The following is a 57,671-nucleotide window of genomic DNA, read 5'->3' as shown; positions in this document are numbered from 1 at the left end:
GGATATCAATAAAACCTCGTTAAAACGGGTAAATGGAGAATGGAATAGATTTGTTGATGCTGGAGAAGATTTCTTAGAAGACAGCCATAACTATACTGGTGACTTGGATATATTCGGCAAAGGCTCCCTTTTCCAATGGATAAGTGCAGCAAATACCTTTACTGGAAGAGAGGAGCTGAGAGATCTGCTGACAGATGTGGAAGGGAATAGGGATGACATTTGCGAACGACAGGAAGCAGTGGATGAATTGGCGATGCTGCTCAATTGGCGGCAAAGATTTTTGGCGGAAGGTATGACCACATCGAAGAAAATTGGCAATCCAGAAGAATTAATAGCATGGGGAAAAGAAAGCAACGAACTTTTTAGGAAAGCTTGGGCGATTGCAGTGCTCAGAATATGCCCAATCATTACTATTCTTCTTGTTACTGCAGGCTTTTTTATGAATATCATACCTCGATACCTTCCTATTACTGCATTGTTGCTCCAGTCTATACTGGTTTCTTACAATGTCAGAGACAGATATAGAATGTTCAGTTTATTTGGGAATTACAGCAACGACCTAAGAGTATACTATAGAATGCTTAAGCATTTTGAAACTCACAATTATAGGTCTGCCTTGATTAATAAAATAAAAAACTCGATTAGGAATAAAGATGGCGTAGAAGCTTTCAGACAGATAGATAAACTGTCCTCTATAGTGGATTCATTAGCTAATAGGAAGAATATGTTTTATTTTATATACAATACTTTGACGCTTTGGGATTTTCAGGGGATGATAGCTCTTGAAAAATGGAAGCAACAATCAGGACATTTTTTAAAAGATTGGTTTGATGCGTTGGGAATGATGGAGGCACTGGCTAGCTTGTCAATAATAAGATTTGAAAACCCGGATTGGGCAATGCCTAATATTAACGACAGGGTAGATGCAGTATTCGAAGCGAAAGGTCTAGGACATCCTTTGCTTGTAGGGAGAAGAGTGTGCAATGATCTAAGAATAGATGAAAAAACCAGAATTATATTGATTACAGGCTCGAATATGTCAGGAAAAAGCACACTATTGAGAACAGCGGGTATTAATTTGGTTCTTGCTTATGCCGGGGCACCCGTATGTGCAAGGTTCTTTGAAGCTTCAATAATGGAAATATCCACTTGCATGCGGATAAAAGATAATCTTGAAGAAAACATATCCTCTTTTTATGCTGAGCTAGTACGAATAAAAAGAATTATCGGTGAAGCGGAATCCGGAAAACGAGTTTTCTTTTTATTGGATGAGATTTTCAAAGGCACTAACTCGCATGACAGGCATGCCGGTGCAAGAGTGCTGATTAACAAATTAAGTTATACGAATTCCATTGGCATGGTATCTACCCACGATATAGAGCTTTGTGACCTTGAGAAGAAAAATACTAAAATAGCCAACTATCATTTTCAAGAGTATTACGAGGAAGGCAAAATTAATTTTGATTACATATTACGTAAAGGCTCTTCTACGACGAGGAATGCGTTTCATCTTATGAGGCTGGCAGGAATCGAAGTTGATGAGAATATCGAAGCCTTAAGGGGTACGAACCCTGCCATAATACGGAAGAGGTCATAGAAAGCATCGGGTATGCTTTGGAAAGAAATATGGAAAATCCGACAGGTTCCGTATTTTGCATACATGGGAACACAACCTAACAACCTTTGCACCTGGAACTTTATTCATAAAGAATTGCTATGTATCAAATAACACATGAACTTAAAAAGTTATCGAAAAATGTTTTTGAGCTTAAAGAAGGAACGCTTTACCCTATGCTTCACAGCTTAGAAAATGAAAAAGCCATTGAGTCCTATTGGCTGGATGCCGATAATGGAAAACGCAGAAAATATTATAAAATTACAAGAGTTGGGGAAAAACTTTTGGAGGATAAAAAATCTGAGTGGCAAATCTACACGAAAGCGGTTAATTCTGTAATTGGGGGTTTTTGTTTTGAATAAAAAGATAAAAGCATTTTTAGATGATGTTTGTATTCATATAAATTGTAAAACAGTACATAAAGACATTCGAGAGGAGCTTAGCGAGCATATAAACGAATTAAAGGAAGAAAATATAACTAATGGGTACGATGAAGAAAAAGCGCTTGATTTAGCAATTTCTGCAATGGGAAGTGCAGATGAAATAGGCACAAAGTTAAATCGTCAACACAAGCCACAGACGGAATGGTCTCTTTTGGTTTTAACAGCTATTATTAACATAATCGGTGGCGTAGTTATGTTTTCAAGCAGTAAATTTACTGAAGGCCAAGCAATTAATTTTTCAGAATACATAATATTTGTAATGATTGGTATTATCACCATGATAGCTCTATATTATTTTGATTACACCAAGTTAAAAAATATGTCAATGCCTATTTATATTTCCGGCATTTTATTGCTTGTGATAACAATGCTAGTAGGAATAAGAATAAATGGCGCTAAAAGGGGGCTTGCGATTGGTCATTTTTACATTTCATCCCCGGAGCTTGCAAGTGTATTGTTTTTAATTGCATTTGTGGGCTTTTTAGAAAAGTACCGTAACAAAGGTGCTATGAGTATTATAAAATTAATAATTAAAGGTGTTTTTCCCCTACTTTTATTGATGGTGATGCCAAGTGCATCTACTGCTTTTGTAATGGTAATCGTATATGCGGTTGCACTTATCACTGCTATAATGAGAAACCATTTTGGCAAAAATAAAAAAAGCCAGCTAATGGCAGTGTTTGCAGGCAGTGCTGTCCCAATTATATTATTCATGTGTAATGTTATAACATATCCATATAAATTAAAACGCCTTACAATTTATTTTTCAAGAGGAAAAGCAGACCCTTTGGGAGCGGGTTACCTACAGCATATGGCAAATACTTGGCTTTCTATTTCAAGCTGGTTTGGCAAAACTGAAGCTACATACAATGGGCATAGCTTGGATATGACAATGCCAAATGCTACAAGTGAGTTTATACTCGTAAATGTAATAGCAACGCTTGGTTGGGCAGTTGGAATTGTATTGATTTTACTTATTGGCATTTTTATTGTTAGAATGTTTATGACCACAAGTAAAATAAAGAATTGCTATGGTTTCTATTTATCTATGTCTGCTTGTACAATCTTATCGGCACAATTTTTAATTAATATTTTAATGAACTTCAATTTGTTCCCGTTAATGAGTTTCAATATGCCCTTTGTATCTTATGGTGGTACAGGGTATGTTGTAAATATGGCACTTGTGGGAATTATTCTGTCTGTTTGGCGAAGAAATAATCTTATATCCTATAAGGAAGAGGTTTTAGACATACCATCCCAAAAAGGCATTGTAAGTTTTTCAGACGGCAGGCTTATAATAGACCTAAAAGCTTGGAGGCAGCAATAGGCAGGTGCCAGGTGCAAAAGTTATTAAGTTATTGATGTAATTAAGTCCCTCCGATACTATATAAATAGGTATAATATCAGGAGGGTTTTTATGGCTAGAGCATTGAGAGAAGAATATATTGGTGGTATTTATCATGTAATTGCTAGAGGTAATAACAAAGAGTATATTTTTAAAGAGAGTATTGACAAAGGTTATTTTATAAAGCAACTGAAGGAATATAGCAAGATCATGGGATACACGATATATGGTTTTGCTTTGATGGATAATCATTATCACTTAATTATACAGACAATGGACAAAAGGCTTCAGGAGGCCATGCATCGAATTAATAATAAATACAGCAAATACTTTAACAATAAATATAACAGGGTGGGGCATGTATTTCAAGGCAAATATAAGGCAGTACCGGTACAGGATGAGAGATACATTTTAAAGCTGCTGAGATATATACTGTGAATGTCAAGTGCAATAGGAGAAGAAGGATATCGGATATTGTGTGAAAGCAGGAAGCAAGTAAAGCAGCGTAAAAGACTGGATGAAGTGATAATAGAAACAGGTGTATCTCAAGAAGACTACGAGTTGATAAAAACAGGCTCAAGGAAAAGAGTGCTTACTAAATATAAGCTTAAGTATATTACAACAGGAATTGAGAATGGCTACACAATGGGAGAAATAGGGCAGAATATAGGAATGACAGCTGCAGCGGTAAAGGATATGATGAACAGATATGGCAAATAGAATAACTTAACAACTAACGTGCCTGGCACCTAACCTCTGTCGCGTCCCCATATGTCACATGCATTTCGAGGCGGACCTAAAAGACAGTATAATCACCGCTATAGCCGTTATTTCCGAATGTTACGGCTATCGAATATGGATTTGAGGTAGGACATTAAGCTTTGACGCAAGTTGCTGTCGAGTTCCATATAACCCTTTATAATATCTAACTCTAAGTCGGTTAGATTATTTTTTTTGGCGTATTCGTCGAGGGAAAATGTATCCGGCTGGACAAAGATTTCGCCTTTACCGTATCGGAGCCATTCTTCGTTGACGGAATATTCACGGCAAATGTCGCTAATTACTCTATAGGTTACGGTTCTGGTTTTTTTACGCTCTATGTCCGAAAGAGAACCACTTTGCAGATTGAGCCTAAGAGCCATTTCTTGCTGCTTAATGTTAAGAACCTTTCTTAAATACTTAATCCTATCCGGAATGTCAATAAGCTTGTTTTCCGACATTTTTTTCACCTCAGATCCATTTTAATAACTTCATTATAAAACAGAAAAATCGGATTGTCTATGTTTAGGGAGAGATAATATGTTGACAAATAAGATAATCTAATTTATAATCAAGATAATCTAAGAAAAATGCAGAAAAATAGGAGGTTAAATAAAGGGAAAAAGTCTGCTTTATCATTATTACATTTCAAAGGGGGTGAAGCATATGGGAACCATCTTAAACAAAAAAGAGGTGCCTGTGGTCGATGAATTGATTAAATTACTCAAAAGTCTGACACAGGAAGAACAGCAGGATATCAACAATTTCATACGGGGCGTTAAATTTGCCACGAGAACGGTAAAATACGAATCAGCATAAAAAATAAAAGGAGTGAAGCAATCATGAAGTATGATTTTGAAACCGTCGTTTCCCGGTCAGGCAATTGTTCCAGCAAATGGGATCAGATGAAAGGGTGGAACCCAAATGTAGGCAGTGACATCGTTCCCTTTTCGGTGGCAGACATGGAACTGAGGAATGCGCCTGAAATCATCGAAGGCATCAAGGAGTATGTCGATAAAACCATTCTGGGATACACCAATGCGGGCGAAGCATACTACAATGCGGTCTGCGGATGGATGGACAGGCGGCATTCCTGGGATATCAAGCCGGAATGGATCCTGGGGACTCCCGGTGTGGTGAACGCTTTTTATACAGCGGTAAAAGCCTTCACCAAGCCAGGCGAAGGCGTAATCCTGATGACTCCTGTCTATTACCCCATGTATATGGCTGTAGAGCGCAATAAGCGCAAAATTGTGCGCAATCCCCTCATTTATAAGGATAACCGCTATTCGGTTGATTTTAATGATCTGGAAGAAAAAGCTAAAGACCCGAACAATACTTTGATTATCCTGTGCAGCCCTCACAATCCGGTGGGCCGGGTTTGGACTCCCGAAGAACTGGAACGGATCGGCCGCATCTGCATTGATAATAATGTTGTGATTGTTTCCGATGAAATCCACTTTGACATAATCATGCCCGGTTACAAGCATACGGTATTTGCCACTATCTCCGAGGAATTTGCCGACCACAGTATTGTCTGCACCGCTCCCAGCAAAACCTTCAACCTGGCAGGACTCCAGACCTCAAATATTATTATCCGGAACAAACGCTTGCGTGAGCGGTTCCGCGAAGAACAGCTTAGCGTAAGCATTTCCAGGCTGAACATGATCGGCTACAAGGCATGCGAGCTTGCCTATGATAAGGGTGAAGAGTGGCTTGAGCAGCTGCTTTTACATATTGACCACAATCGGCTGGTTCTCACCGAATATATGGAACAAAATCTTTCCCAAATCAAAGTAATTCCCATAGAGGGAACATACCTTCAGTGGCTGGATCTGAACGCACTGGGTATTTCACCCCTGGAACTGGAGAGGATTATGCACATGGAGGCACAGGTATTTTTTGATGAAGGCTATGTATTTGGAGAGGAAGGAAAAGGATTCGAGAGAATGAACATTGCCTGTCCTACCAACATCATGTTGGTCGCTTTGGAGAGAATGAAAAAAACGCTGGACCAATACATGAGAGGTTGATTATGGACAGGCTGCAAACAGGCGTCAAAATGCCGTACTTCATATATGAAACACCCTTTGAAAACAATTTGAAAATTCATGTGAGGAGGACTTGAAATGTCGGAAATAAGACAAGAGAGCAAGCTTTTCAGAAATGTGGGATTTTGGCCTCTGATGGGAATTGCGGTGGGCCAAATCATCGGCGCAGGTATTATGTCCAACACCGGTATCGCCATTGGCATGACCGGTACCGGTGTTGCCCTTGCGTTTCTCATATCTCCCATATTAACCTTGATATCTATTACCCCCGACGCGATCTTGGGGGCGACGTTGCCTGTCACCGGCGGAAAATATCGGTATACCAGCCGCATGCTGGGCAAAAAGGCGGGTTTTGTCTACTTAGCCCTGTATTGCTTTTCCAATTTGACCCTTTCACTTTATGCGCTGAGCTTTGCCTCCTATCTGGTAAGCATTGTGGGGGGAGTGAGTGCCCAATTGGTCGCTATGGTCATGTTGACCGTACTATATTTGCTCAACCTGATAGGGACAAAATCAGCCGCCATAGTCAATACTCTCATGTGCGTTTTGATGATCGGAGGTATCTTGTTGTTCATTGGCTTCGGTGCGCAGCAAGTGGATTTGGGTTATGTATTCAATAAAGACAATCTATTTACCAACGGTGCTTTTGGCTTCGCCAGCACTCTTGCATTGCTCAGCTTTGCCACCGGCGGTGCCCAGGTGATCGCCGAAATGGGAGGGGAAATAAAAGAACCCGGTAAAAACATTCCTAAGGTCATGATTGTTTCTACTTTGAGCGTGGGCATCCTTTATGTCTTTATGGCGTGTGTCGCTGCCGGTGTCCTCCCTATGGAAGTAACTGCCAACCAGCCGCTTACGGCAGTGGCAAGAGAGGCTATGCCATTCTGGGCTTTCTACCTGTTCGTCATTTTTGCTGCTCTCGGTGCGACCGCAACCACCCTTAACGCACAGCTTTCCTGGGTGACAAAACCCATTCTGGTGGCCTGCGAGGACGGCATTCTTCCCAAGAGCCTGGCCAGCGTAAGCTCCAAGGGGGTGCCCTACAAAATCCTGACTCTATTCTATATCATAGGTATGTTGCCTCTTATGGCGGGACTTGACCTGGCGTTTGTTTCTAAAACGAGTACGGCAATTTCCCTGGCGCTCAAAGTGCTTCTCAGCTTCGCGTTTCTCAAACTGCCTTCTTGTTATCCCCAGCAGCTGGCGGCATCACCCCTGCGTGTTTCCAATGGAGCGGTCAAGGTGATCGGTGTGGTGTGCATCATTTTGAACATAGTCCTTTCCGGCTCACTGATTCTTAATTTGCCGGGCTATGCGATTATCGGTTTTGCCGTACTGGTCATCGCTTCGATCGTTTATGCCAATGTAGGCCTGAAAAAAGCCGAAATCCCCGATGATTTGACTGTGGACTATTCGGCCAAATGAGTTTCATTTCATTGAGAATAGCGATTCTTGTATTTGGGGAGGTTATTTTGTGGATGCAATAAAGCTTGCAGCTATCTTTACGCTTATTATCTGTTTGATGAAGATGAAAAGGCCGCTTTCCTTTTCCATAATCTGTGGCATCGCCGCCGCCTGCGTCCTGTTCGGGATTGGGATCAATGACGCGGCGAAGGCAATTTTCGAGTCGATCACCAGTTGGGATACCTTGTCGCTAATTCTCATTTTTTATTTGATTGCCTTTCTGCAAAGGATGCTGGAAAAAAGGGATTTTCTCAACCTTGCCCACCGGTCTCTCAATGGGCTGTTCAACAGCAGGCGGATTAACGCCTCTCTCGCCCCGGCCTTTATAGGGCTTCTCCCTTCGGCCGGCGCCGTATTTGTGTGCGGCGAGATGGTAAAATCCGCCTGCGGCAACGATATGAGCGACGAGGACCAGACTTTTATTACCAGCTATTACCGGCATATTGCCGAAAGCTTTTTACCCACATATTCTTCTATTGTCATCGCCATCCAATTGAGCTCGGTACCGGTTTCCTCATTCCTTTTCGCCATGTTTCCCATGATGGTGGTACTGATGGCCTTGGGGTACATATTCTACCTCAGAAAACTGCCCAAGGAAACCGGTATGGAGCCGTCAACCAATAAGTTGGACGATATCAAGAATATGGTGAAAAGCTTATGGACCATAGTTCTGACCATTGCGCTGATCCTTATTTTTGAATTTCCGGTCTATACGGCAACCTTTGTATCCATAGTGCTATGCATATTCGTTCACCGCTTTAGCATGAAAGAACTTAAACCCATGTTTTCTTCAGCGTTGGAGTGGAGTATTGTGATCAATACTTTTGTGGTTATGATCTTTAAAGAGATCATTGCGAGAACCGGGGCGATTGCAAGTATTCCAGGAATTTTTGCATTACTTCCTGTCCCCACAGTAATTGTTTTCGCCCTGGTGTTTTTCTTCTGTACCGTTATCAGCGGATCGATGGCCACCATCGCCCTCTGCATGCCGCTGGCCTATCAATCCATTCCAAACGGCGGGCCGGCGCTTCTTATGCTATTGATGTGCTATACTTACGCCGCAATGCAGATTTCCCCGACCCATATCTGCCTGACTTTGGTCACCGACTACTTTCACACGGGAATGACGGAACTGCTCAAGCGCACGGTTCCTGTAATTGCCAGCTTTTGCGCCATTGCCGCGGCATATTACCTCATTTTGACAAAATTATTCTGAGCCTGGCGGATACCACGAACACGATAACAATCACCGGTGGAATATGAATGATCATGGCCTTTCCACCGGTTAATGCAGAAGTTTATTGAGCCCCGAAATACAGGCAGTATTTAATGATGACATATAGGACAAATAGAAATGGACAAATGAACAGATATGGCAGATAGAATAACTTAATAACTAACGTGCCTGGCACCTTACGTGATACTGAGGGGCATTACAAGCCTCAGGGGCATATGTAATCATTCCCGGACATGGAGAAGTGGTTGAAAATGACCTGATATTTAAGCGGCAATTTGAATATCTTAATAATGCCAAGAGCAAGATTGAAGAATTGCTCCGAAATGGCGGGAAAATGACTGACTTAAGTAAAATAAAGCTCACGGATTGTATTGAAGATACATCCTATCTATATGACATGCAGCTGGATTACCTGCATAAGCAAACCCTTATGATCATTTACCGGCAGCTTAAAAAATAGACGGAAATAAAGGTGATTAAGCCTGGAGAAGGATATTGCTTCACTATTTTCAGAGTGAAACAAACATATAATTAGCAGTAATACAGGGGAAAATATATAAAAAGGCTGCTCGGCATATCATATGATGCCAAACTGCCTTTTTATCGTGATAATGATTATTTTTAAATCATCATAAAGCGCATCCGCGCAAGGCCTTTACGGCGTTATTCTGTCCCTGTCCCTCGGGAACAAAGCGGCTTCTCTCACATTGCCAAGGCCGATAAGCTGAGCCGTCAAACGCTCGAGCCCGATAGCTAATCCCCCGTGAGGAGGCATGCCGTATTTGAAAACTTCCAGGTAGTCGCTGAACTTCTCAGAATTTAATCCTTTGCTTTCAATACTCTTTTTCAGCATATCGAAATTATGGATCCTTTGTCCTCCTGTAGTTATCTCAAGGCCTCTGAATATAAGGTCAAAGCTGTGAGTAAGGCCGCCATCTGCGGGCATGGTATACATAGGTCTCTTTTCCATGGGATAATGGGTCAGGAATACGAATTCGCTTCCATATTCCTTCTTTACATGCTCATAAATAAGCTTTTCACCTTCGGGGTCGATGTCTATATCCAGCTCTTTACCATATTTGTTATTCAATATCTTGATCGCTTCCGGCAGCGGTATGGATGGTATTTCCTCACCGATTTCAGGGAGTTTTGCTTCCAGGGTATTCAGCTCATCGGCACACTCATTCTTAAGCTTATGCAGCATACTTTTCAGCAGCCTGGTTTCAAGCATCATTATATCCTTTTCATCCTCGATGAAACCCATCTCCAGGTCCAGGCTTACATATTCATTCAGGTGCCTGTTTGTATTATGCTTTTCAGCCCTATAGACATGGGCTGTCTCAAATACCCTTTCATAGCCTGCCCCCACCATCATCTGCTTATAGAATTGAGGGCTTTGAGCAAGGTATGCCTTTTTCTCAAAGTATTTCAGCTCAAAAAGCTCGGTACCTCCTTCTGCACCTTCGGATACAATCTTCGGTGTGAAAATTTGCGTAAAGCCTTCAACTTTGAGAAACTCAATAAAGCCTTGAGTCAAGCAGGCCTGTATTTTAAAGATACTATTGAGCGACTGATGCCTCAAGCTCAGCACCCTATGATTCAAGATAGTATCAAGGTTTACTTCAATATCCTTTTTATTGATTTCAAAGGGAAGCTCCTCTTTGACCTCGCTGATAAGCCGAATGTTCTCCGCCAATATTTCCACATTCTCATCATTTTTCACAACGGTGCCTGTAATTTCAACCACGGATTCAAGCCTTAAGCCCTTTATATCTACTTCCCTTGTATTTACTACGCATTGGACCAGGCCGGAATGCTCCCTCAGGATCAGAAATGCTATTTTGCCCAGCTTCCTCAGCCTGTGCACCCATCCTTGAAGCTTTACGGTTTCTCCAATCTTTGAATTTAAGCCCTTTATTAATGTTCGATTCATTTTATTTCCCTCCTGATTTTGCACATTCATATATAAATTAATCCGGCCAGAATAATTTCAATAAAATAAAAAGCCCCTTAACATGAACTGCTAAGGGGCGGATCAATTCCGCGGTGCCACCCATATTAACCAAAATAGCTTAATAAGCAGATAGATACATAAAGCGGTAAATAAAAAATCCCACTCCATAAAGGAGTGAGACATATATCCCACGGTACCATCCTGCTTAACCATTTTATTGGTTCTCTTTACTCCTGATAACGGTGGAATTCCGAGCTATCCTACTCTTGTTTCAGATAACCAGCTCCGGGATGTCCTTGGGCCTATGCTTGCTGTCAGGCTTTCACCGTCCCTGACTCGCTTATGAGCTTGCGAAAAGCTTACTCTTCCCTTCCTTGCTTTTTATGTTTGATTGAAATCATACTACTTTATTATATATATGTCAATAAGAATATTAATAAAGGCGCATTATTAGCAATTTATGATATATAACATAAGAAGCTCTTAATGTAAAGTAAAATGACAATATTACATAATAAAGAGGAATTATAGTGTATTTGGAGAATATTAGAAATATAAATATTATAGGAGGCTTTATAATGAAAAGAAAGACATTTATCTCTATATTGTTATGTTTCATTCTTATAATGAGCAGCTTTACGGGTATTACATATGCTGACAAGAGCTCAATTGAGCGTGATATGAAAATACTTGCATCAAAAGAATTTATGGGCAGGCTTGTTGGAACAGAAGGGAATGAAAAGGCTATAGATTATGTAACCGATAGATTTTCAGAAATTGGCTTAGAAGCATTTGATGAAGACTATCATCACGTATGCAAGCAAACTATTTATGATCCGGAAAAGCAAATTCACTGTCTTGAAGTTATATTTCAGAATGGTAACACAAAACAGTATGAATACGGTAAAGATTTTTGCGATAGAATGGCTATTAAAGAAGTAGATATTTCAGCTCCTATAACATTTGATAAAAATGATCAAGATATGGACAAAAAAATAATGGTAATAGGAGAAAATGATAAATTATTTGATTATAATAATAAATGCCAAGCTGTATTTCAAAAGACAAATTCCTTTTTTAAAGTTGCTATTGTCAGATCCAAGGGGACACCTAATATAGAAATTTCAGAAAAGCTTTATAATACATTATTAAGCGAGAAAGTAAAAGAAGTTAAGCTTATAACAAAACATATATCACATGAAGTTGACATAAAGCAGCCTGTAGGGAAAATATCCGGTAAAGATCATAAGAAGCTTTTAGTATTATCAGCTCATATGGATCATTCAGGATGGGCAGGTAAAACTATTTTTTATGGTGCAGTAGATAATGCAGCAGGAACTTCCACTATCATTGACATAGCCGAAAAGCTTAAGAAGCAGTCTGAGAAGAAGCCTTTTAATATGGATATTCTTATATGTGCTTCAAATGGAGAAGATTCTATGCTTACAAATCTTGATGATTTATTAAATAAACTGAAAAGTAAATATGATGAGATTTATGATATAAATATTGATACTATTGGGAAAAAAGATGGAGGCATGATTTGTTTAAATGGGGATAAGGAGCAAAATAAGGAATTAATAGAAGATTTGATGAAGTGCTTTTCAAAAAATAACTATGAAGTGTTAGATGAATACTATGGAGCAAGTGATAATATTATATTTAATAACCAAGGCTTCTGCGGAATAACAGTAGGTCAGAAGGATGTGTTCGGTGAAAATAATACTACCAGTATTCATACTGAAGAAGATACATTACATATAATTGACTATGATCAATTATATAAAGTAAGTGATATCATTTATGACTTTATTGTTACTAATGATGGTAAAATATATAAGCCTGATAATAAATAATTAGATAAAATAGGCAGGATAGATGGTTTCTATCCTGCCTATTTTGTTCTTATGTATAAGCTAAATAATAGCTAGATATCAATTTCTTCTTTCATAACTATGAGGGGTGCATAGAATCTTGTAAATTTGCCTGCTTGTAGTTCTACTTGCTTCAGGAAGCCCTGATAATAGAAGGGAATAGAAAGTGAATGTCGAATTTAAAATCATTATCTGCCTATCAGGCAATATATTATCGAGGAGGATAGAGCATGGATTCTTTTAACGATAACCGGACTTTTATGAAAAGCGGATTTGATCTTCCTGAACGAGAGTTTGTCTCTGATCAAGAACGCGGCATGCCGCCGCCACCCCTTGGAAAAACAATTGACAACAATTTAAAAATTATTGAGCTTCCAGCCGTAGATAAAAATATAATTCAGAATAGTGACTTGTACTCTTGCCTTGATAACCGCAGAAGCAGGCGGAATTATACAGATGGTCCAATTACATTGGAAGAGCTATCCGTTTTGCTATGGTCGACTCAAGGTGTGCAAAGAATTATACCAGCATATAAAAACACAGGGCATATAACTCTGCGTCCGGTTCCTTCTGCAGGCGGCAGGCATACCTATGAAACATATCTTGCAGTTAATAATGTAACAGGCTTGGAAAAAGGCATCTATATTTATTTGCCCTTAGAGCATAAGCTTGCATTTTGGAATTCTGTTGATGACCTGCAGGATAAGCTTGCCTATGCTTACGGAGGTGAGAATTATCAAGATGAAGCCAAGTGGTTTGGACGAGCACCTGTTATATTTTTATGGTCTTGTATTCCATATCGAGGGGAATGGCGATATCACTGTGAGGCACATCGATTAATGCTGATAGATATAGGGCATGTATGTCAAAATTTATATCTGGCATGTGAGGGCATCGGATGTGGCACTTGTGCGATTGGAGCATATGTCCAAAAGGCTTTTGATGAGCTGCTTCTTTTAGATGGACAGGATGAATATGTTGTTTATATTTCTGCTGTTGGTAAATTAGAACGAAAGGATACACCCTAGCTTGCCAAAACAGCCTTAACCCAAAAAGTATATAGACTAATACATCATCTGGCTTTCCAATGGCTGTATGGGATATAAGAACTGACGTCCCGATTATTTGAAATAAGTGAAATAAATGCCAGGCTCAGAGGTTATTAGGTTATTGCATCTATTAATTTTAGTAATCTAATAACCTCTACGCACCTGACACCTTAAACCTTATCAGCTAGAAAAATTGCTGGCAGAAAACGACATATTGATTAAGCCTGGAGAGTACTCTTGCTTAAAGGGCAAGAACATAAAACTGTTTTAGCCTCTGCATATCAGGTATTCCTTAGTATTGCAATAGCTTTGAGGTTTATCAATATAAGTTTTTTATATTTTTATGATATAATATTGGAAAATGGCTCCTGTTTAAAAAACAAATATTTGATAACGGCATTATAAACAAAACACAGACAAGAGGAGATACGGCAAATGATTACAGGTGAAATCAAAAATAAAATTGACAAGATATGGACTGATATATGGGCGGGAGGAATTACTCAGCCTCTTACAGTAATTGAGCAGCTGACCTATTTGATGTTCATCCGCTCATTGGATGAAAAAGAAATTGAAAATGAAAGCCTTGAAGCGCTGGGCCTAGAGGCCGCTAAAAAGGTTTTCCCTCAGACAGACGAAGGACAGGCAATGCGCTGGTCCAAATTTAAGGATAAGGATGCAAGGGAAATATACGAGATAATCGGACAAAGGGTATTCCCTTTCATAAAAACCATGAATAATAACGAATCCTCTGCCTTTTCAAGATATATGGGAGATGCCATGTTCCTTATTCCAACACCTCAGGTATTGCAGAAAATCATTACCGGTTTGGATGAGTTGTATGAGCATGATATCAAGGATCATGATATGCAGGGAGATTTGTATGAATATATGCTAGGTAAATTGTCTGTTGCTGGTCAGAACGGACAATTCAGAACTCCTAAGCATATTCGTGATATGATGGTTAAATTATTAGCACCTACACCCGATGATAGGATCTGTGATCCGGCTTGCGGAACTGCAGGCTTTTTGGTTTCCTCTGCTGAATATATCAGGCAGAAGTATGAAAGCCAAATGACGGCAGAGCAGTGGCAAAGGTTTGAGGGAGATGCTTTTACTGGATTTGATACGGATAGGACCATGCTTCGATTGTCTGCAATGAATCTTATGCTGCACTCCATTACAAATCCACATATTAACTATGCAGACAGTGTTTCAAAGCGAAATGATATTTCTGATGTCTATGACGTTATTTTGGCAAATCCACCCTTTACAGGTACGATAGATGAAGAGAGCATACATGATAATCTGAAAGCAGTCTGTAATACTAAAAAGACTGAATTGCTATTTGTTGCCCTGTTCATCCGTATGCTCAACATTGGCGGAAGATGTGCCTGTATTGTTCCGGATGGAGTATTATTCGGCACAACAAAGGCACACAAAGCACTAAGGCAGGAGCTGGTTGAGAATCAGAACCTGCAAGCAATTATCTCTATGCCCAGCGGTGTATTTAAGCCATATGCGGGAGTTTCTACTGCAGTATTGGTATTTTCAAAGACCAATGCAGGGGGAACGGATAAGGTATGGTTCTATGATATGAAGTCTGACGGATTTTCCTTGGATGATAAGAGAAATGATTTGGGCAATGACGGGGATATATCGGATATTGTTGCCAGATTCCATAACCTTAAGGATGAAGCAGACAGAAAGAGAACAGAGCAGAGCTTTCTTGTTGATAAGGAAGAAATCAAGAGCAATGACTATGATTTATCCATTAACCGATATAAAGAGATTGAATATGAGAAGGTAGAATATGATCCCCCAGAGGTTATAATGGCTCGCCTTGATGAATTGGCTATTGATTTAGGCAGCAAGATGGAGGAACTGAGGGGGCTGTTGGAGAATGAGTAAGTGGAAGCTGGTTAAGTTGGGGGAAGTATGCGAATTTATCAGAAATGGTGCGAGCATTAAGCAAGGTAAAAATAGAAATGGATATCCTATTACACGTATTGAAACTATCTCAAACTGTATAGTTGATCGGAACAAAATGGGATATGCTGGAATTGGGGAATTGGGAAAATATAAGGAGTATGTATTAAATTCAGGTGATATTCTAATGTCACATATTAATAGCGAAAAACACTTAGGAAAAGTTGCTTATTATGAAAATAGGAATGAAGAGACTATAATACATGGTATGAATTTGCTTTGTTTGAGACTAAAACAACAAAAGGTTAGATATAAGTATGTATTCTATTTTTTAAATTCTTCATTTTTTAGAAGACAAATTCCTAATATAACAAAGAAATCTGTTAATCAGGCTAGTTTTACGGTAACTGCATTAAAAGAATTAATTATGATATTACCTCCCCTTGACATCCAAAAGCATATTGCAAATACCTTAGATAAGACACAGGAAATTATAGATGGTCACAAAAAACAGCTTGAAGAACTTGATAATTTGATTAAAGCAACTTTTTATGATATGTTTGGTGATCCGGTTACGAATGAAAAAGGATGGAAAATTTATAAATTAAAAAATATTATTAATGGTACGCCACAAAATGGATTGTATAAGCCTGCAAGTGAATATGTGAATGATGGAACAGGTATTCCAATATTAAGAATAGATGCTTTTTATAATGGAAAGATTACTAATATTTCCAAATTGAAAAGATTAAATTGTATAGCTGAAGAAATTGATAAATATAAACTAAAAGAAAATGACATTGTTATTAATAGAGTAAATAGTATTGAATATTTGGGGAAAAGTGCTTTGATAAAAGGATTAGGAGAAGATACTGTTTTTGAATCAAATATGATGAGATTTTCTGTAGACGATACAATAATAAATGTAAATTTTTTAATAGAGCAACTATGCTCTACTTATATATATATGCAAGTTCTTGGCCATGCGAAAAAATCAGTTAATCAAGCAAGCATTAATCAAAAAGATGTTCAAGATTTGGATATTATTGTCCCTCCCCTAGACCTCCAAAACAAATTTGCCAAGATAATAACTAACATAGAACAACAAAAATCCCTGGTAAAACAATCAATCACAGAAAGCCAAAACCTATTCAATGGCCTTATGAGCAAATATTTCGATTAAGGAAAGCAGGTGTTTATATGGCATCTAATTTTGAATTTCTAAAAAATATAGCCGAATATCAGCTATTTGCTAATGCTTGCATAGATGCAGAAAATGTCCTGACAATTTCCCCCTCTATGTCGGCTGTAGCAAGCAGAAAAGCCTTTGAATTAGCTGTGAGATGGGTATATTCCGCAGATTCAACTATTAATAAGCCATATAAGGACAACCTTCAGGCTTTGATTCACGAAGAGTCTTTTAGATATGCAGTAGACCCGTCCACCTGGGCGAAGCTGCAGTATATTATAAAGATTGGCAATCTGGCAGTTCATACAGAGAAATCTATTTCTCAGAGTGATGCCATTCTTTCTCTTTCCATTTTATTTGAATTTGTAGAATGGATTGATTATTGCTATGGCTCAGATTATCAAGAGAGAAAGTTTAATGAAGCACTGATACCAAAAGCAACGGATAACATAGAACTGGCTAAGAAAATAAAAGCCAAATTATCAAATCAAATAAAAGAATTTAAAGAGAAGACAGATAAGCTGATAGATGAAAAGGATAAAGAAATCGCAAGACTTGTCGCAGAGCTGCAGAAAAAGAGCGCGGAATATACTGCTAACAAGGATGAACATAAGGCGGATAGGGAGTTCACACCAGAAGATTTGTCGGAATATGAAACAAGAAAAAAATATATTGATGTAGACTTGAAAGCCTTGGGCTGGCAGTTTTCCCAAAGTACAAGAAGAGATTGTGTAGAGGAAGAAATGCCGGTTGTGGGTATGCCAAAAGAATTAGGCTCTGGCAGCGGATTTGTAGATTATGTCCTTTGGGGTAAAGATGGAACGCCTATTGGTCTGATTGAAGCTAAGAGAAGCTTTAAAGATGCAAGGAAAGGCACACATCAAGCCTGGTTATATGCCAATTGTATCGAGCAAATGACAGGATATCGACCTATTATATTTAACACCAACGGTTATGACTGGTTTATCTGGGATGATAAGACCGGACCTCAAAGACGTGTCAGCGGTATATTTTCAAGAGATGATTTACAGAGAATTTTCAACAGAAGGTTTTCAAGAAAGAAACTTGATGAAATAGAAATTGATGATAAGATTACGGACAGATATTATCAGAAGCAGGCTATAAGGGCAGTTTGCGAAAATATAGAAAAGGGCCATATGCGCTCACTTCTTGTCATGGCAACGGGAACTGGAAAGACGAGAACTTCCTCAAGTTTAACTGACGTTCTTTCCAGAGGCGGTTATATTACAAATACATTGTTTTTGGCAGACAGAACCGCATTAGTAAGACAGGCAAAGGATGACTTCAAGAACTATCTTCCTGATATGTCCCTTTGCAACCTTTTATCTAATAAAGACGATAAGAATGCAAGGATAGTGTTCTCAACCTATCCGACAATGCTTAATGCTATTGACAGTGCCAGAAATGAGGATGGCAGCCGATTGTTTACTCCTGCTCATTTTGATCTTATCATTGTGGATGAGAGTCATAGAAGTATCTTTAAAAAGTATAAGGCTATTTTTGACTATTTTGATGCCTATTTGGTAGGGCTCACAGCCACTCCAAGAGCAGATGTACATAGCAGTACTTATGAGTTTTTTGAGGTTGAAAAAAATGTCCCTACTTTTGCTTATGACTATGATACGGCAGTTAATAAGGATCATGTGCTGGTCCCTTTTCACAACATAGAAGTCACCACAAAATTCTTGTCAGAGGGCATTACCTATGATGATTTGTCACCGGAGGATAAAGAAAGATATGAGGAAGATTTTACAGATGAGGATGGGGAAATGCCAGAGGAGATTCCTGCTCCGGAAATTAATAAGTTCATTTTCAATCAGAATACGGTTGATAATGTTATCAATGACTTGATGACAAATGGATTGAAGGATGAGAGCGGAAACAGGTTAGGAAAAACTATCATATTTGCTCAGAACAAGACTCATGCTCAGTTTATTGTTGATAGGTTCAATGCACTGTATCCAGAATACAAAGGAGAATTCTGCAAACGAGTCGTATGTGACGATGACTATGCTCAGGATTTGATTGCACAATTTAAAAATCCTATCAAGGAGCCTCATATAGCAGTATCCGTTGATATGATGGATACAGGAATTGACGTGAGGGAAATAGTAAACCTTGTATTTTTCAAGCGTGTACGTTCAAAAATCAAGTTTTGGCAAATGATTGGCAGGGGTACAAGGATAAGGCCTGATCTTTTTGGTAAGGGAAAGGATAAAGAGTGCTTTTATATCTTCGATTATTTAGGCAACTTTGAATATTTCAGAGAGAATAAGAATGGCATTGAAGCGAGTGAGAACACTTCAACGGTATCAAGTATTTTTTCAAAAAGAATAAAGCTGATTTTTCATATGCAGTATGCTGCCTTTGCAGATAAAGAATATCAGGCATTGAGAGCTGCACTTATTGATGAAGTGTATGACCAGATAGCAAGGCTTACACTAGACAGAATAGATGTAAAGATGAAAAGGAAATACGTCGATAAATATAAATCCCAGGATGCTTTTATCTGCCTTTTCGAACAGGATAAATCAGATCTAATAGGAAATATTGCCGATCTTGTAACAATGACTGACAATGATGATAAAGCAGTTGAATTTGATAATCTGATGTATGGGATCATGCTGGCACAGTTGGAGGGTTCTAAGAGCCTGACAAGATTTAAAAATGCTGCTGTTTCAAAGGCTTCTATACTTTTGAAAAAAACTACAATCCCGCAGGTTAAAGCTAAAGTACCTATACTAAAAGAAGTTATAGAGGATGAATTTTGGGATAAACCGGATATTTTAAATTTTGAAAGAATCCGTATAGAGCTTAGGGACTTAATGAAGTTTGCAGTAACCGACGGGAGAGGTATATTTTATACAAATCTTCAGGATATGGAAACAGAACGTATCGAGTGCAAGGATTTTGAAATAAAGTATGATCTGGATAATTATAAGCAGAAGGTTAATAAATATATTGAGGAAAACAAGAACAATATAGCGATTCATAAATTGAGAAACAATATTCCTCTTACCAAATCTGATTACAAGATATTAGAAAAAATCTTTACAGGAGAGCTTGGCACCAAAGAGGATTACGAAAACAATTTTAAGGATACCCCATTTGGTCTGCTTGTCCGAAGAGTAGCAAAGATGGAGAGGGATGCCGCAATGCAAGCTTTCTCCTCCTTTATAAATGAACAGAATCTAAATGCAAATCAAATCGTATTTGTAAATAAAGTTATTGATTACATCGAACAAAACGGCTATGTGGAGAATGTGGCGGAGCTGACCAAACCACCCTTTGATAAGCCGCAAAGTTTTATAAAGTTATTTGATGCAGACAAACAGAAAAAGTTTGTTAACATAATTAATGAAGTTAAGGATAATGCGACGAAGATTATCAGTTAGTCTTTTTGCTAAGCCGGGAATCATTAAGCAATTAGGGTACAGCCAGCAAGCGCGTATGCGGAATCACTTAAGGCATTTCGCTTTACTCGTAGGGACAAGGCGCTCACCCTGGCATGCTTCAAAAGATCCGGCGCCTTGTCCACATCCGCATTGAATCCAAAAGGCCAGTTGCATGACCCTATCCCGTGACGGATTTCTTGAGCCTCTGAAAAGCTAATGCTCAAATTGCTCACGCCATAACTTGGTTATCAAGGCTTACATCTATGCTTATGATAAATGATGGATGATTTGAGCTAATATTGCATATGAAAAGAATAAATGTCGTATTGTTAGTACTGATAAAAAATGAGCAAGTTTAGAAGCAAAATGAAAAATTTTCTTAAAGTCGCAAAATTAAATATTTTGTCTAATTTTGACGATATAGAATTTGAGAAGAATAGAGGCATAAAAGTTTTTGAAGCGCGAATAATTTATGAAGGAGATTGCTATGAGAAATTTATGGAAATCAAAATTATCTGTTAGAAGAAGCATCAAAGCAAAAATCACCATATTTTTCATAATTATTGTGTTGTCAATTACTACTTTGCTTTCGGCTATACTATATTGGCAATGCGATAAGATGGTAACAAAAGAGGCGGCAGACCGGGCATATAAAACAGTGGAAGAGGCCGGCAAAACAATTAATATTGATGAGTTTATTAAGTTGAAGAAAGTAGAAGATGAAAGCAAGACCTCATATATTCAAATGAGAAAAAATCTTGAATATATTAGGGAGATAAGCGGAGCTAAATACCTCTTTACCATGAGAAAAAATGATGAAGGCAAATTTATGTATGTGGTTGACGGCTCTCCCATTGAGGAAATATCACATATTGGAGATGCTGAAGAACCTACACCGGAAAAAGAAAAGGCCTGGAGCGGTGAACCATATATTGCTGAAAAGATTCACTACGAGGAAGGATGGGGTTCATTTATCAGCTCGTATTATCCCTTGAAGGATGATCAGGGCGCAGTTGTAGGCTTTATAGGCGTTGACTATGATGTTGAAAGCGTTTATCTGGGACTTAACAAGTTCAAGAATATAAGCATTATAACACTTATGATGTTTGTTGTAATAATCTTTGTTGTAGGCCTAATATTTTCCGGCAGCATTTCAAAACCTGTTATGAATGCTGTAGAATACTCAAAGGAGCTTGCAAATTTAGACCTCCGAAACGATGTATCCCAGAAGGATTTGAAGCGAAAAGACGAATTTGGGGATTTGGCTCAGGCATTACATAGTATTGCAGACAGCTTTAGAAGTATTATAGGGAAAATCAGTACTTTTTCCGAACAATTGGCAGCAACCTCGCAGGAAATTACTGCAAACTCTCAAGAAGCGGCTACTGCAATAGAGGAAGTGTCAAAAACCGTAGAAGAGGTAGCCAACGGAGCAGCAGATCAAGCGCAAAATACGGAAAAAGGTGCTTCAAGGGCAGTATTGCTGGGAAATATTATAGATAATGATTTGGAATATGCAAGAAATATAAACAACACTGTGGGCGAGGTTATGGAAGCTGTAAATGAAGGACTCGCTGAAATTGAAAATCTTTCTAAGATCACGGAAGAAAACAATGTAGCCAGTAAGAATATTTCTGATGTGATCCTAAAAACAAATGATAGCTCAAATAAAATAAGCGAGGCAAGTAACTTTATTGCTTCTATTGCAGAGCAAACAAATTTATTAGCCCTAAATGCCGCCATAGAAGCAGCCAGAGCGGGCGAAGCGGGAAAAGGATTTGCAGTGGTATCGGATGAGATTAAAAAGATGTCCAATCAATCGGCAGATTCCACACGTGTCATCGAAGAAATCGTAAATGAACTGCAAATGAATTCACGAAATGCAGTAGATACAATGGGACGTATATCTGAAATCAAAAACCAGCAGACCCAAAGTGTTAAACAAAGCAATGAGCGATATAAACTCATAGAAAAAGCTATGAAAGAATCTCAAAATGCTATACTGAAATTAGATGCTTCAGGGAAAGAAATGTATGACATGAAAAATGAAATATTGGCTAATTTACAAAATTTATCTGCCATTGCAGAGGAAAATTCTGCAGCTACCCAGGAAGTAACAGCATCTATAGAAGAACAGGCTGCATCTATGGAGAATATTGCAACCGCCAGTGAAAATCTGTCTCAAATGGCTCAGGAACTAAGAAGTGCAATTATGAAGTTTAAAATATAAGCATTGACAACTATGAAACGGGCAGCCGAATGGCCGCCCGTTTCTGTATATAATTTAAATAATTTCTCAAATTGATACATTTCGTTTACAATTTCGATATAACCTTAGTACCCGGAATCTTAAATCTTTTTAATAAAAAACTTTCTGATATGGTTTCTATAACACTTAAAAGTGTTTAATAGAAAGTAATAAGTTAAAGTATAACATTGCCGGTTAGGTAATATTATGCTTTTTTTATTGCAATGTTATGTTTATAAAGATTTAGATATACAAATATTTGATGAATTATATATTAAGGTCTTTGGTATTGATAGCTTACTTGATGGAGAACGGTACTATTTAACTGGTGAGAAAGGTGCCGGAAAAACCGCTATGCTTATTTATACTGCTCTAAAAGCTGAGCAGTTATCTAAGCAGCCAATCCATCAAGTTCAGATGACGGATTCCGTTATAGTTTGTTCCGGCTCCGATTTCATCCAGTGTTAAAAGGATCTTAGGATAATGATCCGGAATTTTCTCCAATGGCTCCGATTCACGTTTTGCTACATCCTTTATAAGAATAGTGTTGTAAATTCCATCGATGTAAGGGGTTATGACAGCTTCATTGCGCTCAAGCATTGCTACATAAGGGAAGGAGCCAAAATGAAGATAATCATTGAAGTTTTCTCGTGTGCTTTTTCTATTTCCATCAACAGCTTCACAGTATTCTTTGAATGAAAGAGGCAGCATATCCACGGTAATGTATCGCCCTGACAGCAGTGTAGCAAGCTCACCGGACAGCATATAAGCATTGGAGCCTGTAATATAAATGTCTGTATTTGGCTTAATAAAAAGGCTGTCTACAGCTTTTTCAAATCCCATGCAGAAAAAAGTATAGGATTGTATAAAGTTTTTATTGAAGGGAGATTACTGCTAAGGCCAGAGCAGCAGAAAAGCATTATTGCATGAAAAATGGGGCAAGTGGTTTTCCCTTTATCGAGGACGGAAACTTCGTTGAAATATTTAGAAGGATTGCTGGACTAAGGGGAGACAATATTGTCATGTGATATGGATAAGGAGGATGTTATAGTGTGTACAAAGTTTTGATAACAAAAAATGGCCATGCTACATATATAATAACAGGGGAATAAATATTAAGGAGAAGGGGGTGATACTTTGGAAAGAGTATACGATTCCCGAGGCAGAGTATATGGCTATGTTGATGAAGATGTTATCTATGATGGAGACAACCGTATTGCTGGCTACACCGATGGTTCTATGATATACGATGCATATAGAGTTCCTATGGCATATGTAGGTGATGGATATGTTTATACAATGGATGGTATGCCTATAGGGCAGTACAGAGGATACAATTTATATGATATGAGCGGCAGTTATTTAGGATATGGAAATCAGGGATTTAGGGGATTGTTAGGTGCCATCCTTCTTCTATTGCTTCTTAGACGAGCTTTCAGACCCAGATTTATATTCTAAATCCTATGATGTTGAATGATTAATAGGACAAAGCTGCAATAGTAGCCCCCTGCTTTGCAGCAGAAATCTTTCACTAACAAAATATACTATATAGACTTGTCCTTATTGAGATAACATCTCTGGATTTTTTCCTCGGGGTGTTATCTTAGTTTAATACCCCATTATCTATCCGGCTTTTATGCTATAATAAAATAAGCATAAATTGCTTGAAAAAGCAGGAATATGAAGACTACAAAGATTATTGATGCAATTATGAAGCTGCCGAAAGGAATTTGAGAATGAAATTAAGCGTTGAATATGGCACACAGACAATTGAGTTTGAGGTAGAGTACAAAAAGAGAAAAACCTTGGGTATCAGAATAGCTCCGCCAGGAGTTATAAATATAAAAGCTCCGGTAGGTGTCGGAGAAGATAGAGTTTTGGAAATCGTTAAATCAAAGGCAAAATGGATAGTACAAAAACTATCTGAGATAAAGCATTTGGAAGGTCAAAAAAGGAACAGGCAATATGTAGACGGTGAAACTTTCTTATATATGGGGGCAGAATATCCGCTTAAGATTATATATGATGAAGCATATAGGAAACCCGTGGCCAAGCTGGAAAATGGCAGCCTCTGTGTTTATACCGGTGCTAAAGGCGAAGAACTAATAAAGTCAGCGTTAACAGACTGGTACAAGGATAAAGCCAAGGAAAAAATCTGCGAGAGAATAGAGTATTATCAGCCTTTCTTCAATATTACACCTGCACAGATAAAGGTAAAAGAGCAAAAGAAGAGATGGGGCAGCTGCACCTCTAAAAGAGTTCTGCTTTTTAATTGGAGGATCATCATGGCGCCGCTGAATGTGATGGACTATATCATAGTCCATGAAATGTGCCACCTTATACATATGGATCATTCCAAGAATTTCTGGAGTCTGGTGAAGAGCATATTGCCGGATTATGAAGAGCGAAAGCTGTGGCTGAAGATGAATGGAGCAGCTATGAATTTATAAAACCTATAGAGGCAGGGTATTTATACCTTACACCTGCGTATTAAAATCGATACTTGCAGAGATGGGGGAAATCTTTGCCTCGTTATAATTTTTTGTTATTATTAGAGATAATAAACGATTAAGCGAAAAGAGGCGGGATTGATGAAAATAGTTATAGCATCAGACTCATATAAAGGCAGCTTGAACAGCGGCGAGGTTGCCGGTGCCATAGAGAAGGGCATCAAAAATGTAATGGAAGCCGAAATTGTGAAAATGATCATAGCCGACGGAGGGGAAGGCACCGTAGATGCGCTGGTGGATGCAAGAGGGGGAAGCTATGGGCATATGGTCGTGTCTGACCCCCTGGGAAGAAGTATAAACGCAAAATACGGTGTGATAGGTGATGCTGCAGTGATAGAAATGGCTGCTGCTTCCGGTATCACCCTCCTTAAGGAAGAGGAGAGAAATCCTCTCATAACCACTACCTTTGGGACGGGCCAGCTTATAAAAGGGGCATTGGACTCAGGCTGCAGAAGGATATATATCGGCATAGGCGGCAGTGCTACAAATGACGGAGGCTTGGGGATGGCTCAAGCTCTGGGCGTATCCTTTACCGACAAAGCCGGAAATGAGCTTGGAAGCGGGGGAGGCGAATTGAGCAAATTATACGATATCGATATAAAAAATCTTGACCCTCGCATTAAGAATACAGAAATAATAATAATATCAGATGTAACAAATCCACTGTGCGGTGAGAAGGGAGCATCCAATGTCTACGGGCCTCAGAAGGGTGCAGATAAGGAAATGATAAAGACCCTTGACAATAATTTGCTGCACTATGCGGATGTGATAAAAGAAAGGCTGCATAAGGATATATTGAATATTCCCGGCTCCGGAGCTGCGGGAGGCCTTGGAGCAGGGCTTATTGCCATGCTCAACGCCAAGCTTTGCAGAGGCATAGAGACAGTTCTCGATCTGATCGGCATAGATGGACATTTAAAAGGCTCGGATTTAGTCATAACGGGAGAAGGGAAGATAGATGGGCAGTCTATATTCGGCAAGGTGCCTGTAGGTGTGGGCAAAAGGGCTATGAAGTACAATGTCCCTGTCATAGCCATAGTAGGCAGTGTTGGAGAAGATTATGAAAAGGTATATGAACATGGCATAAATGCGGTAATAGATATAGTGAACAGGCCTATGAAGCTGAGCGAGGCCGTAGAAAATGCTTCTTATCTGATCGAAAAAGCTGCGGAAAATGCTATGAGGATATACAGTATAAACAGAAGAGCATAAAATATAAAGGGGCTGTTGCATAATGCAATCAACTTGTCATTACGAAGGAGCAAAGCGACTGAAGAATCTTTTTATTGCAATGTCTTAAAGATTCTTCGCTGTGCTCAGAACTACTACGCGTTACCCACACCACGATAAACGAAAACATATCTGGTCATTCTGAGAGCACAGCTCGAAGAATCTCAAATTAGATCCTTCGGGCGCAGCCCTCAGGATGACAAGAAAGCCGGTCTTTCATAACAATGACAAAATTGGAGTTTTGCGACACTCCCTTTAGCTTAAAAAGCTTCGTATATGGCCTTTATGGCTTTTTCGAAGTCGGCATTCTCGATGCCTACAATTATGTTCAATTCGCTGGAGCCCTGGGTGATCATCCTTATATTGATGCCCTCCCTGGCCAAAGCGGTAAAAACCCTGGCGGATATACCCTTTGTCTTTATCATACCCCTTCCCACCACAGCAATTAGAGCCATATTGGGATAGCATATGATTGAATCGGGATTGCAGTAAATGCGTATTTCCTCCATCACCTTTTCCAGCTTGGAATTCAGCTCTAAATCAGAAATAATCAACGATACGGAATCTATTCCGGAGGGCATATGCTCCACAGCGATATCATTGGTCTCCAGTATGGACATAAGCTTGCGGAAAAAGCCTTTGTCCGCTCCCATCAAGGTTTTTTCTATGGATATAACAGTGAAATCTTTTTTACCGGCAACTCCTGTTATTGTGCCTGAGTAGCTGACCGGAGACAAATCGTTGAGTATCATCGTGCCCGCATCTTCCGGGGAGTTGGTATTCTTTATGCTGATGGGTATGCCTGCTTCCTTTGCTGGGAAAATGGCCTCCTCATGAAGCACCGAAGCACCCATATAGGATAGCTCTCTGAGCTCCTTATATGTGATCCTTTCGATGCCCTTAGGATTTTTTACGATACGGGGATCTGCCATGAGAAAGCCTGATACATCAGTCCAGTTTTCATAAAGCTCTGCCTCTACTCCTCTGGCGACGATGGAGCCTGTTACATCAGAGCCTCCCCGGGAGAAGGTCCTGATCTGGCCATCGGGCATCGAACCATAAAATCCGGGAATTATTGCGTGAGATACTCCTGCCAATCTGGACTGCACTTTTTTCTGAGTGGCTTCCGAATCAAACTTGCCTCTTTTATCGAATAGAACTAATTCTGCAGCATCAATAAATTCATAGCTCAGATAATGAGAAAGTATGATTGCATTCAAATATTCGCCCCGGCTTGCTGCATAATCCCTGGAGGCGCCACGTTGAATTTTTTCCTTAACATCATTTAGAATACCATCGATACCGAAATGCAAATTTAGATCCTCGCATATATCCTTGTATCTTTTTTCGATGATGCAATAAACCTCATCGAAGCTGAGTTCGTGAGCTGCAAGCTGCTGGCACATATAAAGCAGATCTGTGATCTTATGATCCTTTTTATCACGCTTGCCGGGTGCCGAAGGGATGATATACCTCCTTCTGGCATCGGATTCCACAATTTTTTTTACTTTTGCAAACTGCCGGCTGTCGGCCAGAGAACTGCCGCCGAATTTTGCTACAATTATATTCTTCAATTTAATTGCCCCCTAAACATCCAAATTAAAAATAATATAAAAAGCACCCATCCCGGATAGGATGAGAGCTTATATAGGCTCTTCCCAATCATTATTTTCTATTTTATGACGATTAACGCGCTGTGTCAAGCTACAAATTACATATGTACGCCAAAATGGACAATACCTTAAAAAAATTCGGATATCGCCGGAAAGCAGCAGAAATAAATACTAAAAAAGGTAATATGTGCAATAGGTTCGGCTATATAAGCAATATATGATATAATATAATCAGCAGGCGAATTACATTTTAACTTATGCTGAGTATATAGGAGTTAGGCGGAGCTCAATATCCGTATGCCTGGCTCTTGTTTTTTTAATATTGATAAACGTGGAGGGTATGAAAAATGAATTTAGAATTGATATTTAATTTACAACAAAAAGAGGCAAAGAGTATTTTGCCGACAGTATTGGAAAAGATTAAAGATAAAGAGGGGTTTGTAGCGGAAATACAGGACAATGCAATCAAGGGCGATTTTACATCTTTATATATTGTTTCCCGAAACAAAGATTTTTTTGACCAGGGGTTTGTTAACAGCAATGATTTCAGGCTAAATGCCATAAGTGAAATAATAAAGATAATCAAAGACGAAGGGGGAGATACTTCATTCCAGAACCAAATCATAAATTATATCATGCAGGTGAGAGAGAATAATTTTTTGATATATGTCTTAGACAACATATTATATAAGGAAGAATACTTTACCGCCAAAAATATTCAAGTCTTTATTTCGACCTTATCCGGCGAATTTAAGGCTTCAAAACTGGATGATGAGCAAAAGGAAAGGCTGCAATCCGTAATATACAAACACTTCATAAATTTAAAGGCGGAGACGCAAGAATCGCTTTTGAGAATGCTGGAAGTTCTAAAAATAGTTGACTTATATAAAACTGCAGCACTTTTTAATACTGCTGAGGGGACTATCAGAAAAAACCTGGCGGATACTGTGAAGAACTATATACCTTATGAAAAGGGCTCCGAGGCCATAAATGCTTTAAATATATTGAATGCTGATTCGGCTGTAGATGAGAATAGCATGCTGATATTCATTATAGCTTTGGGCAAATATGAATCCGGTAAGATTATCTCCATCATAAAGAAGCTTAAGAGCAATGACACTGTATATGAATATGCCGTAAAAATGATAAGAGAGCTGATGGATGAAAGGATAATTGATGAGAGCAAGTTTTCCAATGCTTTGAAGATGGTTTCGCAATAATAGAAAAGAGATTCCATTAAATGGAATCTCTCTAAGAAACCTTTTCTTTAAAGAAGTCTGTGTCTTCGATTCTGCTGAATCCTACTGATTCATAGAACTTAATGAGCCTGTTTTTTAAAGCAACCATTTTCTCGTCTTTTGGGTTCATTATATATTCTACTTTACCGTCTATTTTCTCCAAGGGACCGGGCATAAGATAGATATATAGTATCTCTTTACTGATGCCATGCAAGAAGTCAGGAAGGACTTGAAAAATCTTTTTACCCAAGCCCTGGCCTCTGAATCCCTTTTCTATAAACAGTTCAGTAATATAAAAGGCTGTGCCTGCAGATTTATTTCTTGATAACACTTGCACAAAGAAGCTTTTGATTTCTTCTTCATCTTCCTTGTCCTCAAATTTCAAGACTTTTAATGCTTCATCACCTTTCAATTCATTGAAAATATTGCTTACATCCAGCAATACTCCCCTGATATAACCTACTTTTTGGGTTTTTTCAATGATATGAATGGTCATCTGTTTTTTATACTCCCATAGCTTTAAGATTTTCTTATCGCTATGGTCATTACTGGGGTCGTCCGTTTCCATAAAAAATTACACCTCTAATCTGATTCCTAAATATATGTTAGTAGATTTTCATCCAAAAAACAAAGCCCATTTTTTCGGAAAAGCTATCAAATATCAGAAGCTTTCATCGTTTGATTTGTAAAAATATCAGCAGGGTCATATTTATTCCGTATATCTAAAGAAAGTATAAGTTTTCACAGCAAAATATATGATAATATATAAATGAAAAGGAAAGTCATACATAGGTGTTGAAATATTAATATATGATGGAATGAAAAGATTTTCCTGGGAAAGGAGGATTCCATGAAGAGGATTGTTGCATTTACCGGCGCCGGCATATCCAAAGCCAGCGGGATACCTACATTTCAGGATATGGATGGGATCAGAGAAAAGCTGAGCTTAGATTATTTCATGTCCGATACGAAGGATTTCTATGATGTTCTGCAGGGGATGAAGAGGAATGTGGATAAAGCCCTGCCAAATGCAGCTCACATAGCCATAGCCGATCATGATATACCTGTGGTCACTATGAACATAGACGGGCTCCATAAAAGAGCAGGAAGCAAAAAGGTTATTGAAGTGCATGGAAATCTGGATTATGTTTTCTGTATGAAATGCGGAAAGGAATATGACTTTTCATGCATTGACGATTCTATATACTGCGCACAATGCAACGGACTGTTAAAGCCGGAGGTTGTTCTTTATGGAGAGATGATCGCAAAATACCATGAGGCCATTAGCCTCATAAGCTCCGCTGACGAGCTGCTGGTAGTTGGGACATCTTTTTACACCTCTACTTCATCGATCATGGTGGAAGCGGCAGAGGCGGCGGGAGCAAAGGTCACAACCATCAATATGGATGCGGAGACTGAAGTGCCCGGGTATTTGCGCCGCTGCATAGAAGGGGATTAGTCCAGTAATAAACTTGCAATGCTGATGCGTAATATAAATAATGCGAAGCATTTTTTATGTCTCTGGTCTCTAGCCGCTAGTCTCTGGTATTAGGGGATTCCTTTGGGGTCATAAGTTACGGAGAGCACTGATTTTCACGGAATCTTTCACAGATTCACACTGAAGGGATGGCACAAGAGTAAACAGAAAGCGAACCCCATAATGCTGAACATGAGTTATACCATGCTATTTAAGGAACCTAAATGTTGCATATAAAAAAATTATTCCGTGTAAATCAGTGCTAAATCAGTGTTAATCCGTGTTCCCCGTTTCCTGTCGTATTTTTTATAGATTATGAATCAAATTCCATTGAAAGGCAGTGATATCATGAAAGAAATATATACCAGAAGAAGTATAAGAAAGTATGATAATAAACCTGTGACAGATGAGCAGATCCATGAGCTGCTGCGGGCCGCCATGTATGCGCCGTCTGCCGGAAATGAGCAGCCCTGGCATTTTGTTGTTATCAAAGATCGTTCTCTTCTGGATGAGATTCCAAAGCATCACCCCTACACTCAGATGTTGTTGGAGGCCCCTCTGGCCATCGTTCCCTGCTGCGACTCCAGTAATCTGAAATATGACGGAGCTTTCTGGATCCAGGACATGGCTGCAGCCATACAAAACATATTGCTTCAGGCAGAGTCCATGGGCCTGGGCACATGCTGGTGCGGAGTATACGCCAGAGAAGAACTGGTGGAGAAGATCTCTAAGATGCTGAATTTGCCGGAGCACATCATACCGGTAGCAGTTATAGCCGTAGGGCATCCGGCAGAGAAAAGGGAAGTAAGGGAAAGGTTTAGACCGGACAGGGTACATTATGATAAATGGTAAAAGGAGCAGCAGGTAACATTACAACAGTATAAGAATCTATAAGGATTGATTGCATCCAATACGCCATATATATAAATAATAGGGAAACTGTGATTAGTTTCCCTATTATTTATGTATCCAGGATAAGTTGATATATAAAAGATTTAGGTTAATGTGGGTGATTAAAAAAGCATATAATTATGATGAACTGTTAAGTTTCTTATATCTTCTGACCTTATACAGCAAAGGGTTTTTCCCACAAGGATAATTTTTTACCCAGGCCCATTTCTACTGCATTTTTGTAAACCTTAATTGCCAGGGCAACGTCTTCAATTCCCATGCCAACTGTGTTTAAATAGATTGTTTCTGTATCATTTTCTCTTCCCTTTTTGACTCCATTAACGACCTGTCCAAGCTCAGCGCTGATATAGCTGTCGTCAATCATGCCTGAATTAAACATGATAGCCAGGCTTTCGACACCTCTATGTTTTATTTCGGACCAGTCATCAACGATTCTTTTGTCCATTTTTAGTATAGTCTCAAATTCACATTCATGGCTTCCTACATGGCAGTATAATACACCCGGCTCAATCCAGTCAGATTTAATGATAGGTGTTTTTGTAACCGTAGCAGTAATAAATATGTCAGAACCTTTGACAGCTTCATAAGGAGTTTTAGATACCGTAATATCTTTATCTAATGAAGCACCCATCTCCTGTGCAAATTTTGCAGCTCTTTCTTCATAAAGGTCATAAATCTTTATAGTTTCAATTTCAGGATGTGCATAGTTGACTGCAAGAAGCTGAGTCCTGTTTTGGACGCCTGCTCCGATTAATCCAAGTGTTTTGGAATTTTTTTTGGCAAGGTACTTTGATGCGACACCTGAATTTGCTCCCGTTCTTGATGCACTGATAGCTGCCCCGTCCATGATCGCCATTGGTACAAGGGTTTCGGGATCATTTAAAATAATGACAGCGGAAGCTCTGGGCAGATTATACTTAAAAGGATTCTGCGGAGAGCTTGAGATCCATTTTATACCGATTGCATTGAGATTTCCGCCAATGGATCCGGGCATGCAATTAATTCTGCCTTTTGTACTTTCGCTTTCAAGATCACCCCAGCGTAATACGCTTTTTTGCGGCAGGACATAATCTTTTTTCTCGTGAAGGCTAAAAACTTGTTCCATAGTCGGAACGGCTATGCTCATATCCAATGCCCCTGCTTTAATGACTTCCTCCTGCGTTAAAAATAATACTTCACCGTTTTTCATATATATCCTCCTTAAATGGTTTTATAACCTTTGTACATAAACATATAAGCAATACTTATGCCAGTTCAGACATGTGACCGAAAAAGCCTTATTTAGAGAGCAGCAAGTTTTTATGCACCTGCACAAAATACATTTATTAATGTGCTTGTAAAATCAAACTGACATATCTAATGAACAGAATAAAATAAAAGTTTTAATGTATCATAATGGCACAATGAATAGAACAATATGTTCCGACATTGGAACATATATGTTATATAAAAGGCCTTACTTTATATCTATTACCACATGGCATAATCTTTGCTTGATATATAGTTGCAGGCTTCATATATATGAAAACACAAGCCGGTAAAAACTATGGGAGGGAATTTATATGAGAAGGTTAAGCGTTCTATTACTATGTGTCATGCTGGTGATATTGCCGTTGACAGGTTGCCAAGGGAACAGTACCCCAGAATCTGGACAAGCATCGACAGCAGAACCCGGAAAAGTTACCAAATTTGCTATTGGTGCTTCATCACCAGGAGGAGGTTTTTACATGGGAGCTTCTGCAATTTCAACGGTTGTTAATCAACAGCTGAAAGATAAGTTTGAAGCAGCTGTAGAGGTAACAGGGGCTTCAGCAAACAATGCTATGCTTGTACATGCTGGAGAAATTGAGGTAGGTATGTGCGCTACAGAGGTCGCATGGGAGGCATATCATGGGAAATTTGATTTTGAGGGAAAGACATGTGACAAAATAAGAGCCGTTATGCCAGGGTGGGGTGGGGTTTATATGTTTATAACCACAGCTGATTCGGGTATTAAAACACTTAAAGATTTCAATGGGAAGTCATATAGTGGGGGCCCTGTAGGAAGTTCAAATGAAATAATAACCAATAGAGTGTTTAAACTGTTTGATATCAAAGCTAATATGATGAACCTGCCTAATTCAGACGCAGCAAGGGCTCTGGGAGATGGCACAATAGATGGATTTTCACTGGCTCATCCTACATCTGCTGTATCTGAATTGGAAGCTACAAAGAAGCTAACTCTTATAACGATAGGCCCAGAATATGAAAAGGCCTTCAAAGAAGCATATCCTCAATATGTATGGTTGGATATCCCTGCAGGGTATTATAAAGCGCTTCCTGATGGTGCACACGGAGCCGGATTATATAACATGGTAATTTCATCATCTGATCAGGATGATGAGTTTGTTTATCAGGTAGTAAAGGCTGTGTATGAAAATAATGACTTAGTTAATACCATATTCCCACAATTTGCGAAAGAATCTGGTTTAGAGAACGTAGGTTATTCGACTATACCATATCATGCTGGGGCAGTGAAATATTTTAAAGAAAAGGGAATTAATATTCCAGATGAACTCATGCCTCCGGAAATGAAATAATAATGTTATTTTAAAACAATTCAGCTAGTGGTTGCACTTGTTTTAATTATCTAAAAAAGGAGGAAATTAGATGGCAGAAAAAGATAACATTTTAAACAAGTCTATATATATTATCGGAGCTTTGATGTCCTTGTTCCATATTATCACATTGGTATTTTACCCTCTCCCTGCCAATATTTTCAGAACAACGCACCTTATGTTCGTACTGATCATGATTTACTTGACATATTCATTTTTCTCAAAAGAGGGGGAAAAGCAAATTGGAATCGGTAATATCTTGCTTATGCTCGGCGGCTTGGCATCCTGTATCTATATTGCTATTGAAATGAACGATATGTTGACTCGAGGAGGCATATGGACAACTAATGCAGATATTATATTTGGAATAATCGCCATCATTGTTGTCTTGGAAGCTACCCGAAGATCTAATGGTCTTGCGCTTCCTCTGATTGCAATAATATTTATAGCATATGGATTATTGGGTAATTATATTCCCGGAATGCTAGGCCATAAAGGGTATAGCATCAAACGCATAATCACGGCTTTATATACCTATGATGGGCTATTTGGTACGGCCTTGGACACGGCAGCTACATTTGTGACAATGTTTGTAATCTTTGCAGCTTTTTTAGAGAAAACCGGGGCTGGGGACGTTTTCCTAGAATTGGCCAAAGGTGTAGCAGGAAGATCAAGAGGCGGGCCGGCTAAGATTGCGGTTATAGCGTGTGCTCTTTTCGGCACTATATCTGGTAGTGCTGTAGCATGTGTGGCAGCGACCGGCTCTATAATTGTGCCCCTTATGATAAAGCTGAAATACGATAATCTTTTTGCCGGCTCAGTAATATCTTCCGCTGCTATCGGAGCACAGATCATGCCTCCTGTTATGGCGGCGGGGGCATTTCTAATGGCGGAATTCCTTGGGGTTCCATATCTTGAGGTTATGCGTGCGGCAATTATACCTGCGCTTATGTATTTCTTTACAATTTGGATTTCTATAGACTGCAAGGCAGCAAAAATCAATCTAAAAGGATTGAGCAAGGAAGAGATTCCATCAGCTATGGCAGTGCTGAAAAAGGATTGGCTGATCTTAATGCCTCTGGTACTGCTAATAGTTTTGCTGGTAGTATTTAAGCTTTCTCCGATTGCATGTGCCTTCTATTCTATGGTAGCAAGCATATTAGTATGTTACTTGGATAAAGAAAGAAGGATGGGTCTTAAAAAGATTATTGATACCCTTGCCTATTCGGCAAAAGGCATAGCCTCCGTAGCATGTGCATGCGCATGCGCCGGTTTAGTAATCGGTATTATTAACCTTACGGGATTAGGCTTGAAAATTTCTACTTTGATCATTAGCTTATCGGGAGGGAAGGTCATTTTCGCACTGCTGCTTAGTATGGTTACTGCAATAATATTTGGAATGGGCTTGCCCACAACAGTTTCATATCTACTATGTGTATCAGTATTATCTCCGGTTCTGATAGAGATGGGAGTATTGCCAATAGCAGCTCATATGTTTATTTTCTATTTTGCATGCTTGTCCGGTATTACCCCGCCCGTTGCATTAGCAGCATATACAGGTGCCAGTATTGCAGGGACCAAATCCATACCTACTGCGTCCGAGTCGTGCAAGCTTGCTATAATAGCCTTCTTTGTACCATATATGTTTGTATATAACCCTGCATATCTTATGCAAGGAAGTACGCCTAGTATTATTTGGGCCATTATAGTTGGTATTGTAACATGCTATGCAATATCAGGATTTGTGCAGGGATGGTTTATAGTTAAGCTTAATGCTATTTTGAGGTTTGGTTTTTTTGCAGCAACTGTATTTTTGTTATGGCAGAATGTAATTTTCGACATAATTGGTTTAGTGGTCTTTGCTGCATTATTAATAATATTGATTATTCAGAGAAAAAGACAAAACAAAGCGAGTACACTAGAGGAGGTTAAATTATGATTTATAAGATAGGTGTAGATGTTGGCGGCACTTTTACAGATGTTTGCATGTTCAATCAAATAACCGGAGATATAAAAACGCATAAGCTGCCTTCAACCCCATGGGATCCGTCTGAAGCAATAGGCGACGGCATAAGTCAAATAATGTCAATGAACAATGTGCTTCCAGATGAAATGGCTTATCTTGCTCACGGTACAACGGTAGCGACCAATGCTACACTTGAAAGGAAAGGCTGCAAGACCGGAATAATAACATCAAAGGGCTTTAGGGATTTAATAGAATTGGCGAGACAGACGAGAGCTTCGTTATATGATGTTCAAGTTGATAAACCCCGGCCAATTATATTTAGAAGGTTCAGAAAAGAAATAGATGAAAGAATAATGTACGATGGAAGTGTTTTAAAGGCTATAGACAGAAAAGAAGTAGAAAAAGTTGTGGATGAATTAAAAGACGAAGGCGTTGAATCATACGCTGTATGTCTTATGCACGCATATAAGAATCCTGCTCATGAGAAGATTGTTGAGGAGATCATAAAAGAGCGCCACCCCGAAGCATATGTATCTATTTCGAGTGATGTGCTTCCTGAATACAGGGAGTACGAAAGAATGACAACCACATCGCTAAATAGTTATATTGGGCCTATTGTAGGGAAATATGCTAATTTGTTTAAGCAACGTGTCAGAGAGATGGGAATGAGTGTAACGCCATATATAAATCAATCAAACGGCGGCTTGATGTCAATAGAAACAACTTTTGAGAAACCCATAAGAACTGCTTTATCAGGTCCTGCTGCAGGTGTTTCAGGTGCCGCATACATCACAAAGATAGCTGGTATAAAGGACATCATTACATTCGATATGGGCGGAACCAGTACCGATGTATGCTTGATTCAAAACAACTCTCCCAAATTGACGACATCTAAAGCGATAGCTGAATTCCCGGTCAGAGTGCCTATGACTGACGTTACCGCTGTAGGAGCGGGTGGTGGAAGCATTGCATGGATCGATAACGGCGGAATGCTGAAAGTAGGACCTGAAAGTGCCGGAGCTTCTCCGGGACCTGTTTCATATGGTAAGGGGGGCACATTGCCTACTGTAACAGATGCTAATGTGGTTCTTCATAGGCTCAATCCAAAACATATTTTGGGCGGAAGGATGAAAATTGATGAAGAAGCAGCATGCAAGGCTATAGAGGAGAATATAGCCAAGCCCATGGGAATAAGCACAATAGAAGCGGCCCGCGGTATTATAACAATAGTCAACTCCAATATGGCCAGAGCAATTCGAGTAGTGTCTGTTGAGAGAGGGTATGATCCGAGAGAATTCACTCTTGTAGCATTTGGAGGTGCAGGAGCGCTGCATGCTGCCAAAGTCGGAAAAGACCTTGGAATCAAAAAAGTTATGGTGCCAAGCAATCCTGGCATCCTATGTGCCGTTGGCCTGCTTGTTTCAGATATCCGTTCGGATTATGTAAAGACAAATATTGCAGATTTCAACAAAGAAAATATCAATTTGATGAATGAGTGTTTCCAGAGTCTTGTGGATGAAGGGAATGCCTGGCTGGATGCTGAAAAGATTTCTGAAAGTCAGAGGGTCATAATAAAGCATGCGGATATGAGGTATTTTGGTCAGAACTTTGAGCTTTCAATTAATGTGGATTATGACAAAATCGATGAGAATAACATAGAAGAAATTAAATCTCTATTCCATAAAGAGCACAAGAGAGAATATGGATATTGCAGAGAGGGTGCTCGTATTCAGATAGTTAATTTCAGGACTATAGCATTAGGTAAAGTTTCTACCGTAAAATTTGAAGAAAAGCCTGATGGAGGAGAAGATGCCAGTGGTGCCGTTATTGAAGAAAGAGACGTGTATTTTGAAGAAGCAAACGGATATGTTCCAACAAAAATATACAATAGAGACGCATTGAAGGCAAATAATACATTTATGGGGCCAGCCGTTATAGAACAGATGGATGCAACCATAGTGATTCCTCCCGGACACAGAGTTACGATTGATAAATGCCATAATGTAATGATTTCATATGAAAAAGATATATAAATCAGAAAATATCAGTATAAGGAGGATAACATGAATACTAGAGTTATAGTGGATCCAATTACTGTAGAAGTATTAAACAATGCTTTTATGTCCATTGCAGAAGAAATGGGAGGCACGCTGGTAAGAACATCTTATTCAACAAATATTAAGGAAAGAAAAGACTGTTCCTGTGCTATCTTTAATGTCAAGGGTGAAACAATAGCTCAGGCTGAACATATACCCGTTCATTTGGGCTCAATGCTGGGCATTATAAGTGAGATCAAAAAGAAATACCCGCTGGAGAAAATGAGCCCTGGAGATATGTTTGTAGCAAATGATCCTTATAATGGGGGAGGTACTCATCTTCCTGATATAACCATTGCAGCGCCTGTGTTCTTTAATAATGAAGTCGTAGCATTTGTTGCTAATATAGCTCATCATTCTGATGTGGGGGGAAGAGTGCCGGGCAGCATGTCTGGAGATAGTACAAGCATTTTCCAGGAAGGCTTAAGGATTCCGCCGGTCAGGATCGTGGAAAAAGGAGAACTGCAGCAGGATATCCTGGACATCATCCTTTTAAATTGCCGTACAGATTTTGAGAGGACAGGGGATATAATTGCACAGATTGCTGCAAACACAATTGGTTCAGAGCGATTAGCAGATATAATGAACAAATACGGCAAGAATATTACTTTATCAGGTATGGAAGAATTACTCGATTACGGTGAAAGAAAAATGAGAGCCGGATTATTAGCATTACCCGATGGGGAATACGAATTCACAGATTATATGGACGATGATGGAGTTGATATAGGGAAGAAGCTAGTTATTAAAGTTAAACTTGTTTTAAGTGAAGATACGATATATCTTGATTTTACAGGTTCATCAAAGCAGGCTAAAGGTGCTATAAACGTGGTAGAAAATGCTTTGAAGGCTACAGTATATTATGCACTGAAAGCGATTATCGATCCAAGTCTGCCTCCAAACGGCGGATTCTATAGACCTATATCCATATATGCCCCGGAAGGCACAATCGTAAATCCTGTACCTCCCGCTTCTGTTGGAGGAAGAACCGATACTTGTCAGCGTATAGCGGACGTTGTGTTCGGAGCCATGTCCAATCTTGTGCCCAAACAAGTAATGGCGGGCTGCAATAGTGCTGTTCAGACAGTCGTATTATCCGGCAAAGATGAAAGAACAGGCAAATTCTTTGTTTATCCGGAGAGCTTAGGCGGAGGCTTTGGTGCCCGTTATAATAAAGACGGGTTAGATGGTGTGCACGTTCATATCACAAATTCATCAAATCTGCCAATAGAGTGTTTGGAAAATGAGTATCCCATTCTTGTTGACAGATATGAAATAAGGAATGATTCCGGCGGAGCAGGAAAGTATAGGGGAGGTCTGGGCTTCAGGAGAGACTATTTGATCCTTCAAGAGACATCCTTCAGTTCTCACGGAGATAGACAGAAATTTGCTCCATGGGGCTTGTTTGGTGGCAAGCAGGGAGATACGGGCAGATTTGTTATAAATCCGGGCACCCATAAAGAATATGTTTTGCCCTCTGGAAAAATGTCAGGTGTGGAATTGGGGAAAGGTGACATATTGAGTGCTCAAACTGCGGGCTCTGGTGGTTTCGGAGACCCATTGGAAAGGGATGTAAAGCTAGTTTTTGATGATGTTATAAATGAAAAGGTCAGCTTGGAAAATGCAAAGAGGCTGTATGGCGTTGTTATTGATATAGATAAAAAGAAAGTTGACATTGAAGCCACAAATGAACTAAGAGAAAGGGAATCACACTGAAGAATTAAGGTTAAAGCATAATATTCTATATAATTGCGGCCTCTTCCATAACATTGAAGGGGTCGTAATTATAGATTCCCTGTCTCTAAAATAATAAAGGGGGTTGCATAAATGAATAAAAAAGTAGCAGTAATAGGTGCAGGCAATGGGGGTATGGCAATATCAGCATATCTTTCTTTATCTGGTGCTTCAGTTAACCTGTGTGATTTATTTCCAGAATACACGGCTGATATTATAAAGGAAGGCGGAATTAAGCTTGTAGGCGTTGATAAGACAGGATTTGCCAAAATGAATCTTGTAACAAATAATATATCGGATGCAATAAAGGACGTCAGGTTGATCATGATTGTAGCTCCGGCTTTCGCCCACAAGATGATAGCTCAAGAATGCAGCAAATATCTGGAAGATGGGCAGATAGTGGTGCTCAATCCGGGGAGAACAGCTGGAGCACTTTGCTTTTTAAATGAGATTAGAAAGAACAAATGCACTAAAGATGTTATAGTTGCGGAGACACAAACCCTTATATATTCCTGCAGAAAACATAATGGATTTACGGTGGAAATAAAAGGTGTCAAGAGAAAAGTGGATATCGCTTCTATTCCAGCTAATAAAGTCGGTGAAGTAATAAATGCTCTTGGGGTTTATTATCCCCAGTTTGAACCACGAGAAAGCGTCATATACACAAGCTTGGCCAATATAGGTTCAATGTTTCATCCTGCGCCAACTATGATGAATATCGGGAGGATTGAATCAGATAAAAATGGATTTCAACATTATAAGGATGGAATGTCCCAATCTGTTGTTAAATTTATTGAAAAGCTTGATGAAGAAAGATTGAATGTAGCGGAGGGATTTTCTGTAGAGATCAGGAGCATCGAAGAATGGCTCAAAGACTCTTATAAAGTAAGTGGAAAAAATGTATATGAACTTATTCAGAGTAATGAGGCTTATAGAGGTGTTGCTGCACCAAAGACTCTGGATGTGAGGTATGTTAAAGAGGATGTCCCGACAGGATTGGTTCCGATTTCTGAACTGGGGAAAATAGCGAGAATTCCGACGCCAAACATAGACGCAGTTATTACTATATTAAGCACGTTGTATGGGATCGATTTCAGAAAAGAAGGGAGAAATCTTGAAAGCCTTGGAATAAAAGACATGGACAAAGCAAGATTGATGCATTATTTTAAGACGGGAAAGCCATAAGATAAGTTTTAAGCTTTAGACAGAATATTTGGAATACATATACACCATATGATATACTCTTAACCAAGGAAGGCTTATATTTACGATATTTGTATGATTCTCTTGCGATGATGATTTGCCTGTTAGTGGTTCGCTCAGGTACTTGTATTTATTGTTATTTAGATGACGGCTGATGGGAGTTGAGCTCGCATGAAGATAAAAATAGCACTGCTAGGTTACAAAGGTTTTACCGAAAGAGCTGAAAAGTATATACAATATTTGAAAAATGTCGAAGTTTGCATATACTCGTCCCTGGGATATGAATCTCTGCCTTTAGCGCAAAAATTACAAAATGAGGGTATAGATGCGATTGTCACCGGACAAACGAATTATATTCAAGTAAAAGACAAGGTAAGCATACCAGTCATACCATTTCGCGTGACATTCGTGGATGCGGTGAATGCTTTTACTCAAGCACTGAAATTCGAGGAGAAAACTGTTGCACTGATGTATCCCTCCTTTGATGATTTCGAATTTGATTTTGTAGCGCTGGCTGATTTTATAGGTTTGAATATAGTTCAGTTGACTTATAACAGTATTTGCGATCTGAAGAAAAAAATTGCTGATCTTAAGCAGCAGGGAATAAAACTATTAATAGGTACCACCCTTGCGGTATCCATTTGCAAGGATTACGGAATAAGAGGAATTGAAATATATTCTGTTGAAAGTATTATCTATGCCTCTATTGATAAAGCAATAGAGGTCGTTAAGGCGATCAGAGAGAAACGAAGCAATGAAATTTTTAGAGATCTCATAATAAATAATGTGCATGAAGGAATTGTTTATATAGATGAATTTGGTAAGATACATATTTTCAATGATGAGGCTGCAAGATTATTTAAGCTTGAAGGCTTTCTTGTGATTGGCAAGCATATAGACGAGATCGCGAGTGACCTTAGGCTGACAGATACCCTCAGGACTGGAGATATAGAAATTAATAGTATCGAAGTAATAAGGAATATGCATCTTTCCGTCAGCAGAATCCCCATTAAAATAAATAATAAAGTTGTGGGAGTTATATCTACGTTTCAGAATGCGGAGAATATAGAGAATATAGGGGATGCCATAAGAAGAATCAAAAGGGCTGACGGATTTATTGCCAAGTATACCTTTGACAGTTTAATAGGGAAAAGCCCTATATTTCTCAGCACTATCAACTTGTCTAAAAAGTATGCCAGAAGTGATCTCCCTATTTTGGTGGAAGGAGAAACCGGAACAGGTAAGGAGCTATTTGTTCAAAGCATACATAATTATAGCTACAGGAAAAACTACCCTTTTGTTGCTATCAACTGCGCTTCGTTGCCCGAAAACCTTTTGGAAAGTGAGTTGTTCGGGTATGAACCGGGATCATTTACTGGAGCAAGCAGCAACGGGAAAAAGGGACTGTTTGAAATAGCTGATGAGGGAACTCTGTTTTTAGATGAAATTAATTCTATACCTAAAAACTTTCAAGCAAAACTATTGAGGGTAATTGAAGAAAAAGAAATTATTAGAATTGGAGGTAAAAGGATAATCCCGGTTAATGTACGAATTATCGCTACCTCCAATGTAAGCATAAGGTCGATGATTAACAATGGAGAATTTCGTGAAGATTTGTATTATAGAATAGGGACACTTAAAATTAATATTCCGCCTCTTAGGGATAGAATGAGCGATTTGCCATATCTTATTGAAGGATTGTCAAGTGATATAAATATATATAAAAACTATGATTTTCGGTTTATTTATAATAAAATGTGCCAAAAATTAATGGGATATGATTTTCCTGGAAACATTCGTGAATTAAAAATGTTTATAAATCGATTTTTTATACTTTTAGATGAGAACCGCGTTGAGGATATGCTTTATATTGACAATTTAATAAACCTATGTGTAGGCGATATGCTCGAAGAAATTAATATTTATTCAAAGGGTTCTCAGTCCTTTGATATCATTGAACAAAATGAGAAAAGGGTTATTATGAGCTTATTGGAACAATATAAAAATAATAAATCACTTGTTGCTAAACACATGGGGATTGGAAGAAATACGCTTTATCGGAAGATGAAAAAATTAAACATTTATGATTTTTAACCAATGCATGAGAAACCTGAATTAAAGACACGGACTGGTGGCTTTTATCTGTCTATTGATACGTGAACATGCTGATAATATAGATAAGCTGTACAAAACCTCCTGGCAGTGTTACTGCTCAGGAGGTCCATGCTTTTATTGGATGTTACTTGTTCACAACATTGATGGGATTTCCTGATAAGAAGCGGGCCAAGCTGTCTGCCGCCATATCCATGATCCTCTGCCTTGCTTCCTTTGAAGCCCATGATATATGAGGAGTTATTATGCAATTCTTTGCTTTAAGCAGCACATTGTCTTCTTTTATAGGCTCGGATGACACCACATCAACAGCGGCTCCTGCTACCTTCCCGCTATTCAAAGCCTCTGCTAGGTCTTCTTCCACGATGAGAGCCCCCCGGGAGTTATTGATGATTATTACTCCATCCTTCATCTTAACTATGGAATTTTTGTTTATCATTCCTTTTGTGCTTTCATTGGAAGGGCAATGCAATACTATGACATCTGAGGAAGACAGCAATTCATCCAGACCTGCATATTTCATGGTTTCATTTTCTAAGCTCTTGTTCTTGCTGGGATTGTATGCCAGCACATTCATACCAAATGCCTGAGCGACTTTTCCCGTAGATTGCCCTATCCTGCCGTAGCCTATGATGCCCATAGTCTTGCCTGCCAGCTCAATGATGGGATAGTGCCAGTAGCACCAATCAGGCGAGTTGGCCCACTCGCCCCTATGTACGGATTCATCATGCACTCCCACATGATGGCATACTTCCAAAAGGAGTGCGATTGCCATTTGCGAAACTGTGGCTGTGCCGTAGCTGGGTATGTTTGTCACAGCAATCCCATTTTGGGATGCAGCCTTAACATCCACTACATCGTAGCCTGTTGCCAGGACCCCTATATATCTCAGCTTTCCAGCCTTTTTTATAACATTTTCGGATAGTGGAGTTTTATTGGTAAAGACTATATCTGCATCCCGGATCCTATCCAAGATCAAATCATCATCGTTTCTGCCAAATGAGGTTCTATCATATACAACCAAATCTCCGAAATTTTCAATGGCTTTCCAGGACAAATCTCCCGGGTTTAATGTATATCCATCCAATACAACTATTTTCATATATCATACTCCTTTACTGATTTTAACACTGAATTCTCATGCGGTGCCCGTACCACGATAAATGAAAGCATTTCCTGTCATTCTGAAGGAGCAAAGCGACTGAAGAATCTTATTAGATCCTTCGGGCATAGCCCTCAGGATGACAACTAAGCTGGACTTTCATAACAATGAAGTCTCGTTCAATCTCATACTAATGGTTAACAGGGATAAAATCAACCATAATATATAATCTGTAAAAGAGGTTTTGCGGGCTATGCATAGAAATTCTAAGAGATGGCAAAACCAAGTGTACAAATGTATCAATCAAGCTTAAGGATGAAGGTGCAAATATGAAAGATGTAACGGCAGCAATAATAAAAGATGATGGCAGGTATCTCATATGCCAGCGGGGAGCGGAGGACGAATGCGGACTCTTGTGGGAGTTCCCCGGAGGAAAGCTTGAAGAGGGTGAAAGCCTTGAGGAGTGTATTATCAGGGAAATCAAAGAAGAACTGGAGCTGGATATAAAAGTGCTGGAGGTTTTCACCACCAATGTATACCATTTCGACAGCAAAGAAATCCTCTTTACCGTTTTTAATGCGGAGATAACCGGCGGCAGCATGAGGCTTAATGTCCATAACGATGCGAGGTGGGTAACATTAGAAGAAATGCCGCTATATGAATTTATGCCTGCTGATGTTAATTTCGTCGAGAAGTTGCTGAGCAGGAGATAGCGGAAAAGGGCTTATCCCAGATGAAATAAGTCGAAACATGTCAATATATATCGACCAAAAAATAGAGGAATCATACCAATAGTGTTGAATATTATAAAAAAATACAAATTTATGTAAAGGGCAAACTTATCGAAAGGTAAGGACGCAAAGCCACGGGTCTAAAGAATATTCCATGACAGCCGGGTTGCCGGATTTGTATGTAGAGTATAAAGATACCTACGCTTTTTCGGCGCAGGTTTTTTTTATGCCCCAAATTTTATTATATTGACGAAAGGAAGGCGCAATAGCAAATGAGAAAAAAGAAAAAGCCTGCTGTACTGCCGGTGGTACTCCTTTTTACACTAATACTGGCAGGATTTGTACGGGCTGATGATGATGTCTCCTTTAAATCTAAACCTGAAGGAGACATTCGTACGCATGGCAACAGCATTGTGTGGATGTCATACAGCAGCGGGAACTGGGATATTTATCACCTGGATAAATCGACAGGAGTAGAAACTCAAATCACTCACGATAAAAACACCCAGGGGTATCCGGATGTATGGCAAAATTATATAGTATGGCAGGATAACAGAGAGCACACAAAAAGTAGATTGGGGAGCTTTGATATCTACTTATATGACATTACAAGCGGACAGGAGAAAAAAATATCAAGCATAGAGGGCGACCATCAGGACCCTATCATATCGGACAACAAGGTGGTCTGGGTAGACAACAAAGACGGAGATAAAAATATCATGCTATATGATATTCAAAATCAAACCATAGAAAAAGTATCGTCAAATGAAGCAGAAGCCTTCGGTGTAGCCTTTGACGGCCGGGTTATTGCCTGGGTGGATGCCAGGGGCGGAGATTTTGACATATATATGTATGATATATCCCAAAAAGTTGAAAAGCAGCTCACCCATGGACTGGGAGATGAGCTGGATCCGCTGGTGTCCGGCGGCAAAGTAGTTTGGATGGTCGAACATAACAAAGTGAGCCAGGTATACATGTATGATACCCAAAACGGCTATACCACTAAGCTGACTGTAGGGGATGAAAATCATAGGCCTATAGCTTTTTCCGAAGATTCTCTGCTGATAATACAAGGCAATAAACTTGTTTTGAACAACGTAAACACCATAACCGGGCAGCCTATAAAGTCTCCTGCCGGAACAATACCCAAGCAAGCCTTCCTATCGGGAGACAAGGTCATATGGTATGACGGAAGAGGCATGACCACGGAAAAAATAACCGATGCGGTAAACAGAGGGCTCCTTGCGGAGAACAATCCGGAAGAACCATCAAATCCCGATCCAAAACCAAAACCAACGCCAACACCAACCCCAGGCTCTTCATCTTCAAGCTCAAGCAAGGAAGACAAAAACGGCGAAAAAGAAGAAGTAAACGGCAGAAAGCTTGTAAAAGCAGACGAGGATAAAGTTATAACATCTCAAGATGGCAGAATGACCATAAAAATAACAAAAGGAAGCTTTGATAAGGATGTACATATAACTATCTATCAGGACATGCAATATAAAGCTGATGGCTATTTATCTTTAACACCGGTATACAGATGGAATATAGAAGAAGATGCAAAGCTTTTAAAGCCTATGGAAATATCTATAAGCTATAGAGATATAGCTATAAACGATAACACTAAGAAAATATGCCTATACGAAATACAGCAAAACAAAGCGCCAAAACCAATCACATTAAAAGTTGATCATAAAACCAATACACTGGCAGCAAGGGTAAAAGGCAGCGGAAGAGCAGCTCTGATGATATATAATAAGGATTTTAATGATATTGAAAAGCATTGGGCATATGACGTAGTTAAAACTATAGCGGCTCACCATATCATCAACGGCTATGAAGACGGGAGCTTTAAGCCCGATAAAGAGATGAGCAGGGCAGAATTTGTAAAAATATTAATAAGCAGCCTCAATATAGATGAAGAAGAGGTACAGCCTGACAACAAGTCAACATTCCAGGACGTTCCCGATAACTACTGGGCATCAGAATACATATATATTGCATATAAGAAAGGCTGGATATCAGGCTTCAATGGCAGTTTCAACCCTAATAGTCCCGTAACACGAGAGCAAATGGTATCAATACTTATGAGAGCATATGAAGATATATCAACGGATAAGGGTTATGAAGAATCCGATCTGTCCGGCTATAAGGACAAGGGCGAAATAAGCTCATGGGCGTTGGATTCGATGAAAAGGGCTGCAGGGCTCGATATAATAAAAGGCTACAATAATGAAATAAATCCTCAAAAAAATGCTGCAAGGGCTGAAGCTGCAGCCATGATTTACAGATACCTTGAAAAGCTGGGCAGGATGTAGCAAATCCTATTGGAAAGGGAGTGAAAATATGATGATAAATAAATGCAAGAGGCAAATAGCCCTTATGCTTGTGTTTGTGATGATATTTACATTAGTATTTCCTGCAGATACCCTTGCGGGGGATGACGGCAACGATTCCCAGGAAAAGTATATCAGGGCTATACCGAAGCTTTTTAATCCCAGTGCAGGGGAAGAGATCACCATAGAATGGATTTTCCAGGTGGATCATGACACCATAATAAAAATATATAGGAACAATGTGGACAGCAATGATGAAAACCTGGTATATGAAAGCAGCTGCCGCTCCCATGGCGGATATACCCCCAATTATTGGACTTGGGATGGCAGGGGAAATGACGGAGAAGTTGTCCCTGTCGGCAGATACGTTATCATGTTCATACCAAATGATGAATTTAAAGATTTTCCTTTAAAAACATCATTTGGTGTCGGAACAACTGCAGCAAAAGACATGGAAATCGACCCTAACCTTGAAGACAATTTATTTAAGGTTCACGGAGCCATAGAAGAGAACACATCAAACATAGAGGTATTTATAAACAATATTTTTAAAGGAGCCGTCAGAATAGAAAGAGATTCTGAAGGAGCTATAGAATCTGTCGAAACAAGTGAAGATAGCGAAATACAAATAGAGATAGACGAAGATGAATGGTACTTCTACACGGGGCTGCCTGATTACGCAATAGTCAATATTTCAGCTACAAAGACAAATATAAATCAAATACCTGTGATAGATGAGCTTGGAGAACCTATATTGGACGAAAATGGAGAGCCCGAATTTAAAGAAGATGAAGAAACAGTGGATTTAGGGCCTATAGAGGTATTGAGACATGTTATAAGACCCCATGACAGGCTCCCGGATATGGCAAAACATTACTATGATGATTATGATAAGTTTACAGAGATAATCGAGGCAAATGAGCTTGTGTATCCTTATATAGCATATGTTGGGAATAACCTATTGGTATTGGAGCCTAAAAAGGGCGGTGCCCCTCCTCCATCTGAAAGAAAAGAAGGCGATGACTCAGCCAGTCATTGCGGCTTGATGGATCTGACAACAGGGGATTTTATCGGAGACCCCGTCAATATCGCCACAGGCAACTATATCTATACCCATAGTGATATAGAAGTAGCGGGAAGCTTCCCCTTATCCTTCAGGCGATTCTACAACTCCAGGGACCAGTATGACGGCGATATGGGGGCCAACTGGCACCATAATTTTGAGGCGAGACTGCAGGACATGAATGACGGAACCGTAGAAATGATATTTGAAGACGGACATAGGGAAATATTCACAACATCGGGCAATGGTAAATACTCTCCTGAACCGGGGAAATACGGTGAACTGGAGAAAAACGCCGACGATACCTATACACTTACGCTCCGTGACAAATCGAAATACAAATTCAATGAGAGAGGCCAACAGACAGAAGCCATAGACTGCAATGGAAACTCGGTAAAATATATCTATGAAGACCTGATGTTAAGAGAAATAAGAACGGATAGCGGATATCTGCTGATTCAATACTACAGCGACGGATACATAAGAAAGATATCCGACCATACAGGCAGATATGTGGAATACGACTATACGGGAAGAGACCTTACAACCTTCAGAGATGTTGAAGGAAACATAATAGAATACAAATATGATTCCGAAAATAGGATGACAGATATAATAAGCCCGAGAAAAGACGGCAATATAACAAATATATACGATAGCTATGGCAGAGTGGTAGAGCAGACCCTGGCAGACGGAAATACAATGTATTTTGAATATGACGATGCAAATAGGACAACTGCTCTGACAGAAAGAAACGGCAGCAAAACAATATATAAATATGACGAAAAGTATAGAATAACCGAAGTGGTATATGAAGACGGAACAGAAAAATTCACCTTCAATGACCAAGACCAAAGAACCTCATTTACCGACAAAAAAGGCAATACCTACTATTACGGCTATGACGACAACGGAAACATAACATATATGAAAGACACGCTGAATCAAATCACCGAATACACCTATGACGAAAACAACAGGATTACATCCATAAAGCAACCTGACGACAGCACCTACGGCTTTACCTATGATAGCCAGGGCAATATGCTGACAAGCACAGACCCTACCGGAAGAACTACAAGCTTTGAATATAACTCAAAAGGACTGCCTGTGAAGATCACAAAGCCGGATAACAGCATAACGGAAATAACCTACGACAACAAGGGCAATATATTGGAAATCGAAGACCCTCTGGGAGGCAGAACCAAATACCAATATGACTCCCAAAACAGGATAAAAGCTGTGACCGACCCCAACGGCAATAAAACAAGCTATGAATATACGGACACAGGAGAATATAAAAAGGTCACGGATGCGGAAGGAAACAGCGCATCCTATAAATACAATGTAAACGGCAAGCTGGAAGAAATCACAGACTCGAATGGCGAAACTGTAGAATACAAATACAATAAAGGAGACCAGCTGATTGAAATCACAGACCGGCTCGGCAATAAGATAAGCTATGAATATGATGAACTGGGCAACCTCAAGAAGATAACCGATAAGAACGGCGGTACCATTGAATATGGATACGATTCGCAGGGCAGAGTAATATCGGTAAAGGACCCCGAAACCTATCTGGCAGCCCTGGAATATGACGCCAATGGAAATATAATAAAAGCCAAAGACCCGGCAAACAACATAACAGCCTATGAATACGACGAATTAAACAGGCTGGTAAAAACCACAGATGCCAAGAACGTTGAAACAACCTATGAATATGATGCTGCAGGAAGAATAATAAAAGTAACCAACGGGCTGAGCCATGCCACAGAATACCGGTATGACGAGGCAGGCAGGATAAATGAAATCAAAGATGCACTGGGAAATACAAGCTCCTACACATATAACCAATTGGGGCTTCTGGAAGCAGCAACAGACCCGGACGGAGAAGTAACTCAATATGAATATGACTCCATGGGACAGCTCATAAAAGCTATAGACCCGGAAGGTGCCCAAACCCAATGGGAATATGATGATAACGGAAATATAACCAAAATAACAGACGCACTGGGCAATGAAACAAAATACGCCTATGACAAGATAAACCGAATAAAGGCTATAGAAGATGCCCATGGAAATACCCGAAGCTTCCAATATACAAAGACGGGACAAGCAGCCTCAGTAGCGGATGAAAAGGGCAATACGACAAAATATGAATACGATGCGGCAGACAGGCTGACAAAAGTAACGGACGCAGAAGGCAATAATACAAAGTATGTATATGACAATATGGGAAACCTCATAGAAGTCCATAAATACAGAAACATAGAAAGAAGTACCATAAGCTCCTTTACAGCTATGAGCATACAAACGGTAACCGATGCGGTATACGGAGAAAACAAGCAGGCAAAAACCGTTGCAGATGCAGTATATGGAAAAGCCGAAAGCTCTGTTAATTCTACCGATGCGCTTTCAATAAACCCTCAATCGACAATCGAAAGCAAAGATAAAACAGTGACTGATGCAGTATATGGCCAGGGAACACCTGAAAGCTTTGACCTGCAAGCAAATCTGAATATGGAACATCAAATAACAACCTATGAATATGACAAAAGAGGACTGCTCACAAAAGTAAAAGATGCTGCAGGAAAAGTGACGATATACGAATATGACGCAAACGGAAACCTCATATCCGTGAAAGACAGAGATAACTGCACCACAAGCTACGAATACGATGCCGCAAATCTGCTGACACAAATAACCTACGATGACGGAAAAGAAGTCAAATTTGACTATAATGCCATAGGACAGCTTATAGAAATGAAGGACTGGATGGGCACAACTACTATGGACCTGGACCCTCTGGGCCGGATACTGAAGGTAACCGACTTTGAAAACAAAATCACCGAATATGGCTGGACACCCGGAGGACAAAAAGAATATATCATATACCCGGACGGCAGTGAGGTATCCTACAGCTACGACAAAGCAGGAAGACTAAAAACCGTAACGGACGCCTATGACAGGATAACCGAGTACAATTACGATGAGCTGGGGAACCTCATAGAACGCACACTCCCAAGCGGCTCAAATACACAATATGCCTACGATGCCCTATCCAGGATAAAAGAACTGGCCCACGAAGACCCCTCAGGCAAAATAATAGACAAATATAAATATTCATATGATGCCTCAGGAAACAAGACAAATATATACAAGGACAAATCCGACCTGGATGAAGAAGCGCTGGAAGATGAAGACAAGGAAAACATAACATACAAATATGACTCACTAAACCGGCTCACGGAAGTCATGAAAAACAATAAAGAAACAAGAAAATACTTCTATGACACCCTGGGCAACAGAATAAGGCTGGAAGAATGGGAAAACGGAGAAATAAAGGAAGCAACAAACTACCAATACGACATAATGAACAAACTGGTAAAGAAAAATGATATAAAAAGCATCATCAAGGATGAGAAACTAACTCCAGATCCTGTTGACCTAACAAATAAAGATAACGATACAGAAGACAAAGAAGATGAAGAAGACGACGACAAAGAATACAAATATGACAACAGAGGAAACCTGACACAAATATCCAGCGGCAAAAAGATATTTAACAAATATGAATTCAACGCGGCCAACATGCTGACAGAAGTGACAAACAAACACAAAGAAACGACGAATTACACCTATGACGGATTTGGAAACAGGATAAAAACAACCATAGACCTGAAAAAAGGCAACAACGGCAACGGTAATGGCAACGGAAATGGAAACGGTAATGCATACGGCCATGACAAGGACAACCCCGGAAATGCCTATGGCCATGAAAACGGCAATAACGGCAATGGAGGCAATCCGAAACCGGGCTGGGGTCACCAACACAAGAGAGATCAAATGGTAATAAACTATGCAATAGACATAACCTCTCCTGTAAATGACATACTGATGATATACGGAGACCACTACCAGGTTCAAAGATACACCAACGGACTGGACAAGATAAGCATGGACATGTGGGAACTTACCGACCATGACAACGGCTGGATACCCGACGGAACAGGGACAAACCTGTCGGAAGAATCAGAAAGGATATACTACCTGGAAGACGAATTAGGCAGTATAATAAAAGTGATAGGAGAAAACGGAAAAACCTCAGCCCACTATAACTATGACGAATTCGGAAGACCACTGGCCGAAAGAAAATTTGACCAAAACTGGCCCGGACCGGACAACACCTTTGGATACACAGGCTATCAATATGATGTATCAGCAGGACTATACTATGCTCAGGCGAGATACTACATGCCAGAGATAGGCAGGTTTATCTCCGAAGACCCATGGCCGGGAGATATAACAGCACCACAAACACTGAATCCATACCCGTATGTAGTCAATAACCCGCTTAAGTATGTAGATCCATTGGGGTTAAATCATAAGGATTTAAGCCCAGGCGAAAGCAGTACTCCTGCTAATAAGCCAAGTGCGGTAGATAAGGCAACAAGGGAAGTTATTGAAGAGAATACGGGAAATAATAGCAAGTATAGTGATTGTCCACCAAAGAAGGTAGACCCAAAGGATTTGGATAAAGCAAATCCGTGGAAGACATGGGAACTAGAGTTACAGTACAATATACAACAGCAAATAGGCAATAAAAATAATTTATCTCTAGGTGAAATCAATAAAATTGTAGAAATAGAAATTTTGAAACTACAAAGAAAATATAAAATAGCTTATGAAATGTCGGACCTTGTTGAAGCACAATTTAATAGAACTATGTATAATACTCTAAGACCATTATATGAGTTAAATGGAAATGAAGACACTAAAAATAAACTAGTTAAGTTATTAAATGACAGTTTGAATGTAGCTGTTGCAACAGAAGGCAGTTCATTTAAGGGAACGAGTAGCACTATAAAAAACAATCTAGGCAATGAGATTGATATTACACCATCATCAAACCACAGTACTACAATAAAAAATCCAGGATATAAGGGTACTCCAAATACAAGTATTGATATTCTTGATGATGCGGGAAATGTTCAGACACGTAGATGGTTTGGTTCAGACGGAAAGGCTATCAGAGACATTGATATGACAAACCATGGAAATCCAAAAATGCATCCAGAATGGCCACATGAGCATTTTTGGAAATATGGTCCAGATGGAAAACCTATAGGTAGGTAAACAGGAGGTGTTGTTTTGACATACGAAGAGTTAATCGAAAGAGTTACTTGGGGGGAGGAATTTTCCTTTAAGTATAATAACGAAAAATATTGGATAAGTCAAAATAAAGATGGTCGATACTTAACCAGAGTTAGAGATAGTTATACGCAAGGATTTAAAACAACTGCAGAATTATTTGAAAAGGGAAGGATTGAAGGCAAGACCATTTTAGAGATTTGGAGTTTTATTCATGAACAATTTTAATAACCTCGGGTGTAGTAAAGGTCACAACATTAAAAAGCTTTAATTCAAGGGTCACACAGTTTCGGCTGATGTGACCTTTCTTCTTGCCTATAACTTCAAATCGGCGTACAATTTTATATATAAGGACGTCAAGAAGTCATTACAAATGAGGGCTAAAAAATAAAGTGGACAATTAGCTTTAGATTGATGCATAAAACTGGGACATAAATCAGAAAATTGGGGGGTGATTCAAAAAATACATATGGGAGATAATAACAATGGGGATGAAGAAAATGAAGAAACTATTAGAATGACAAGGGTTTCGCATACATGATGTCAATTACAGACTGGGGTCGTCAGAGATAGAAACCTGAAAATATAGCATACATCATCTCAATTACAGCCGAGCGGCGTCAATATACTATGCCCGGGCGAGATATTACATGCCTGAAATAGGCAGATTTATCTCTGAAGACCCATGACCGGGAGATATAACAGCACCACAAACACTAAACCCATACCCATACGTAGTAAATAATCCATTGAAGTATGTAGATCCATTGGGATTAAATCATAAGGATTTAGGTCCAGGCGGAGCAACTGCCCCTGCTAATAAGCCAAGTGCGGTAGATAAGACAACAAGCAAAGTTGTCGGGGAAAATACAGGTAATAACACTAAGTATAGTGATTGCCCTCAGGGGACTGGTAACGGAAGGAGAAATATCTACTATGCAGGTAATGCCAATAGTCTGAATATACCTGTTAACATAGCAAGACAAATAGCATCTGCAGGAGTAGGGCTGCTTCCTATAGTAGGGGATGTAAAGGATGTACAAGAAGTACTGACTGGATATGACATAATCTCGGGAGAAAAGCTAACATGGATAGACAGAGGAATAACATTTATATGTGTGTTTGTACCTATAGTCAGTGGCAAAGCAGCAAGAGAAGGCTTAGGCCTTGTTGATGAAGGTATCGACTTAGCAAAGACTACATTGAAGAATGCTGATGAAGTAGTAGAGCGAACGGTTAAGACTGATGACGCTTTCAAGATTGACTTACAACTATTTGCAGGCGGAAAAATTAAGTTCCCGGATGCAAAATGGTACGAGAGGACATATGGTTTAGGAAAAGGTAGATTCCATGAAGTTAAAGGTGATATACTTAAGCAGTTGACAAGCAAAGATTCACCTTATAAAGCCCTTATGAAAAAAGTTGGGGATAACCCAGACATTGGATTAGATGACCTTGGTAATATCGTCATCAAATCTCGAAAGAATGGTGTTCAATTTGAAACTGACTTATCTTTTGATAGTTTCTTGCCATAAGAATAGGAGGAATGAAGATGTCCTATGATTTGAATATACTAGTACAACAACAAGAGAAACCTGTAGAATTGCCGTTTCAACCATCTATTCAAATAAAGAACGAAATACAAGAAGAATTACGTTACAAAGATATTTGGAACTTCATGACACAGACAAAAGGCTTGTGGTATTCTTTGGGAGTACAAAGGGATGAGCTTTTCGATGCTTACACAATTTGTGACTCTGATTTTGAGATAGATGAAAAAAACATATTAATGCCATACTGGGTCACTGATGAAGACGTAAAATACAATTTAACACCTTTGATAGTTAAGGAGCAGCACTTTAATGATTTCTGTAAGATAGTTAAGTACATGCTAAAGCAGTCACCGGTAAATACATTAATGATGCTGGCAAGATACCAAGGCGGTGAACATGAGATAGTTTGTGGAGTTCTTTCTTATGAAGAGTTTATAAAGCTACTTAATGAAAAGAAAATCTTATTCAACGTTTGTTATATAATTCATTTAAACGAATTTGAAAGGCATAAATAACTTATTCAAAACTTGAAATCGCTAAGTGCCGGGCACTGGATATATCTACAAATTGAAAACCAGATAATTCAATAAAGTAACAAGCTTCTCAACCGTATTAATGTACTTTGAGAAGCTTCTCTTTTTTCCGAAAGTATCTTCTTGGGCTTCCACTAAGGTAGCGCCTTGCACATGATGCTCGGCTATTTGAAACATTAAAAAACGTAGAATTGTATATTAGTCTACGGAATCACTATATTACTATTTTATAGAAACAAAAATTCTTAAAGATAAGGTAGTGGTTTTGTATTAGGAGCAAATACCCTGCAAAAACAAGAGAGCAGTCATTTGACAAAGTCAGATGACTGTCTTTTATTGCCTCCAAACAGTATGAAACTCCATTGAAAAGTGCTCTGAAGTGAATATAAGTAAGCTTTTGAAACATGCAGCGAAAGAATGTATCCAAAGGGCAAAAACCGCTCTAATGTACAGCTTATTGACCTAGTTGTGTCTTATGCGAAAAGTACAGCATATGGGACACTTTGGAATTGTTTCAGAAGTGAGATCCTGAACTCTCAACAAACTAGTTATAAAGGGGGGCAAGCATATGAAAGTAGGTTATATCAGGGTTTCCAGCAGGGAACAAAATACTGCAAGACAGTAGGTTTTATTGAAAGACATTGGAGTGGAAAAAGTATTCATTGAAAAAGTTTGTGTATAAGCATTAGGGACTGTTATTTTTGCTTCTACAAAATAAGCATGTACATGTGGGAACTTACCGACCATGACAACGGCTGGATACCTGACGGAACAGGCACAAACCTATCGGAAGAGTCAGAAAGGATATACTACCTGGAAGACGAATTAGGCAGTATAATAAAAGTAATAGGAGAAAACGGAAAAACCTCAGCCCACTATAACTATGACGAATTCGGAAGGCCCCTTCCGGAAAGGAAATTTGACCAAAACTGGCCGGGACCGGACAACACCTTTGGATACACAGGCTACCAATACGATGTATCAGCAGGACTATACTATGCTCAGGCAAGATACTACATGCCAGAGATAGGCAGATTTATCTCTGAAGACCCATGACCGGGAGATATAACAGCACCACAAACACTAAACCCATACCCATACGTAGTAAATAATCCATTGAAGTATGTAGACCCATTGGGATTAAGCCATAAAGACTTAGGCCCAGGCGGAGCAACTGCCCCTGCTAATAAGCCAAGTGCTGTAGATAAGACAACAAGCAAAGTTGTTGGTGGAAATACAGGTAATAATACCAAGTATAGTGATTGTCCTCAAGATAAAGTAACAATAAGCAGCAGTTTAGAACCCGATGACATATTCCCAGAGACCTCTATTATACTAACACAAGAAGAACTGAAACTACTAAATGATGTATCCTATTACCTAATACTTAACAATGCAGATGACCATGCTGACATCTTTCCAGAAGGCTTTAATAGATTAACACTAGAACAACAAATTATAGCGCTAAAGACTTATGAAGAACATTCTAGAAATAATGAAAAAGCTAAAGAAGTATATATACAAGCAGGGATAAATCTTATAGGATTGGGTTTAGATTTGTATTTTACTAGAGGTGCTAATAAGGGCGCGGGGAACTCGTGGTATAAGGCAGATGGCAGTATGAATTACCCGCCTAATAATGGTGCAGTCCCAGGAACAGAAATCAAAGTTGATTTACAGCCAGGACAATCTCTGGGTAGATATGGGAATATTGGTCCAAAAAGCAACTACGTTACTGCACCTGGAGCATTACCTGATAGCTTGTCGTTACCACCTAATACAAGTCCATCAATTTATACTGAGCTACAAGTTGTAAAACCAATCCCTGGAGTGACTCAATCAACGGTAGCACCTTGGGGAGGCTCAACTGGATTAGGCCTTCAGTATGAATTACCCATGCCAATACAAGAATTGATTAAACAAGGATATATTATTATAAAA

43 protein-coding genes, 1 riboswitch and 1 other annotated feature (1 of these 45 running past the window's edge) are annotated in these 57,671 nt (G+C 39.2%); of the genes, 36 read left to right on the top strand and 7 right to left on the bottom strand.

Annotated features, from left to right (window positions below; translation table 11 throughout):
* The 5 genes from LJD61_RS11940 to LJD61_RS11920 form a co-directional block, all read left to right on the top strand.
* A protein-coding gene (locus LJD61_RS11940) for a MutS-related protein (protein ID WP_255227776.1) crosses the window boundary here: on the top strand, positions 1–1,597 show its 3' portion. Its footprint begins 263 nt before the window's first position; 1,597 of the gene's 1,860 nt are visible here — the last part of the coding sequence; its start codon lies off the left edge, out of view; its stop codon occupies positions 1,595–1,597.
* A gap of 119 nt (positions 1,598–1,716) precedes the next feature.
* Complete coding sequence (locus LJD61_RS11935; protein WP_255227775.1) at positions 1,717–1,977, top strand: PadR family transcriptional regulator; 261 nt, start codon at positions 1,717–1,719, stop codon at positions 1,975–1,977.
* On the top strand, positions 1,970–3,385 hold the full coding sequence (locus LJD61_RS11930) for an FtsW/RodA/SpoVE family cell cycle protein (RefSeq protein WP_255227774.1): 1,416 nt from the start codon (positions 1,970–1,972) through the stop codon (positions 3,383–3,385). Before LJD61_RS11935 ends, LJD61_RS11930 begins: the two co-directional genes overlap by 8 nt.
* A gap of 90 nt (positions 3,386–3,475) precedes the next feature.
* Positions 3,476–3,841 carry a transposase gene (locus LJD61_RS11925; protein WP_255227773.1) on the top strand — a complete coding sequence of 122 codons (366 nt, stop codon included), beginning with the start codon at positions 3,476–3,478 and terminating at the stop codon, positions 3,839–3,841.
* A 36-nt stretch (positions 3,842–3,877) separates the two neighbouring features.
* Entirely contained in the window at positions 3,878–4,123 is a 246-nt protein-coding gene (locus LJD61_RS11920) for a hypothetical protein (RefSeq protein WP_255227772.1), read from the top strand.
* A 107-nt stretch (positions 4,124–4,230) separates the two neighbouring features.
* On the opposite strand, the gene LJD61_RS11915 is transcribed toward LJD61_RS11920, so the two are convergent.
* On the bottom strand, positions 4,231–4,623 hold the full coding sequence (locus LJD61_RS11915; RefSeq protein WP_255227771.1) for a helix-turn-helix domain-containing protein: 393 nt from the start codon (positions 4,621–4,623) through the stop codon (positions 4,231–4,233).
* Positions 4,624–4,828: 205 nt separating this feature from the next.
* Between LJD61_RS11915 and LJD61_RS11910 the strand changes: the two genes are divergently transcribed.
* The 5 genes from LJD61_RS11910 (at position 4,829) to LJD61_RS11890 (ending at position 9,374) form a co-directional block, all read left to right on the top strand.
* The gene (locus LJD61_RS11910) at positions 4,829–4,981 is read left to right on the top strand and encodes a hypothetical protein (protein ID WP_255227769.1); all 153 of its coding nucleotides are present in this window, start codon (positions 4,829–4,831) and stop codon (positions 4,979–4,981) included.
* 23 nt (positions 4,982–5,004) lie between these two features.
* Positions 5,005–6,195, top strand: a complete 1,191-nt coding sequence (locus LJD61_RS11905) for a MalY/PatB family protein (RefSeq protein ID WP_255227768.1) — start codon at positions 5,005–5,007, stop codon at positions 6,193–6,195.
* A gap of 96 nt (positions 6,196–6,291) precedes the next feature.
* Positions 6,292–7,638, top strand: coding sequence for an APC family permease (locus LJD61_RS11900; RefSeq protein WP_255227767.1), 1,347 nt, complete (start codon positions 6,292–6,294; stop codon positions 7,636–7,638).
* A gap of 49 nt (positions 7,639–7,687) precedes the next feature.
* Positions 7,688–8,893: a DUF401 family protein gene (locus tag LJD61_RS11895; protein ID WP_255227766.1), complete on the top strand. Its 1,206-nt coding sequence runs from the start codon at positions 7,688–7,690 to the stop codon at positions 8,891–8,893.
* A gap of 262 nt (positions 8,894–9,155) precedes the next feature.
* A complete protein-coding gene (locus LJD61_RS11890; RefSeq protein ID WP_255227765.1) occupies positions 9,156–9,374 on the top strand; it encodes a hypothetical protein in 219 nt (72 codons plus the stop codon).
* 195 nt (positions 9,375–9,569) lie between these two features.
* Here the strand turns inward: LJD61_RS11890 and aspS are convergent, their stop codons facing one another.
* Positions 9,570–10,847, bottom strand: a complete 1,278-nt coding sequence (gene aspS, locus LJD61_RS11885) for an aspartate--tRNA(Asn) ligase (protein WP_255227764.1) — start codon at positions 10,845–10,847, stop codon at positions 9,570–9,572.
* A 188-nt stretch (positions 10,848–11,035) separates the two neighbouring features.
* Positions 11,036–11,252: a binding site (T-box leader), on the bottom strand.
* Positions 11,253–11,446: 194 nt separating this feature from the next.
* On the opposite strand from aspS, the gene LJD61_RS11880 reads away from it, so the two are divergent.
* The 6 genes from LJD61_RS11880 to LJD61_RS11855 all read left to right on the top strand — a co-directional run bounded on the left by LJD61_RS11880 (position 11,447) and on the right by LJD61_RS11855 (position 22,555).
* Entirely contained in the window at positions 11,447–12,724 is a 1,278-nt protein-coding gene (locus tag LJD61_RS11880) for a M28 family metallopeptidase (protein WP_255227763.1), read from the top strand.
* 248 nt (positions 12,725–12,972) lie between these two features.
* Complete coding sequence (locus LJD61_RS11875; RefSeq protein WP_255227762.1) at positions 12,973–13,770, top strand: SagB/ThcOx family dehydrogenase; 798 nt, start codon at positions 12,973–12,975, stop codon at positions 13,768–13,770.
* Between the two features lie 456 nt (positions 13,771–14,226).
* Entirely contained in the window at positions 14,227–15,702 is a 1,476-nt protein-coding gene (locus LJD61_RS11870) for a type I restriction-modification system subunit M (protein ID WP_255227761.1), read from the top strand.
* Positions 15,695–16,903 carry a restriction endonuclease subunit S gene (locus LJD61_RS11865; protein WP_255227760.1) on the top strand — a complete coding sequence of 403 codons (1,209 nt, stop codon included), beginning with the start codon at positions 15,695–15,697 and terminating at the stop codon, positions 16,901–16,903. Before LJD61_RS11870 ends, LJD61_RS11865 begins: the two co-directional genes overlap by 8 nt.
* A gap of 17 nt (positions 16,904–16,920) precedes the next feature.
* Positions 16,921–20,325 (top strand): DEAD/DEAH box helicase family protein, encoded by a 3,405-nt coding sequence (locus LJD61_RS11860; protein WP_255227759.1) that lies wholly within the window; start codon positions 16,921–16,923, stop codon positions 20,323–20,325.
* Between the two features lie 487 nt (positions 20,326–20,812).
* Positions 20,813–22,555, top strand: coding sequence for a methyl-accepting chemotaxis protein (locus LJD61_RS11855; RefSeq protein ID WP_255227758.1), 1,743 nt, complete (start codon positions 20,813–20,815; stop codon positions 22,553–22,555).
* Between the two features lie 405 nt (positions 22,556–22,960).
* Here the strand turns inward: LJD61_RS11855 and LJD61_RS11850 are convergent, their stop codons facing one another.
* The gene (locus LJD61_RS11850) at positions 22,961–23,416 is read right to left on the bottom strand and encodes an AAA family ATPase (protein WP_255227757.1); all 456 of its coding nucleotides are present in this window, start codon (positions 23,414–23,416) and stop codon (positions 22,961–22,963) included.
* Positions 23,417–23,710: 294 nt separating this feature from the next.
* Between LJD61_RS11850 and LJD61_RS11845 the strand changes: the two genes are divergently transcribed.
* From LJD61_RS11845 to LJD61_RS11835, 3 genes are all read left to right on the top strand, one after another.
* A complete protein-coding gene (locus LJD61_RS11845; RefSeq protein WP_255227756.1) occupies positions 23,711–24,031 on the top strand; it encodes a 5-fold beta-flower protein in 321 nt (106 codons plus the stop codon).
* 278 nt (positions 24,032–24,309) lie between these two features.
* Positions 24,310–25,023 carry a M48 family metallopeptidase gene (locus LJD61_RS11840; RefSeq protein ID WP_255227755.1) on the top strand — a complete coding sequence of 238 codons (714 nt, stop codon included), beginning with the start codon at positions 24,310–24,312 and terminating at the stop codon, positions 25,021–25,023.
* Positions 25,024–25,164: 141 nt separating this feature from the next.
* Entirely contained in the window at positions 25,165–26,295 is a 1,131-nt protein-coding gene (locus LJD61_RS11835; protein WP_255227754.1) for a glycerate kinase, read from the top strand.
* 278 nt (positions 26,296–26,573) lie between these two features.
* On the opposite strand, the gene LJD61_RS11830 is transcribed toward LJD61_RS11835, so the two are convergent.
* Entirely contained in the window at positions 26,574–27,887 is a 1,314-nt protein-coding gene (locus tag LJD61_RS11830) for an aspartate kinase (protein WP_255227753.1), read from the bottom strand.
* Positions 27,888–28,273: 386 nt separating this feature from the next.
* Between LJD61_RS11830 and LJD61_RS11825 the strand changes: the two genes are divergently transcribed.
* A complete protein-coding gene (locus LJD61_RS11825; RefSeq protein ID WP_255227752.1) occupies positions 28,274–29,146 on the top strand; it encodes a hypothetical protein in 873 nt (290 codons plus the stop codon).
* A 31-nt stretch (positions 29,147–29,177) separates the two neighbouring features.
* Here LJD61_RS11825 and LJD61_RS11820 read toward each other — a convergent pair whose 3' ends face one another.
* A complete protein-coding gene (locus tag LJD61_RS11820) occupies positions 29,178–29,732 on the bottom strand; it encodes a hypothetical protein (RefSeq protein WP_255227751.1) in 555 nt (184 codons plus the stop codon).
* A 282-nt stretch (positions 29,733–30,014) separates the two neighbouring features.
* Between LJD61_RS11820 and LJD61_RS11815 the strand changes: the two genes are divergently transcribed.
* Together LJD61_RS11815 and LJD61_RS11810 are read left to right on the top strand one after the other, a co-directional pair.
* Positions 30,015–30,623 (top strand): SIR2 family NAD-dependent protein deacylase, encoded by a 609-nt coding sequence (locus tag LJD61_RS11815; RefSeq protein WP_255227750.1) that lies wholly within the window; start codon positions 30,015–30,017, stop codon positions 30,621–30,623.
* Between the two features lie 366 nt (positions 30,624–30,989).
* Positions 30,990–31,493 (top strand): nitroreductase family protein, encoded by a 504-nt coding sequence (locus LJD61_RS11810; RefSeq protein WP_255227749.1) that lies wholly within the window; start codon positions 30,990–30,992, stop codon positions 31,491–31,493.
* Positions 31,494–31,707: 214 nt separating this feature from the next.
* On the opposite strand, the gene LJD61_RS11805 is transcribed toward LJD61_RS11810, so the two are convergent.
* The gene (locus LJD61_RS11805; RefSeq protein ID WP_255227748.1) at positions 31,708–32,742 is read right to left on the bottom strand and encodes an ornithine cyclodeaminase family protein; all 1,035 of its coding nucleotides are present in this window, start codon (positions 32,740–32,742) and stop codon (positions 31,708–31,710) included.
* A gap of 373 nt (positions 32,743–33,115) precedes the next feature.
* Between LJD61_RS11805 and LJD61_RS11800 the strand changes: the two genes are divergently transcribed.
* The 6 genes from LJD61_RS11800 to LJD61_RS11775 all read left to right on the top strand — a co-directional run bounded on the left by LJD61_RS11800 (position 33,116) and on the right by LJD61_RS11775 (position 43,243).
* Entirely contained in the window at positions 33,116–34,132 is a 1,017-nt protein-coding gene (locus tag LJD61_RS11800; protein WP_255227747.1) for a TAXI family TRAP transporter solute-binding subunit, read from the top strand.
* Between the two features lie 70 nt (positions 34,133–34,202).
* Positions 34,203–36,089, top strand: a complete 1,887-nt coding sequence (locus LJD61_RS11795; RefSeq protein ID WP_255227746.1) for a TRAP transporter permease — start codon at positions 34,203–34,205, stop codon at positions 36,087–36,089.
* Positions 36,086–38,149 carry a hydantoinase/oxoprolinase family protein gene (locus LJD61_RS11790; RefSeq protein ID WP_255227745.1) on the top strand — a complete coding sequence of 688 codons (2,064 nt, stop codon included), beginning with the start codon at positions 36,086–36,088 and terminating at the stop codon, positions 38,147–38,149. Before LJD61_RS11795 ends, LJD61_RS11790 begins: the two co-directional genes overlap by 4 nt.
* 30 nt (positions 38,150–38,179) lie before the next feature.
* Positions 38,180–39,928, top strand: a complete 1,749-nt coding sequence (locus tag LJD61_RS11785; RefSeq protein ID WP_255227744.1) for a hydantoinase B/oxoprolinase family protein — start codon at positions 38,180–38,182, stop codon at positions 39,926–39,928.
* 111 nt (positions 39,929–40,039) lie between these two features.
* A complete protein-coding gene (locus LJD61_RS11780) occupies positions 40,040–41,131 on the top strand; it encodes an NAD/NADP-dependent octopine/nopaline dehydrogenase family protein (protein ID WP_255227743.1) in 1,092 nt (363 codons plus the stop codon).
* 189 nt (positions 41,132–41,320) lie between these two features.
* On the top strand, positions 41,321–43,243 hold the full coding sequence (locus tag LJD61_RS11775) for a sigma 54-interacting transcriptional regulator (protein ID WP_255227742.1): 1,923 nt from the start codon (positions 41,321–41,323) through the stop codon (positions 43,241–43,243).
* Positions 43,244–43,388: 145 nt separating this feature from the next.
* Here the strand turns inward: LJD61_RS11775 and LJD61_RS11770 are convergent, their stop codons facing one another.
* Positions 43,389–44,363, bottom strand: a complete 975-nt coding sequence (locus tag LJD61_RS11770; protein ID WP_255227741.1) for a D-2-hydroxyacid dehydrogenase — start codon at positions 44,361–44,363, stop codon at positions 43,389–43,391.
* Between the two features lie 329 nt (positions 44,364–44,692).
* On the opposite strand from LJD61_RS11770, the gene LJD61_RS11765 reads away from it, so the two are divergent.
* The 8 genes from LJD61_RS11765 to LJD61_RS11730 all read left to right on the top strand — a co-directional run.
* On the top strand, positions 44,693–45,076 hold the full coding sequence (locus LJD61_RS11765; RefSeq protein WP_255227740.1) for a (deoxy)nucleoside triphosphate pyrophosphohydrolase: 384 nt from the start codon (positions 44,693–44,695) through the stop codon (positions 45,074–45,076).
* 109 nt (positions 45,077–45,185) lie between these two features.
* A riboswitch (cyclic di-GMP riboswitch) is annotated at positions 45,186–45,268 on the top strand.
* A 98-nt stretch (positions 45,269–45,366) separates the two neighbouring features.
* Entirely contained in the window at positions 45,367–47,412 is a 2,046-nt protein-coding gene (locus LJD61_RS11760) for an S-layer homology domain-containing protein (RefSeq protein ID WP_255227739.1), read from the top strand.
* A 28-nt stretch (positions 47,413–47,440) separates the two neighbouring features.
* Positions 47,441–53,629, top strand: coding sequence for a DUF6531 domain-containing protein (locus tag LJD61_RS11755; protein ID WP_255227738.1), 6,189 nt, complete (start codon positions 47,441–47,443; stop codon positions 53,627–53,629).
* 15 nt (positions 53,630–53,644) lie between these two features.
* Positions 53,645–53,872: a hypothetical protein gene (locus LJD61_RS11750; RefSeq protein WP_255227737.1), complete on the top strand. Its 228-nt coding sequence runs from the start codon at positions 53,645–53,647 to the stop codon at positions 53,870–53,872.
* A gap of 521 nt (positions 53,873–54,393) precedes the next feature.
* On the top strand, positions 54,394–55,179 hold the full coding sequence (locus LJD61_RS11745) for a pre-toxin TG domain-containing protein (protein WP_255227736.1): 786 nt from the start codon (positions 54,394–54,396) through the stop codon (positions 55,177–55,179).
* Between the two features lie 17 nt (positions 55,180–55,196).
* A complete protein-coding gene (locus LJD61_RS11740) occupies positions 55,197–55,712 on the top strand; it encodes a hypothetical protein (protein WP_255227735.1) in 516 nt (171 codons plus the stop codon).
* Between the two features lie 738 nt (positions 55,713–56,450).
* The gene (locus LJD61_RS11735; RefSeq protein ID WP_255227734.1) at positions 56,451–56,786 is read left to right on the top strand and encodes an RHS repeat-associated core domain-containing protein; all 336 of its coding nucleotides are present in this window, start codon (positions 56,451–56,453) and stop codon (positions 56,784–56,786) included.
* Between the two features lie 60 nt (positions 56,787–56,846).
* On the top strand, positions 56,847–57,671 hold an 825-nt coding region (locus LJD61_RS11730), incomplete at its 3' end, for a TNT domain-containing protein (RefSeq protein ID WP_255227733.1).

Source organism: Lutispora saccharofermentans, from assembly GCF_024363565.1.
Classification (GTDB): domain Bacteria; phylum Bacillota; class Clostridia; order Lutisporales; family Lutisporaceae; genus Lutispora; species Lutispora saccharofermentans.
Note: the sequence above shows the minus strand (reverse complement) of the source record. Positions and strands in the feature narration are given on the sequence as shown.

Excerpts from the sequence above, each read along its gene's own strand:
- LJD61_RS11840 (WP_255227755.1), top strand. The coding sequence starts at position 24,310 with ATGAAATTAAGCGTTGAATATGGCACACAGACAATTGAGTTTGAGGTA.
- LJD61_RS11860 (WP_255227759.1), top strand. The coding sequence starts at position 16,921 with ATGGCATCTAATTTTGAATTTCTAAAAAATATAGCCGAATATCAGCTA.
- LJD61_RS11875 (WP_255227762.1), top strand. The coding sequence starts at position 12,973 with ATGGATTCTTTTAACGATAACCGGACTTTTATGAAAAGCGGATTTGAT.
- LJD61_RS11850 (WP_255227757.1), bottom strand. The coding sequence starts at position 23,416 with ATGGGATTTGAAAAAGCTGTAGACAGCCTTTTTATTAAGCCAAATACA.
- LJD61_RS11905 (WP_255227768.1), top strand. The coding sequence starts at position 5,005 with ATGAAGTATGATTTTGAAACCGTCGTTTCCCGGTCAGGCAATTGTTCC.
- LJD61_RS11925 (WP_255227773.1), top strand. The coding sequence starts at position 3,476 with ATGGCTAGAGCATTGAGAGAAGAATATATTGGTGGTATTTATCATGTA.
- LJD61_RS11805 (WP_255227748.1), bottom strand. The coding sequence starts at position 32,742 with ATGAAAAACGGTGAAGTATTATTTTTAACGCAGGAGGAAGTCATTAAA.
- LJD61_RS11880 (WP_255227763.1), top strand. The coding sequence starts at position 11,447 with ATGAAAAGAAAGACATTTATCTCTATATTGTTATGTTTCATTCTTATA.
- LJD61_RS11790 (WP_255227745.1), top strand. The coding sequence starts at position 36,086 with ATGATTTATAAGATAGGTGTAGATGTTGGCGGCACTTTTACAGATGTT.
- LJD61_RS11800 (WP_255227747.1), top strand. The coding sequence starts at position 33,116 with ATGAGAAGGTTAAGCGTTCTATTACTATGTGTCATGCTGGTGATATTG.
- LJD61_RS11760 (WP_255227739.1), top strand. The coding sequence starts at position 45,367 with ATGAGAAAAAAGAAAAAGCCTGCTGTACTGCCGGTGGTACTCCTTTTT.
- LJD61_RS11820 (WP_255227751.1), bottom strand. The coding sequence starts at position 29,732 with ATGGAAACGGACGACCCCAGTAATGACCATAGCGATAAGAAAATCTTA.
- LJD61_RS11835 (WP_255227754.1), top strand. The coding sequence starts at position 25,165 with ATGAAAATAGTTATAGCATCAGACTCATATAAAGGCAGCTTGAACAGC.
- LJD61_RS11765 (WP_255227740.1), top strand. The coding sequence starts at position 44,693 with ATGAAAGATGTAACGGCAGCAATAATAAAAGATGATGGCAGGTATCTC.
- LJD61_RS11785 (WP_255227744.1), top strand. The coding sequence starts at position 38,180 with ATGAATACTAGAGTTATAGTGGATCCAATTACTGTAGAAGTATTAAAC.
- LJD61_RS11775 (WP_255227742.1), top strand. The coding sequence starts at position 41,321 with ATGAAGATAAAAATAGCACTGCTAGGTTACAAAGGTTTTACCGAAAGA.
- LJD61_RS11815 (WP_255227750.1), top strand. The coding sequence starts at position 30,015 with ATGAAGAGGATTGTTGCATTTACCGGCGCCGGCATATCCAAAGCCAGC.
- LJD61_RS11780 (WP_255227743.1), top strand. The coding sequence starts at position 40,040 with ATGAATAAAAAAGTAGCAGTAATAGGTGCAGGCAATGGGGGTATGGCA.
- LJD61_RS11855 (WP_255227758.1), top strand. The coding sequence starts at position 20,813 with ATGAGAAATTTATGGAAATCAAAATTATCTGTTAGAAGAAGCATCAAA.
- LJD61_RS11825 (WP_255227752.1), top strand. The coding sequence starts at position 28,274 with ATGAATTTAGAATTGATATTTAATTTACAACAAAAAGAGGCAAAGAGT.
- LJD61_RS11865 (WP_255227760.1), top strand. The coding sequence starts at position 15,695 with ATGAGTAAGTGGAAGCTGGTTAAGTTGGGGGAAGTATGCGAATTTATC.
- LJD61_RS11870 (WP_255227761.1), top strand. The coding sequence starts at position 14,227 with ATGATTACAGGTGAAATCAAAAATAAAATTGACAAGATATGGACTGAT.
- LJD61_RS11915 (WP_255227771.1), bottom strand. The coding sequence starts at position 4,623 with ATGTCGGAAAACAAGCTTATTGACATTCCGGATAGGATTAAGTATTTA.
- LJD61_RS11900 (WP_255227767.1), top strand. The coding sequence starts at position 6,292 with ATGTCGGAAATAAGACAAGAGAGCAAGCTTTTCAGAAATGTGGGATTT.
- LJD61_RS11740 (WP_255227735.1), top strand. The coding sequence starts at position 55,197 with ATGTCCTATGATTTGAATATACTAGTACAACAACAAGAGAAACCTGTA.
- aspS (WP_255227764.1), bottom strand. The coding sequence starts at position 10,847 with ATGAATCGAACATTAATAAAGGGCTTAAATTCAAAGATTGGAGAAACC.
- LJD61_RS11910 (WP_255227769.1), top strand. The coding sequence starts at position 4,829 with ATGGGAACCATCTTAAACAAAAAAGAGGTGCCTGTGGTCGATGAATTG.
- LJD61_RS11795 (WP_255227746.1), top strand. The coding sequence starts at position 34,203 with ATGGCAGAAAAAGATAACATTTTAAACAAGTCTATATATATTATCGGA.
- LJD61_RS11735 (WP_255227734.1), top strand. The coding sequence starts at position 56,451 with ATGTACATGTGGGAACTTACCGACCATGACAACGGCTGGATACCTGAC.
- LJD61_RS11810 (WP_255227749.1), top strand. The coding sequence starts at position 30,990 with ATGAAAGAAATATATACCAGAAGAAGTATAAGAAAGTATGATAATAAA.
- LJD61_RS11755 (WP_255227738.1), top strand. The coding sequence starts at position 47,441 with ATGATGATAAATAAATGCAAGAGGCAAATAGCCCTTATGCTTGTGTTT.
- LJD61_RS11935 (WP_255227775.1), top strand. The coding sequence starts at position 1,717 with ATGTATCAAATAACACATGAACTTAAAAAGTTATCGAAAAATGTTTTT.
- LJD61_RS11770 (WP_255227741.1), bottom strand. The coding sequence starts at position 44,363 with ATGAAAATAGTTGTATTGGATGGATATACATTAAACCCGGGAGATTTG.